Origin of the sequence: Pseudonocardia oceanicola (assembly GCF_047200735.1) — a bacterium.
Lineage (GTDB): Bacteria > Actinomycetota > Actinomycetes > Mycobacteriales > Pseudonocardiaceae > Pseudonocardia.
This window is the reverse complement of sequence record NZ_JBJZON010000017.1, coordinates 115,344-159,258: the sequence shown is the minus strand read 5'-3', so window position 1 is coordinate 159,258 and position 43,915 is coordinate 115,344. Positions and strand designations below refer to the sequence as shown.

Here is a 43,915-nt window from a genome sequence, read left to right as displayed (position 1 = left end):
TCCGACACCGGTGAGTATCGAACAGATCAAGGAGACCGAGCAATGAGTTCGGCGAATGCGCAGGATCTGGAGGAGTTCCGCAACTCCATCCGCTCCTTCTGTCGGCGCGAGGTCACCCTTGAGCTGGTGCGTCGGATGGACCGTGAGGATTTCATCCCGCCGGATCTCATCCGGCGTCTCGGTGAGCTCGGCTATATGGGAGTCGCGTTCCCCGAGGAGTACGGCGGCGGTGGCGGCGGAATTCACGAACTCGTCGTTCTGGGCGAGGAGCTGTCCGCTGTCTCCAGTGCGATCTCCGGGATCGTCATCTCGACGGCCGTGTTCGGCGGGCTGAACATCCTGCTGTCCGGAAGCGACGCTCAGCGCTCGGAGCTTCTCCCCAAGGTGTGTTCAGGCGAGTTGTTGTCCGCGATGGCGATCACGGAGGCCGATGCGGGTTCGGACGTCTCCGCGGTGTCCACCAAGGCCGAGCGCATGGATGGCGGATGGGTGCTCAACGGCACCAAGATGTTCACCTCCGGGGCTCAGGAGGCCCAGCTGGTCATGATCGTGGCCAGGACGGGGAGTGGCCCGCGCAGGCACGACGGCCTCACCGTCTTCCTGGTGCCGAACCCGACTGCCGGGCTCGAGATCCGGAAGCTGGAGAAGATCGGTAACCGGGGGATCACCACGTGTGAGCTCGTCCTCGACGACGTCCGGCTGCCGCATGACGCCGTGCTCGGCGGGGCCGAAGCCGCAGGCGAGGGCTGGGCCCAGGCCATGAAGACGTTCGAAGTCGAGCGCATCACGATGGCCGCGATGTCGGTGGGCATCGCCCGCCGCGCACTCAAGGACGCGGTGGCCTACGCGGGCGAGCGCCATCAGTTCGGCCAGGCGATCGGAAACTTCCAGGCCGTCGGGCACTCCCTCGCGGAGATGGCGACCCAGGTCGAGGCCGCCTCGGCGCTCGTCGCCACCGCGGCGAACAGATTCGCCGACGGCCTGCCGTGCGCCACGGAGGCCGCAATGGCGAAGCTCTTCGCCACGGAGCGGGCCAAGGAGATCTGCCTCGGCGGCATGCAGGTGCTGGGCGGGTACGGCTACCTCCCCGAGTTCGACATGGAGCGACACCTCCGGGACGCCCTGCTCGGTACGGTGGGTGCCGGGACCAGCCAGATCCAGCGGACCATCATCGCCCGGTCGATGGGGTTCCGCACCTGATGTCGGACAGCGCAGGCTGTGCGGAGAGGTGTCGGGGGCAGTGAGGAGCGAGACGACGGACGGCCTGGACAGGGAGTGGCAGGGCCGCTCCTTCCCCCCCGTCACGGCGACGGTCGAGCGAGGGCGGCTACGGGCCTTCGCCCGGGCCACCGGCCAGACCGATCCGGTGTACTTCGACCTCGATGCGGCGCGGGCGGCCGGCCATCCGGACCTCCTCGCCCCTCCGACAGTCCTGTTCTTCCTCGCCCAGGAGGATCCAGCACTGTTCTCGCATCTCGAGGCCATCGGGGCCGCGGTGTCGACGGTCCTGCACGGCGCGCAGACCTTTCGCTACCACCGTGCCGTCCACGCGGGCGACGAGCTGACGCTGGTCACGACCATCGGACGGATGTGGCGCAGCCGCGATGGGCGCTTCGACTTCGCCGAGCGTCATGGCGCGATCACCGACGCCGCCACCGGCCGGCGCGTAGCCGACAGCGACGACGTGCTCATCACCCGGCTCGGGTCGGAGCCATCCCCGGAACGTCGGGACGCCAAGGCTGAGACACCTCTCGACCCTGCGCAGTTCACGCTGCACGCACCCCCGGTGAGCAGGGCGACGCTGGCGATGTTCGCGGGTGCGTCCGGGGACGCGAACCCGCTCCACATCGACAGCGACGCCGCTCGGGCTGCGGGTCTCGCCGACGTGATCGCCCCTGGCATGCTCTCGATGGCCTATCTGGGTCGGCTCCTCACCGACGCCGTGCGGCAGGAGGACCTGCGGGAGTTCTCCGTCCGGTTCCGGGCTGCCACTCCGGTGCATGCCGTCCCGACCTGCCGGGGCACTCTGCTGGACAGCCCCGACGCGGCCGGACACCGGCGGTTCTCGCTCGCGGTGACGCTGGCCGACGGCACCACCACCCTCACCGGCCATGCGGTGGTATCGGGGGGCCTTCGAGGCGAGGGGCCGAGATGAGGACACTCGACCCGCCCAGCTCTGGACGCGAACTGGTGCGTGTGGAGATCACCGGTCACACCGCAGTCCTCACGCTCGACCGGCCCGAGGCCCGCAACGCGATCAATCCGGAGATGTCCTCGGCCATCGAAGCGGCGATCGACCGCGCCGAGTCGGCCGACGACGTGTGGGCCGTCGTCCTCGCGTCCTCCGCGGAGGTGTTCTGTGCCGGCGCCGACCTGAAGACGGTCGCCTCCGGCTCCTTCGCCGGCATCGAGACAGTGCGTGGCGGCTTCGCCGGCCTGGTCAAGCGCAAGCGCACCAAACCTCTCATCGTGGCAGTGGAGGGGGCAGCGCTCGCCGGTGGCTGCGAGATCGCCCTCGCCGCCGATCTGCTCGTGGCCTCCGCCAACGCACGGTTCGGGCTTCCGGAGGTCAAGCGGTCCTTGGTGGCTGGCGCGGGCGGCGTCATGCGGCTACCGAGGGTGCTGCCTCGTAACATCGCCATGAAAATGGTGCTCACCGGCGACCCGATCACTGCCGCCGAAGCTGCTGCGCACGGCATGGTCGCTGACCTGACACCTCCCGGTGAGGCGTTGCCGCGGGCCCTTCTCCTTGCCGCGCGAATGAACGACGCGGCCCCGCTCGCCGTACGTGCTTCCCGACAGGCCCTCCTGGACTGCCTTGAGGCGTCCGAGGAGGAGGGCTGGCGGATCTCCTGGCAGGCCGCCAACAGTCTGTTTGACACGGAGGACTTCAGGGAGGGCCCTCGAGCCTTCGTTGAAAAGCGCGTCCCGCAGTGGAAGGCATGCTGAAGGCGAGGCGAGTGGTCGACCATCGGCGAAGTCGCCATGGCGGTGCGACGGCCGGCTGAAGATCGGGCTCTGGCGCAGAAGCGGTGGTGTGCCGGACCGAGCAATGCTTGAAACCTGTGGATGACGAGGAGGGGTCGTACCCTCCCGCATGATCTGCAAGGCTCAAGCAAGATCGGTCCTGTAGCGGATTGCGACACCGTGCGCGGTGATCACGTCTCTAGCTTCGGCACCGGACACGCGGAGGTGGCGCCATCGGGCCGGACGGCCTCCTCCCGAGAAGACGACCCCGGAAGGCCAGCACATGGACCAGACCCCCCTCGAGTTCGGCGCCTTCCTCGCGCCGTGGCACCGGGTGGACACCGACGCCAACATCGCCATCCATCAGGACCTCGAGACCGCGGTCGCCATGGACCGCCTCGGGTACTCCGAGTTCTGGATCGGCGAGCACCACTCCGGCGGCGTCGAGATCGTCGCCGACCCGCTGCTGTTCATCGCGGCCGCTGCCGAGCGGACCCAGCGGATCAAGCTCGGCTCCGGTGTGCTCTCACTGCCCTATCACAACCCGTTCCTGCTGGCCGACCGCATCGTGCTGCTGGACCACCTCACCCGCGGCCGGTTCCTGTTCGGTGCCGGACCGGGGCAGCTGGTGGACGACTCGCGTTCGATCGGCATCGACTCGCTCGAGAACCGCCGCAAGATGGAGCAGTCCTTCGACGTCATCCACCGGCTGCTGGCCGGCGAGACCGTGACCGAGAAAACCGACTGGTACGACCTCGACGCGGCCTATCTGCAGGTCCCGCCGTACTCGGACATCCACACCGCGGTCACCGCCACCGTCTCCCCGACCGGACCCAAGCTGGCCGGTCGCTACGGCGCCGGTCTGCTCTCCCTCGCCGCGACCAGCCCCGAAGGTTCGGCCGCGCTCAAGGCGCACTGGGGGATCGTCGAGGAGCTCGCCGCCGAGAACGGCAAGACCGTCGACCGCCGCAACTGGCGGCTGACCTGCCCCATGCACATCGCGGAGACCGAGGCCAAGGCCCGCGAGAACGCCCGGCACGGCCTGCTCTACCTGATGAACTACCTCGCGCACGTCAGCCCGGGCCTGGCCCAGCTCGACGACGTGGACGTCCTGATCGACGGCATGAACAGTACCGGCTTCGGCGTGGTCGGCACCCCGGACATGGCCGTCGAGCAGATCAAGCGCATGCAGGAGGCGTCGGGTGGGTTCGGCAAGCTGCTGATCCTGCACGGCGAGTGGGCAGACCACCCGAACAGCATCCGCAGCCTCGAGCTGATCGCCGAGAAGGTCATGCCGGTTTTCAACGGCTCGCTCGACCGTCGCCAGCGCGGCTACGACCAGACCGTGAACAGCGACGGCGCGGGCGCCAAGGCGACCAGCGCCGGCCAGGCCGAGGCCCAGGCCCGGTTTGAGGCGGAGCGCGCCGGCCGCTGAGCCGGACGAGCGCACGGCACGACTGACACCTGACGACGAGGACAGGAGACTGCACATGGGACGACTCGACGGCAAGGTCGCACTGATCACCGGTGCCGCGCGCGGCCAGGGGCGCTCGCACGCACTGGCACTGGCGCGTGAGGGCGCGGAGATCGTGGCGGTCGACATCTGCGAGCAGATCGAGACCGTGCCCTACGGCCTCGCCACGCCCGACGACCTGAAGGAGACCGTCGAGCAGGTGGAGGCGCTCGACCGGCGGGTCCTGTCCCGCCAGGTCGATGCCCGCGACCAGGCGCAGCTGGATGCCGTCGTGGCGGACGCGGTCACCGAGTTCGGTGGTATCGACATCGTCGCCGTGAACCACGGGATCTGGACGCGCGGCGCACTGTGGGACCTCTCCGAGGACACTTGGCAGGACATGGTGGACACGAACCTCACGGCGGTCTGGAAGACCGTGAAGGCCGTGTCCGGGCACCTCCGCGAGCGCAAGCGCGGCTCGATCATCCTCACCTCGTCGGTCAACGGGGTGGAGGGTCAGGCCGGCTCGGCGCACTACACGGCGGCCAAGCACGGTGTGATCGGGCTGATGAAAGCGGCCGCCATGGAGTTCGCGCCCTACCGGGTGCGGGTCAACGCCATCATGCCGGGCTTCGTCGACACGAACATGACGAATTGGCAGGGCGCCTGGGACATGACCAGCGGCCACGAGGGCGGGACGCGGGCCGAGCACGAGCAGGCCGCACGGCACTGGCACGCCTTCGGCGGGCTGATGGCGCCCTCGGACATCAGCGGCGCTGTCGTGTTCCTGGCCTCGGACGAGTCGGCGCGGATCACGGGCATCGAGATGCCGGTGGACAGTGGCCACCTGGTGCTCTCGACGTTCAACCCGGCGCCGCCGGAGTGAGTGTGTAGCGCCTTGCGACAACCCATCGTGGCCCGGATTCCCTAGCGTCTGAGGACGATCGGGGAGCCGGGCCGCGTGTCTTCTCCCCTTGTGAACCGATTGGGAGCTCCATGACTTCAGCAGTGATCGTCGACCTGGTGCGGACGGCGTCCGGCAGGGGCAAGCCGGGTGGCGCCCTGTCGGGCGTGCACCCCGTGACCCTGCTCGCGGACACCCTCAGCGCGCTCCTCGAGCGCACCGGCATCGACCCGGCCACGATCGACGACGTCATCGCGGGCTGCGTGTCCCAGGCGGGGGAGCAGACCCTCAACATCGCCCGCAACGCCGTGCTCGCGGCCGGGATCCCCGAGTCCGTGCCGGGCACAACGGTGGACCGCCAGTGCGGCTCGAGCCAGCAGGCGGTGCACTTCGCCGCGCAGGGCGTGCTCGCCGGCGCCTACGACATCGTGATCGCCTGCGGCGTCGAGTCGATGAGCCGGGTCCCGATGGGCTACAGCAGCGTCGACCAGCACCCCACCGCGCCGCTGAAGGCCCGCTACCCCGAGGGCCTGGTCGGCCAGGGCGTGTCGGCCGAGCTGATCGCGGCGAAGTGGAAGCTGGACCGCGACACGCTCGACGAGTACTCGGCCCGCTCGCACGCGCGTGCCGCCGCGTTCGCCGCCGAGGGCGCCTTCGCGGGCGAGATCGTGCCGATCACCGTCGACGGGCAGGTGCACGACGTCGACCAGACGATCCGCGCCTCGACGACCGCCGAGGGGCTCGCCGGCCTCAAGCCCTCGTTCGCCGACGAGGAGCTGGGCAAGCGCTTCCCGGAGATCAACTGGAGCATCACCCCGGGCAACTCCTCGCCGCTGACGGACGCCGCGAGCGCCACGCTGATCATGAGCGAGGAGAAGGCGAACGCGCTGGGCCTGCGTCCGCGCGCCCGCTTCCACGAGTTCGCCGTCACCGGCAGCGACCCGCTGTTCATGCTGACCGGCGTCATCCCGGCCACCCAGAAGGTGCTCGCCCGCGCCGGGATGAGCATCGACGACATCGACGCCTACGAGGTCAACGAGGCCTTCGCGCCCGTCCCGCTGGCGTGGCAGCACGACCTGGCGGCGGACCCGGACAAGCTCAACCCGCGCGGCGGCGCGATCGCCCTGGGCCACGCGCTCGGTGCCTCCGGTGTCCGGCTGCTGACGACCATGGTCAACCATCTCGAGGCCACCGGTGGCCGGTACGGCCTGCAGACCATGTGCGAGGGCGGCGGCATGGCCAACGCGACGATCATCGAGCGCCTCTGATGGCGGGCACCCTGACCCCCGACTTCACCGGCACGTCGGTCCTGGTCACCGGTGGGGCGCAAGGCATCGGGTTCGAGATCGTCAAGTACTTCCTGGACGCGGGGGCGAAGGTCTCCGCGGTCGACCGGGACGCCGAGGCGCTCAAGACCGCGTGGGACGGGCAGGAGAACGTCCGCCAGGTCGCGGTCGACGTGTCCGACGCGGCGGTGGTCGCCGAGGCCGTCGAGGGCGTCGTCGAGTGGGCCGGGAGCATCGACGTCGCGGTGAACAACGCCGGGATCACCCGCGACACGGTCGTCTGGAAGATGACCGACGAGCAGTGGAAGATCGTGCTCGACGTCCACCTGGGCGGCACGTTCGCCGTCACCCGCGCCGTCGTGCCGCACATGCGCAAGGCGGGCTCGGGCCGGATCGTCAACGTCACGAGCTTCACCGGTATGCACGGCAACGTCGGCCAGGCGAACTACGCGGCGGCCAAGGGCGGGATCATCGCCTTCACCAAGACCGTCGCGAAGGAGGTGGCGCGCTTCGGCATCACCGTGAACGCCATCTCGCCCAACGCCTCCACGGCGATGGTCGCGGCCATCCCGGCGGACCGGCTCGCGGAGATGACGGCCACGGTGCCGCTGGGCCGCTTCGCCGACCCGGCGGAGATGGCGCCCGCGGTGGGCTTCCTGGCCTCGGAGCAGGCCGCCTACGTCACCGGGGTCGTGCTTCCCGTCGACGGGGGTGTGTCGATGTGACTGGGCTCAACCCGTCGGCCGCGGCCCAGGACCCGATCCCGGTCCTCGGCCTGGCCGCGACCCCGCTCGTGCCCGAGTCCGACGCGGTCCTGGACGAGCTGGTGTTCGACGCCGTGTCCCGCGCGCTGCGCGAGGCCGGCATCCGCAAGCAGGAGATCGGCCTGTCGGTCACGGCGTCGCTGGACATCTACGACGGCCGCAGCATCTCCTCCGGGCTGACCAACGCCGCCTCCGGTGGCTATCTCGCGCAGTCCTACCGCATCGAGGGCGACGCCGGGCAGGCCATCGTGCACGCCGCCCAGACGATTGCCGCGGGGGACGCGGACCTGACGCTGGCCGTCGGTGTCTACAACCCCGAGGTGTCGGCGCCCGACCGGCGCGCCTTCCTGCAGCAGATCTCCAACCACGGCTTCGAGCCGCACTTCGACCGCCCGGTGGGGCTGTCGGCGGAGGCCGTGTTCGGGCTGCACGCCGGGTACGCCGTCGACTCCGGCGCGCTGACCGAGGAGCGGCTCGCCGAGCTCGCCGCGGCCGAGATCTCCCGCGGTGCGGGCAGGCCGCGCGCTGCCCGTACCGCGGTGACCAGCGTCGACGTGGCCGCCTCCGCGCCGGTCAACGGTGTTCTGCGCGAGCTCATGCTGCCCGCCGAGGCCACCGGCGCGGTCGCCGTCGTGCTGGGCTCGCTCGGTCGGTCGCGGCGGGCGCTGCACCCGCGCGCGGTGATCACCGGGTGGGGGCAGGCGACCAGCGACACCACGGCGGGCGGCCAGTGGCTGACCGACCCGGCCGCGGCCGCGCGCCGCGCCGGCTGGGAGGCCTACCGGCGGGCCGGGCTCACCGAGCCGGGCGAGCAGGTCGGCGCGGCCGAGCTGTCGGCCGCGACGCCGGCGCTGCTCGCGCCGACCGTCGACGCGCTCGGCCTCGCCAAGGGCGACACCGTGATCAACCCGTCGGGCGGGGTGGCGAGCTGCTTCCCCGGCGTCGCGAACGGGGCCCTGCGGCTGTTGGAGGCCGTGGAGTGGCTCGAGGGGAACGGCGGGCGGGCGGTGTCGCACTCGACGGACCTGCTCACCGGCCCGGTCGCGGAGACCGCGACCGTGCTCGTGCTGGAGGGAGTCTGATGGCCACCAGGGCTGTGATCGCGGGCGTCGGGATCACCCCGGCGAGCTCGCCGCGCAAGCAGACGTCGTCGTCGCTGGAGCTGGTCCAGGAGGCCGTCTGGGGTGCCCTGCAGCACTCCGGCGCCACCCCGGACTCGCTCGACGGCATCGTGATCGGCAACATCGACGGCTTCGAGGGCACCGTCCTCGGGGCCAAGCACCTGGTCCGGCGGCTGGGCCTGGGCCCGGACCTGCCGGTGTCCATCCTCAACACCGGCGGGACGACCGGCGGGAACCTCGTGCAGGTCGCCGCGCGTCAGGTGCGGGCGGGTGACCGGCGGCGCGTGCTCGTGATCGGTGGCCCCACCTTCTTCGGGGCCGAGGACCTGCAGTCGGCGATCAACACCAACTCGCCGATGATCGTCGAGCAGCCGCTCGGCATGGGCGCCTACCACATGGGCGCGTTCTATCCGAGCGCCTACACCGAGCGCTTCGGCGCGACGGTGGAGGACTTCGCCGTCTCGGCGGTGCAGGACCACGAGCACGCCTCCCGCAACCCGTACGCGCACCTGCGCAACACGATGACCGTCGAGGACGTCGTGTCGGCGAAGCCGCTGTCCTACCCGTTGACGATGGCGATGGTGTGCCCGGTGTCGACCTCGGCCAACGCGCTGCTGGTCTGCGCCGAGGGCACCACCGAGGACCTGCGGCCCACCCCGGTGCTGATCAAGGCCTTCGCCACGAGCAGCGACCCCTACCTGGGCGGGGGCAAGAACGACTTCGCGGCGATGGAGAACCTCGCCATCCTCGCGCAGAAGGTCTACCAGCTCGCGGACGTGCGCAGGCCGCGCGAGGAGATCGACGTCGTCGAGGTGTTCTCGCCGTACGCACCGATGCAGCCGATGCAGCTGGAGGCGCTCGGGTTCGCGCCGCCCGGGGGCGGCATCGACCTGATCCGTTCCGGGGCGACCCGGATCGACGGTGACCTGCCGGTCAACCTCTCCGGCGGCCCGCTGTGCACGAACGCGGGCGTGGCGGGCGAGCTCGCCCCGATCGTCTACGTGGCCCTGCAGCTGATGGGCGACGCCCCGGAGGCCATGCAGGTCCCCGGCGCCCGCCGCGGTCTGGCGCACGGCACCGGCGGCACCTTCTTCCAGTTCGAGAACCTGGCCATCCTGGAGCGCTTGTGAGCACGGAGTCCACCACCCCGATCACCACCCAGCGGGTTCACTGGGACCTGAACTACGACGTGCACCTGGGTGCGACCTGGGGGCGGTTCATGCAGGGCCTGACCGAGCAGCGGATCCTGGCGAACCGGTGCCCGGAGTGCTCGCGGGTGTTCGTGCCGCCGCAGGCCTACTGCGAGTCCTGCTTCGTGAAGACCGACGAATGGCTCGAGCTGCCCCCCGAGGGCGTCGTCGAGGCGTTCACCGTCGCCTGGCAGGGCTTCCGCGGCGGCCCCACACCCCCCTACGCCATCGCCGGTATCCGCCTCGACGGCGCGTCCACCCTGCTCATGCACTACGTCGGCGGGCTGGACCTCGGAAACCCGCACACGGTCCGCGAGCAGATCGGCCCGGGCACCCGGGTGCGCGCGGTATGGGCCGAGCAGCGGTCGGGCCAGATCCTCGACATCGCGCACTTCGAGAAGATCTGACTGTCGCGTATCGCGACAATCTTGCCACTCTGCGTCCTCGTTGACCGAGTGCAGCGACGACCGCCGGCCCACCGGATCCCCGGTGGGCCGGCGTCGTGCAGGCGCCCGGCAGGGCTCTCGACGAGGACTGCACAGATGGCGATGACGAGGCGGGCCCTGCTCGGGCGCGCAGGCGTGTTCGGGATGGGGGTTGGCCGCGCTGGGCGGGGCCGGGACCGCGACGTCGGGATTCTCCCGTGCAGCCGCCGCGGTCCTCCCGCCGGACCTCCTGAGCGTCCCGAGCAAGGTCCCGCTCCCGGTGACGGCCGCCGGGCGCTCGCGCAGGTCGGCCCGGCGGTCGCCGGCCCCGGACCTGCGGCACGCATCGAGCTCTTCCCGGTGCCGACCCCCTCGTTCTTCCCGGCAGACATCATCGCCGGCCCGGATGGCGCGTTGTGGTTCTGCGAGCTCGTCGGCAACAAGATCGGCCGCTTCGACCCGCGGGCCGAGAGGTTCGACGAGTTCCCCGTCCCGACCCCGGCTGCGGCGCCGTTCTCACCCGACGTCGGCCCCGACGGGAACATCTGGGTGACCTACACGGCGGGGAACAAGGTCGCCCGCATCGACCTGGACACTGACGAGATCACCGACGTCGCCGTGCCCACCGTGCCGGCGGGAATGATCTGCGGGAACCCGGGACCGGGCGGCGCCTGCTACTTCGCCGGGACCGTCGGCAACAAGGTGGCCCGGCTCGATCCCGAGACCCTGACCTTCACCGAGTACACGGTCCCCCTGCCAGGCATCGGACCCGCGGACTTCCCGCCGACGCCCGCCCCGGACGGCGCGCTGTGGTTCGTCGGCTACACCGGCAAGGCGATCGGACGGCTGATACTCGGCTGACGGGACAGACCCGACACTCCGGCACCGGACGAGCGGGCGCGGCGTGCGCCGCGGCCCCTCGCGGGCGCTCAGGTGCACGACCGACCGATCGGGATCGAGCTGTAGCGCATTGCAACAACATCGCCCACGGGCCCGCTGCAAGGGTCTGAGACGTCGGCCACAGTAGCGCGGTCCGCACGGCCCGTTCCGTCCGCCTTCCCTTCCGCACCGTCGCGACGAGGAGAACGTGAGTGAACATCGCCTGGTGGCTCGAACGAGCCGCGGACGAGGACCCCGACCAGATCGCCCTGGTCGACGGTCGCTCAGGTGAGTCCTGGACCTATCGGGTCCTGCGCGACAACGCGGACCGCGTCGGCACCGTGCTGCGCACCCGTTTCGGCGTCCAGCAGGGGGACGTCGTGGCCACCCTGTTGCCCGACGATCTGTGGCACACCGCAGTGTTCTTCGGGCTGCTCCGGATCGGCGCGGTGTTCAGCGGCTTCAACCGCACTCTCGGGTTCGACAAGTTCGCCGCCGACGTGTCGCGGCTCGAGGCGCGCACACTCGTCGTCGGGCCCGACCACCTGGCGGTCGGCGAGAAGCTCCTCGAGCAGACCGAACTGACGCAGCTGGTGACCGACGGGCTCGGCCGGCCGGAGGATCTGCGCGACATTGCCGGCGCGGCGACGCCCGGAGCCCCGGTCGTGCCCCGCACGGCCGAGGACGTCGCCGCCGTCAACTTCACCGGCGGTACCTCCGGGGTCTCCAAGGGCGTGATCTTCACCCACGGGGGCCTCGGGCTCTCGGCGCAGGCGTCGCTGGTCCTCGATCGGCTCCGGTCGACCGACGTGAACCTGTCCTGCATCTCCCTCTACCACTCGGGGGGCATCCACGATGCCGTGAAGTGGACGATGGCGCGCGCCACCAACGTCCTCACCGGCGGGTGGAACGCCGATCTCGCGGTCCGCCTCGTCGAGGAGTACCAGCCGACCTGGATCTACTTCTGGGTCCCCACGATGGTCCGCGACCTCGAGCGGCACCCACGTTGGCAGGAGCTGCCGCTGGCGGGGGTGCGCACCATCCTCTGCGGGGAGCCCGTCCCCGCCGATCTGCAGGCCCGGCTGATCGCCCGCGGAATGGTCGCCCAGAACTCGTACGGCATGTCGGAGACCATGCCGGTCGGCATTCTGAAGCCGCTCGTTGCGCACGGCGAGGAGCCGCCGCTCGGATCCTGTGGCCGGCCCGTCCCGGAGCTCTGCGAGACCGTGCTGAAGGACCCGGCCACCGGCGACCACATCACGCAGCCGGGGGTCGTCGGCGAGGTGTGCGTGCGGGGTGACGTGGTCTCCCCGGGTTACTACAACGATCCCGAGCGGACGGCCGAGGCGTTCGACGCCGAAGGCTTCCTGCACACCCGTGACGTCGCCTCGTTCGACGCCGACGGGTGGTGGTTCCTCGGCGGCCGCACCGACGACATCATCAACTCGGGCGGCGAGAAGCTCTCCCTGGTCGAGATCGAGGGCGTACTCCGGACCCATCCGGCGGTGGTCGACGTCGCCTGCGTGCCCGTCGCCCACCAACGCTTCGGTGAGGTGCCGGCCGCCGTGGTCGTGTCCGACCTCGACGAACGTGCCCTGGAGGCAGCGCTCGACGAGCACTGCCTCGCCCACCTCGAACGATGGAAGCGACCTCGGCTGTACCTGGCCGTCGATGCCGTACCGCGGACGATGCCCAAGCGCACCAAGGACATGGCGGCCCTGCGCTCGCTGGTCACCGGAGTGGTGCTCTCCGACGGCGACCGTCTCACCCCCTCGCCGGGCTAACGGCCCGGTCCCACAGACCGCCCGCGAGTCCCGCGCGCGGGCTCCACCGACGTGCCGAGGAGGCCACGTGAAGGTCCACATGACCAACCTCATCCAGAACTACAACAACGCCAGCAGCGACTACGACATCTACAAGGACCAGATCGCGCTGTCGTTGCGTGCCGACGAGGACGGCTACGAGAGCATCGGCTGTGTCGAGCACCACTTCGACCCGGGGTACTCGATGTGCCCGGACAACACCCAGTTCCTGTCCTACCTCGCCGGCCGGACCAAGAACGCCAAGATGCACACCACCGCGGTGATCCTGCCGTGGAACAACCCGATGCGAGTGGTCGAGAAGATCGCCCTGCTGGACAACCTGTCTGACGGCCGCGCGTTGTTCGGCATGGGCCGCGGGTTGGCCCGCCGCGAGTTCGAGGGCTTCGGCATCGAGATGGGTGAGTCGCGGGAGCGGTTCGACGAGGCCGCCGCAATGATCATCCGCGGGCTCGAGGACGGGTACGTCGAGAACGACGGGAAGTACTACCCGCAGGTCAAGGTGCCGGTGCACCCGGCGCCCCTGGGCAGCTTCAAGGGCCGGACCACCTGCGTGGCCATGAGCCCGGACTCGGCGGTGGCCGCGGGCAAGCTGGGGGTCCAGATGATGGCCTTCATCCAGGGGCCGATGGAAACCATGCACATGCCGATGATCACTCAGTACCGCGAGGCCTACCAGGAGACCCACGGCGAGCAGGCCCCGCCGCCCCTGATGATCGACCTGACCTACTGCCACGAGGACTCCGACGAGGCCCGGCGGGTCGCGACCGAGCACGTGGCGAACTACTACATGTGCTGCGTGGAGCACTACGAGTTCGGCGGCCGGCACTTCGAGAGCACCAGCGGTTACGCCTCCTACGCCGCCGCCAAGGAAGCCATCGACTCGTACGGCCTCGACACAGTGGTCGACATCTACGTCAACGCTCAGATCTGGGGCACGCCCGAGGAGCAGCTCGCCAAGCACGAGGAGCGCCGGGCGATCGTCGGCGAGTACGAGCCGATCATGGTGTTCCAGTACGGCGGGCTCAAGGGCGAGAAGGCCGCGGCCAGCTACGAGCTGTTCACCCGTGAGGTCATGCCCACCCTCCGGAAGATGTGACCCAGTGCCACTGATCACCGACGATCGAGGAGTAGTCCATGGCGAGCCCTGAGTTGTCCCGTGCCCGTGACCTGCTGAGCCACCTGGTCTCCGAACCGGAGGCCACGATGGAGGACTACCGGCGCCTGTACGACGAGGTGCTGGCGAATTTCGAGCTGCCCGCCGACGCCGAGACCGAGGAGGTCGACGCGGGGGGTGTGCCGGCCGTATGGGTGAGCGCCCCGGGCGTCTCCCACGAGCAGGCCGTCGTGCTGGTGCACGGTGGCGGCTGGTGCATGGGCAACGCGAAGGGGTACCGGGAGTTCGGCTACCGCGTCTCGAAGGCGGCCGACGCCCGGGTCCTGGTTGTCGACTACCGGCTCGCCCCGGAGAACCCCTTCCCCGCACCGCTCGACGACACCGTCGCCGCCTACCGCTACGCCCGCGAGCAGCCGGGTGTACGGCGGGTCGCCTTCGTCGGCGATTCCGCCGGCGGCGGCCTCGTGGTCTCGGCGCTGGTGAAGCTCCGCGACGACGGTGACACGGCGCCCTCGGCCGCGGTGGTCTGCTCGCCGCTGGTCGACCTCGCCGGCGAGGGTGCCTCGCTGACCGAGCGCGCCCACCTCGACCCGCTCCCCGCCGCAGCCCTCGTCGGTGCCATGGGCGGGGCCTACCTCGCCGGCGCCGAGCCGAAGGCGACACCGCTCGCCTCGCCGCTCTACGCCGACCTGTCGGGCCTGCCCCCGCTGCGGGTTCTGGTCGGCACGGACGAGGGCCTGCACGACGATGCCGTCCGGCTCGTCGAGAAGGTGCAGGCAGCCGGGGGCGAGGCCGAACTGGAGATCGGCGAGGACATGGTCCACATCTGGCCGGTGTTCTCGTTCATGCCCGAGGCGCAGGAGTCGACGAACCGCTTCGGGGAGTTCCTGCGCAAGCGGTTCGCTGCCGCGTAGCGCACCACGCACGTGCGCGGTAGGTGGTGTCGGAGCACCACCTACCGCGCACTGTGTGCGGAGCCGCTACTTGACCAGCAGGCCGGCGTCGATCGGGAGCGTGACACCGGTGATGAGCCGCGCGTCGTCGGAGGCCAGGAAGACCAGCGCCTTGCTGATGTCGAGCGGCTCGGCCCACGGCACGGGCAGGGCGTGCATCGAGGCCGAGGCGACCTCGAAGTCCTCCTTGGTGGGGTTCTCGAGGTCCGGTCGGAAGATCTTGAAGGTCTCGTCGTTCATGACCATCGGCGTGTCCACCTGGGTGGGGTGGACGCTGTTGACCCGGATGGAGTGCGGGGCGAGCTCGGCAGCCAGCACCCGCATCAGGCCGACGACGCCGTGCTTCGCGGAGGTGTAGGCAGCGATTCCCTGGTAGCCGCGCAGCCCGGCCATCGAGCTCGTGAGGATCATCGACCCGCCCCGTCCGCCCTCGATCAGGTGCGGGACCGCGACCTTGGCCGTCTTCCAGACGCCGGTGAGGTTGATGCTCAGCATTTGCTCCCAGGCGTCCTCGGTGATCTCGTGTGCAGGCACCGCGTTCGCGGCGATGCCAGCGTTGGCAGCCACGATGTCGAGCCGGCCGAGCTCCGTGACCCCCGAGTCCAGCGCCGCCTTCAGCGCGGCGGCGTCGCGCACGTCGACCTCGGCCGTCACGACGCGGCGGTCGAGCTTCTCGATGTCGGCGGCGGTCTCGGCGAGCTCTTCGGCGCTGCCCATCGGGTACCCGAGCCCGAGTTCGGGCAGATCGTGCGCGACGTCCACAGCGATGATGTCGGCGCCCTCACGGGCGAGTTCGATGGCGTGGCTACGGCCCTGCCCGCGGGCGGCACCGGTGACGAAGGCGACCTTGCCGTCGAGACGACCCATTGTCCGTGCTCCCATCTCAAGGGGCGTCGGGGCGGAGCGCCCCGACGAGTGCGGCCGCGACGCTAGTCAGATCACCGGGCCCGGGGTGTCGCATTCCGCTCCACCGGGGACCCGGAGCGGTTGTCGCGGTTTGCGACAACCCCGCACGGCAGGCGTTTCCTACTGTCGGGGTACGAGCACAGGACGGGTCTGCCTTGCGCACCCGTGTGTCCCGGCAGAAGGGTGATCGTGACCAGTACTGCGACCAGCGGCCCGCTCACCGCGGACGGCCTCGCCGCCCGGGTCCAGGTGTTCCTCGCCGAGCACGACCCCGCGAGCACGGACCGGCTGGAGTTCCTCCGGGCGCGCTGCGACGCCGGCCTGGCCTGGGTGCATCACCCGGAAGGCCTCGGTGGACTCGGGGCCGACCCGGGGCTGCAGCCGGGGGTGGACGCCGCCCTGGCCGCAGCGGGGGCCCGGACAACCGCCCGCACGCCAACATCATCGGACTCGGCATGGCCGCACCGACGATCCTGCGGTTCGGCCGGCCTGAACAGCAGCATCGCTGGTTGCGTCCGCTGTGGACCGGCGAGGAGATCTGGTGCCAGCTCTTCGCTGAGCCCGGTGCCGGGTCCGATCTCGCGAACGTCGCCACCAGTGCCAAGCCGGACGGCGACGATTGGGTCGTGAACGGACAGAAGGTGTGGACCTCGTTGGCCCACGACGCGACCTGGGCCATCCTCGTCACGCGCACCGACCCGGCTCAGCCCAAGCATCGCGGCCTCACCTTCTTCGTCTGCGACATGCACGCGACGGGCGTGGACGTCCGGCCGCTGCGGCAGATCACCGGCGAGAGCGAGTTCAACGAGGTCTACCTCGACGACGTCCGTGTTCCCGACTCCCAGCGGCTGGGGGAGATCGGCCAGGGCTGGGCCGTCACCCGGAACACTCTGATGAACGAGCGGGTTGCGATCGGCGGCGGCACGATGCCGCGCGAGAGCGGCGCGATCGGCGAGCTGGTGAAGGTCTGGCGGGAGCGCCCCGAACTGCGGACCCAGGGACTTCACGACCGGGTCGTGCGGTTCTGGGTGGAGGCGGAGGCGGGCAGGCTGACCGCGGAGCGACTCGGCCAGCAGCAAGCTGCGGGGATGCCCGGTCCGGAGGGATCGGGGGTCGAGCTCACGCACGCCCGGCTCAACCAGCAGATCTCGGCGCTGGAGCTCGACCTGCTCGGCGACGAGGCGCTGCGCTACACCGACGACACGGCGCGCCGGCCGGTGCTGGTGGCGCATTCGGAGCGCCCCGCGGGCGAGGCCGCGGTCGTCGCCGAGGAGCTCGGCCAGGACGTCTACGCGGTCGGCATTGAGGCCGAGGGGCTGACCCGCACCCCCTGGCCTCCTCGACATGACGCGGCAGCTGGTGGACCTCGGCCTCGACGGGGTGCAGGGCGTCTCGTGGCCTCGGGTGTCCAGGGCGCCGTGACCGAGGCGTTGCGGGTCGGTGCGGTCCTGCTGGCGTCCGAGCAACTCGGACTGGTCGAACGCTGCCTGGAGATGACCGTCGAGTATCTCGCGATCCGCCGGCTGCTACACGATCTTCTGACCTACCGACGAGAACCGAGCACGAGGAGGAAACCTGTGACCGAGCTACGGCAGCCGGCACGGACCACACGACCACCGCGGCGGCACGCCCCGAGACGGACGACGAGCGGCTGGTCCTGTCGTTCTTCGGGGACCTGTCCTCGGGCGACCCGCAGAAGCCGGAGCCGTACCTGGCCCCGGACGCGATGTACCCGAACATGCCGCTGCCTCCCGCCCACGGCAAGGAGGCGGTGCTCCAGACCTGGGGGATGCTCTTCGGCGTCATGTCCGTGGACCGGATCGACACCCTGCACCTCGCCCCCCGCGACGGGTACGTCTTCACCGAGCGGATCGAATCTGCTCACCGCGCTGCCGACCGGCAAGTCCTTCGCGCTGCCGGTCACGGGGGTGACCCGGGTCGTCGACGGGTTGATCGTCGAGTGGCGGGACTCCTTCGACCTGCGGGAGTTCGAGGAGGCCGTGGAGCTCCCGCTCCCCGGCTGAGCGAGCACGGAGGGAAACGATGACCGCACCCACGTCCGACCTGATCGACATCCAGCGGCTGCGCGAGGCGCTCGACGGGCGTGAGCTGCCCGGCGCGGAGCTGACCGTCGAGGCCTACCAGAGCGCGATCGCCGACCACGCCCTGCTGGCGCCCGCCGAGGACACCGATCATGCCCATCCCTTCTGGTTGATCGTCCTCGCCCTGCGCGGCATGGGCATCACCGTCGACGAGCTGTGCGCCCTCGCCGGGCAGCGGCCACAGGACACCCTGCTGTACGGCACCTGCGGAATCGAGCAGCTCCACCCGCTGCGGGTCGGGCACACCTTCCGGACCACGGCCTCCGTCGGGCCGGTCGCGCGCAAGGAGTCCCGCGGTGGAGGGTTGCTGGACTTCGTGACCGTCCGGGTCGAGGTCCACGACCTGAGCGAACCGACCGGCGGCCCGGTCGGCTCGGTGACCGAAGGCTTCATCTTCAAGCGAGGTGCCTGATGACGACCCCGTCGACCACCCGCCCCACGGTGGGTGACACCGTGCCGCCGCTTCGCGTCGACTCGGTCGAGGCCGACAAGATCCGGATCATGGCCTTGGTCCTGCAGGACCCGAACCCGATCCACTTCGACCTCGGCGCCGTGCGCTCCGCCGGTCTGGGTGACCGCGAGGTCAACCAGGGCGGGGTCACGATGGCCTTCGTGATGAACATGCTGGCCGCCTGGGCCGGCTCGCGATCGGCCGTCCGGACGGTCGACTGCCGGTTCTCCGCCAACGTCTTCGCCGGCGACGCCGTCGACGTGGGGGGAACGGTCACAGCGATCCGCGAGGTGGGCGAGGAGCTCCTCGTCGACTGCGATGTGTGGGCCGATCGTGGCGACGGCGTCCGCGCGATCGCCGGCACCGCCACCGTCGCCTTCCCGTCCTGACGCAAGGCTGCCGACACGACGATGTGCCCCGCCGACCAGCCGGGGCCCATCGTCGTCTCCGGGGCACAACCGGAGTGGCGGGGCTCGAGGCCCTACTTCGCGAAGCGCGCCTTCAGGGCTGGCTTGTCCACCTTGTTCGTGCCGGTGCGGGGGATGGAGTCGACGATCTCGATCCGGCGTGGCCGCTGCAGTCCTCGCAGGTCCGGCCGGCTCTCGCAGTACGCGGCGATGTCCTCGGCGGTGACACCGGCCTGTGCCGGGACGACGATCGCCGTGACCTGTTCGGAGAACCGCTCGTGCGGGGTCCCGATGACGGACACCTCCGCGATGAGCGGGCAGGCCAGGAGGTGGCCCTCGACCATCTGCGGGTAGATGTTCTCCCCACCGCTGATGATCATGTCGTCGGCCCGCTCGACGTAGTAGAGGTAGCCGTCGGGGGCCTCGCGGACGAGGTCGGTCGTGCGGAACCAGCCGTCGGAGAACTTCTTGGCGTTCACCTCGGGCAGCTGCCAGTACCCGGGCGTCACAGCGTCGCCGCGAACCCAGAGCTCGCCGGGTTCGTCGGCGCCCGGGGGCAGGGGCGTGGTCGACCCGACCGGGACGATGCGCCACTGCACGATCTGCTCGAGGGGCTTCCCGAGGGAGCCGTACCGGCGTTCTTCGTGGATCGGCTCGGTGATCGCCAGTCCGCTCTGCTCGGTCTGGCCGTAGATGTTGACCGGGACGATCCCGGTCAGCGCCGTGAACTGCTTGAGCCGGGCCTCGGGCATCGCCGAGCCGCCGACCATGCACACCCGCACCGAGTCGAGGTCGCGCCCTCGGTCGCCGAGCAGGTTCACGATGTCGATCATCATTGCGGGCACGATCGCGAGGACGGTGGGGCGAAGGGTGAGGACGTCGTCGAGATACTCGGCCGCCTTCCAGCGGCGCAGGGTCACGGTGCCGCCGGCGAGCAGCAGCGGAAGGCTGATCAACTGCAGCCCGCCCACATGGAACAACGGCGTGCAGACCAGCGCGTGATCCTCCGGGCCGATGTCCCAGGTGTCGATCACCGCCTCGCATTCCGCAGCGGTGTTGCGATGGGTCTGTCGGACGCCCTTCGGGGTTCCCGTGGAGCCGCTGGTGTACATGAGCAGGGCGTCGTCGCCGTCGAGCCGCGGCACGGTGCGCGCGAGCGGGTCGCCGGCGATCGCCTCGGTGAAGGACGCCCACGCGTCGTCGGCCGGGGTGAGGGCGATGATCGCGTCGGCGAGTGCCGTGCCGGCGAGTGCCTCTCGGAGCCGGGGCACGTCGCCGGCGAGCGCCAGCACCCAACGGGTGCCTGAGTCCGTCGCCGCGTGGCGCAGGGCGGCGGGGGCGAAGAGGTAGTTGAAGGGGACGGCGACACCACCGGCCTTCCAGATCCCGAGCAACGCCGGGATCCAGTCGGGCTCGTTGTGCAGGTAGAGCCCGACCCGGTCACCCGGTTGCAGGCCCTGACGCTGCAGGAACCCGGCGAAGCGGGCGGCGGAGTCGAGGAGCTCGCCGTAGGTCCGTGTGGTGCCGGCGCAGCGGATCGCCACATGGTCGGCCCGCCGGCGGGCGACGCGTTCGATCGAGGTGAGGACGTTCATCGTCGAGCCCTCCGGGAAGGCACGTCAGTAGGAGCGGGGGAGGCCGAAGGACTCGGCGAGGTTGTTGCGCGCCATCTCGTTGCTGATCGGCGCGATGCGGAACTGGCGGAGGTCTCGCCAGAACCGCTGGGCGTGGGTCTCGCTCGAGATGCCCATTCCCCCCAGGATCTGGATGCCACGATCGGCGGCGGACACGGCGAGTTCGGAGGTGACGACCTTGACCATGTTCGCCTCCTGGTGGCAGTGCATGCCGGCGGCCTCGCGCCAGGCGGCGTCGAACACCATCAGCTCACCCTGCTTCTGACCCAGTGCCGTGTCGGCGATGTAGTGCTGGATGATCTGGTGCTGGCCGATGACCTTGCCGAAGGTCGTGCGGCTCTTCGCGTACTCCACCGACTCGGCGAGGATGCCGTCGAGCATGCCCAGCGCCAGGGCCCCACTCATGATCCGCTCGTTGTTGAGCGACGCGAGCAGGACCTTGAAGCCCTGGTGCTCCTGCCCGAGCAGCTGGGAGTCGGGGACGAAGACGTCGTCGAGGAAGACCTCGCACGATCCCATCGCGCGCATGCCGAGCTTGGGGATGTAGCGCATCTCGATGCCGGGGGAGTCCGTCGGGACGAGGAGCAGCGTGGTCGGCGCCCGCCTGCCGGGCGCCTCCGGGTCGCCGCTGCGGGCGAGCAGCAGCAGGTACGTGGCCTCCTTCGCACCGGTCGACCACATCTTCTGTCCGTTGACCCGCCAGCCGCCGTCGACCTTCTTCGCACGGGTGGTCATCGCCCCGAGCAGGTCGGTGCCGCCCCCGGGTTCGGTGACCGCGATGGAGAAGCGGATCTCGCCGGCGGCGAGCCTGGGCAGGTACTCGCGCTTCTGCTCCTCGGTTCCGCCGTGGCCGAGCGCCTTGGCGCCTGCGAAGGAGGGGATGCCCCAGACCCAGCTCAGGCCGCCGAGGCTGCGCGCCAGCTCGCGGGCGAGCACCGCGGTGTCGACGGCGTTGCCGCCCTGTCCGCCGTACTCCTCGTCGATCCCCATCGCGTGGAAGCCGGCCTCCGCCATGCCCTCCCACAGCTCATAGGGGTACTGGTACTCGCGCTTCTCCAGCTCGAGCGCCCGCTCGGGCGGAAAGTTCTTGTCCACCCACGACCGCACGAAGTCGCGGAAGGCGCGGCGGTCGTCGTCCAGGTCGAGCAGCATGCCGGCGACGGTAGGCGCGGGCGCCCGGACCAGGTTGTCGCGTAACGCGACAGCCGCCCGACACGGGGTTGCGGAGGGTTATCGTGCGGTGCGTGGCAAGTCCGACTGCCGGCGTGACGAGCGTGGAGAACCGCCGGGTGCGGCTCGATCCCGACGACCGGCGAGAGCAGATCCTCGAGGCGGCGCAGCGGTTGTTCGCCGAGCGTCCGTACTCGAGCGTGTCCACGACCGACCTCGCCGCCGCGGCGGGCACGACCCGCACGAACCTGCACTACTACTTCGGCACGAAGCGTGCCCTCTATCTCGAGGTCCTCCGCAGGTTCGGGCAGCTCCCGGAGCTGCCGTCGCCGGGGTCGGTCCGGGCGACCGGGCCGGCGGAGCTGGAGCGGCTGTTCGCCCGCTGGCTCGACGTCCTGGAGCGGAACCCGCAAACCATCATGACGATGATCGGTACGGTCGCGCCCGGGGCCGATCCGGAGGTCGAGGCGGTCTTCCGGGACGGGATGCGGGCATGGGAGGACCGCCTGCTGGCCGTGCTGGAACTGCGCGACGAGCCGGCGACCAGGGCGATGATCCGGAGCTTCCAGGGCATGGTCTCGTCGGCGATCGCGGAATGGCTGAACGGCGGCACTCTGACGAAGCAGCAGGTCCACGGCCTGCTGGTGCGAACCCTGCTGGCGGTGGCCCGGTCGTAGCGACCTCTTCTTGACACGTTGTCAGTAGCTGGCATCATTCGCGGTGACGCCACACCGCCGGTCCGCCGTGGGACCGGGGCGGAACCGGGAGGTGCCACGCATGGACGAGTGGACCCGCGCCGTACACAGCGCCCGCGAGGTGCTCGGTGAGTCGCCGTCGCGCATGCCGGACAGTGCCGGGCCGGTCCGCGCGGTGGTCTACGAGTCCTGGAAGCGCTCGCGGCTGCAGGGGCTCGAGCCCGACTCGGTCGCGCCCGAGTACTACCCCGAGGTGGAGCTCGACTCGTACCTGACACGGATCGTGGCGCCGGTGGTGGAGAAGCGCCGCGCAGCGCTCGACCAGGCGATGTGCGCGCTGTCGCTGACCGACACCGAGGGCCGGCTGCTGCGCCGCTGGGTGCCGGACCCGGTCTTCTCCGGCCGGCTCGACACGCTCGACGTCGCGCCGCGGTTCTCGGTGGCGGAGTCGCACGTCGGCACGACCAGCGCGATCACGCTGCTCAGCGGGAAGCCGGTGCTGGTTCGCGGACCGGAGCACTTCTCGGAGGTGTTCCACAACCTGAGCTGCGCCGGTTCCCCGATCGTCCACCCGGTCACGCGGCGGATCGTCGGCAGCATCGACCTCACCTGCCGCCTCGCCGACACCAGCCCGATCGTGCTGTCCTGGGTCATGGACCTGGCCGCCGAGGTGCAGGACGCCCTGCGTGACGCCGCCACCCGGCGCGAGCGTCTGCTGCTCGACTCCTACCTGACCCACAACCGGGACACCCGGCACCCGCTCGTCACGCTCGACCAACACACGATCATCACCAACGCGGCTGCTGCGCGGCTGGTGGGCGGGGTCGACCAGGCCGTGCTCTGGGAGCACGCGTCGCGCGCGATCGTCGAGCGGGCCCTCGAGCCCCGCCCCGTCACACTCGCCGACGGCACCCGGGTGTCGATCGAGACCCATCCCGTCGCCGACGGTGGGGACGTCGTCGGCGCGGTCCTCAAGATCAAGGCGGAGGCGCCGAAGCACGAGTCGCGGCACCCTCGTCGGGCGCCGGCGGGGCTGCCCGGCCTCGTCGGCCACAGCGCCCGATGGACGGCTCTCTGCGCGCAGGCGGCCCGGATCGGCGGAACCGACCGGGTGTTGGTCGTCGGAGAGCCCGGCAGTGGCCGACTCGCGGTCGCGGCTTCCCTCGCCTCGGCTGGCCCGCTGCGCGTCGCCGACGCGGCGGAGCTCGGTGCCCGCGACCCCGAGCGCTGGATCGGCGAGGTCGAGACCGAGCTCGACGGCCCGGACGAGACGCTCGTGATGCGGCATGTGGACCGGCTCGACCCCGATCTCGCTCAGGCCACGGCCCGCGCGATCGAGCGCAGGCCGAGCGGGCGGCGCGTCTTCGGGACGTCGGAGTCCGGCCCGCTGGCACCCGGTCCGCGGAACCCGCTGCTCGACACCTTCTCCGACGTCGTCGAGGTCCCGCCGCTGCGCGACCGCCTGGAGGACCTGCCCGCCCTGCTCGCCGCACTGACGGCGCGGGTCGTCGGCGAGGGACCGGCCGTGCGCTGGATGCCGGATGCGATCCAAGCTCTGAGCAGGTTGGACTGGCCGGGCAACCTCGCCTCACTGGAGGCGCTCGTCCGGAGCCTCGTCGCACGCAACCGCAGCGGGTACATCGGGGCAGCCGACCTGCCACCGGACGTCGCCGCCCGTACGGCCCGACGCCCGCTGGCAATGCTCGAGCAGGCCGAGGCGCGCGCCATCATGCAAGCCCTGCGCGACGCCGGGGGCAACAAGCACAGAGCGGCCGAGTCGTTGGGCATCGCACGGTCCACGCTGTACCGGAAGGTCCGGGCGCTCGGACTGGACCTGTCCACCGCGGCATTCTGACCTCTCCACCGGACGCGAACGGCGCGGGCGCCCTTCTCCAGGCACCCGCGCCGTTCCCGGCTCAGCCGGCGTTCGGCGCCGGGGACGAGGCGCGGCTCCGTTCGACCCGGTATTGCTCGCGCGTGGTGACGATGGCGACGAGCGTGAGCAACGCCGCGACCGCGACGAAGGTCGCAACCGCGTTGATCGTCCCGGCCCAGGCCAGCAGCGACGCGGCGATCAGTGGGGAGAAGCCACCACCGATCACGGCACCCAGCTGGTACCCGATCGAGGCGCCCGAGTAGCGCACGCCCGTGGGGAACATCTCGGTGAAGAACGCGGCCATCGGCCCGTACAGCCCGCCGAGCACGATCCCGGCGATCAGCGCGGCGACGAGCATTCCCGGGACCGTCGCCGTCTGCATCAGCCAGAAGAACGGGAAGGCCGACACCAGCGTCGCGACCGCGGCGGGGACGAGGACCCGCTTCCGCCCGACGCGGTCGGACAACCCGGCGAACAACGGGATCGTGAGCACCGTGGCGGCGCTCGAGATCAGGATGATGGTGAGGATCGTGGAGCGCGCGACCCCGAGTGTGCCGACGTAGGACACCATGAACACGATCAGGATGTAGTAGTAGACCTGGATCACCAGGATCATCCCGCCGGACTGCAGGATCTGGACGGGGTGCGTACGCAGCGCCTCCACCAGCGGTGACCTGGTACGGGCGCGCTCCGGTGCCGTGTTCTCGGCCGCGGGGCCGGCGTAGCTGTCGGCGGCGCCCTCCTGCAGGCGCCGGAAGTCCGGGGTGTCCTCGAGCCGTAGCTGGACCCACAGCCCCAGCCCGATGACCAGCACACTGAGGAGGAACGGGACCCGCCAGCCCCAGGCGGCGAAGGCCTCGGCAGGGAGTGCCGCGATGAGGGCCAGGAAGACGACGTTGGAGAGGATCACCGCGAGCGAGGGACCCATCTGCGCGAAGCTGCCGTAGAAGCCGCGGCGGTGCGCCGGTGCGTTCTCGGTGACCAGCAGCATGGCCCCGCCGTACTGCCCGCCGATCGCCAGGCCCTGCACGCAGCGCAGCACCACCAGCAGGATCGGTGCGGCCACGCCGATCGTCGCGTAGGTGGGTAGCAGCCCGATCAGCGTCGTGGCCACGCCCATCATGACCATGGCCACGACGAGCAGCTTCTTGCGCCCGACACGATCGCCGAAGTGTCCGAACACGATCCCGCCGACTGGCCGGAACAGGAAACCGACGCCGAAGGTGGCGAACGCGGCCAGCGTCCCCGCGACGGGCGTCGCCGACGGGAAGAACACGGTGTTGAACACTAGAGCGGCCGCCGTGCCGTAGATGTAGAAGTCGTACCACTCCAGGGTGCTCGCGGAGAGCGCCGCACCGGCGACCCTCCGCAGGACCCGCTCGGGCGGTGCCGTCCCCGCATTCGCGTCGACCACGATCGTCACGCCCTTCTGATCTGCCCTGACGAGGGGAGATCCGGCTCTGCCACCGGATCGGTGACGCGGAGGATAGGGCTCGGGCGAGCGTCGCCGATGTCGCAAGACGGGACGATCCGGGCGCGCGGCCGGTGCGGTGGCGCGGATTGCGACAACCCCTGACCGGCCGAATTCCTACCGTTCCGGACGAGCACAGCACCGTCGCCCCGCTCGCGGGCCCAGCCGAAGGAGCCCACCGGTCGTGACCGAGCCCGGATCCGTTGTCGTCGTCGCCACGCTCGTCCCCCTGCCCGGGCGGGAGGCCGAGGTCGAGGCCGTCCTGCGCGAGGCGGTGCCCGCGACCCACGCCCAGGACGCCGGCTGCGAGCTCTACGCCCTGCACCGCAGCGTCCGCGGCAAGGAAGGCTTCGTGATGATCGAGAAATGGGCCTCCGCCGAGGCGCTGGGTGCTCACGGCGCGGGACCGGCCTTCGCCGCGCTCTCCGCCGGTCTGGACGGTCTGCTGGCCGAGCCCCTCGGGGTCACGGTGCTGGAGCCGCTGGCGGCAGGTGACGAGAAGCTCGGCCGACTGTGAGCTCAGGAGAGGTGATCTACGCCGTCGACGGCGGTGGGGCGGTCCTGACCCTCGACCGACCCGAGGCACACAACGCCCTGAGCGTCCACATGGTGCGGCGCTTCGCCGAGGCGAGCGCCGCGGCCCAGGCCGACGCCGAGGTGCGAGCCGTGGTCGTGACGGGCGCGGGGGAGAAGGCGTTCTGCGCGGGTGGCGACCTGGGGGGAGTTGATCCCCCGGCTGACCGCGGGGGAGCTGGAGATCCTCACGCCGGACCCGACCAAGCGGTTCCTGTCGGACGTCGACAAGTCCGTCGTCGCGGCGGTGAACGGCATCTGCCTAGATGATCGATTCCTTGAAGGTGTCGTCACGGGCATCCCGCGCACCGACGGCGTCGAGGCCGGGATCATCAAGATCGTCACCGACGAGCACGGCATCACCCCGGATCTCGACCGGGTCTACCGGGCCGCCGCCCGCGCGCAGGCCGAGACCGGCGTGCCGATCTCCACCCACACCAACGTCGGTTTCGCCAACGGCCGCGACCAGCAGAAGTGGTTCACGGCCCACGGCGTGGACCTCGAGCGCACCGTCATCGGGCACAGCGGGGACTCCACGGACCTGGACTACCTCAAGGAGCTGATGGACAACGGCTCCTTCATCGGCATGGACCGCTTCGGCATGGAGTTCGTGCTCGACGACGAGTCCCGCGTCGACACCCTCGCCACGCTCCTCGAGCAGGGCTACGCGGAGAAGATCACGATCTCCCACGACGCCGGGTTCTTCTCCGTCAACACCCCGCCGTCGTGGCGGGCGAAGCACACCCCGAACTGGCACCACCACCGCATCTCGGACTACGTGCTGCCCGAGCTGCACCCACGGCCTCCTCGACCTGGCCGAGATCCTGGGCGCCCCCACCCCGGACACCGCGGTCTACTGCTGCGGCCCGGGTGTGCTGCTCGACGCCGTCGAGGAGCGCTGCGCGTCGTGGCCCGCCGGGTCGCTGCACCTCGAGCGGTTCCGGCCCAAGGAGGGCGCGCTCGACGGCGCGAACCTCCCGTTCGAGGTGGAGTTCGACGCCTCTCGTCCTCGACCTCTGGCGGACCTGCTCAGCCCGCCAGGCGCCCCGGATCCTCGGGGCGGCCTTCGGCGTGTCCTGTTTCCTCAGAAGCTCAGCGGGCCTAGCCACCACATCAGCAACTCCGCGCAGCTGCCGATGTGCGCAGCTGTCCCGTCCCACGATACGGGGGCTCGGCTGACCGCGCCCCTTGACCGGGCGCCGCCTGTTGAGTGACTATCAATCGGGCGACCGCTCGATTTCAGCTGAACGCCCGCGCGACGGTGAGTGGTGACCATCGTCGGACCTCGATCGAAGGCGGAGCAGGTGGATCCGGTAGTACAGGGAGCCCACGCCCCGCCTCGGCCCAGCAGGCCGCCAACCGAAACCGTCGGGTCGGCCGTCGCGGTCGCGTGCGGTGCCCAGCTGCTGAACGCGGTGAACATCGGCGCCTGCCCGCTCATGCTCCCGGCGATCACGGGCTCGCTGGGCGGTCAGGCGGACACCCCGGTCTGGCTGGTGGCGAGCTACGCCATCGTGTTCGGCGGCCTCGTGCTGTGGGGTGGGAAGATCGGGGACTCGCACGGCATCGGCCGGGTCCTGCCGCTCGGCTTCCTGGTTTCGGTGGCGGGATCGCTCGTCGCGGTCGTCGCTCCGGACGCCATGGTCCTGGTCGCGGCCTGGGTGCTGCAAGGGGTCGGGGCCGCGCTGGCGGTGCCGAACGGGATGGCGTGGCTGACCTCCTCGACGGACGACCCGCGGGTCCGGTCCCGGCGGCTGTCCTGGTTCGCCGGGTCCGGGGCGATCGGCTTCGCGGTCGGGGCGCTGATGGGCGGCGTGCTGTCGGACCGGCTGAGCTGTCGGGCGGTGTTCGGGGCCGAGTGCCTGGTCGCCCTGGTGCTCGGCGTGCTCGCGCTGCGCTCCGCGCCGCGGCGCACGACCCGCACCCGCAGGCCCGTCCCCCGGGGCGCTTTCGCCACGTCCACCGCGCTGGCCCTGGCCGTACTCGCGCTCTACGCGGGCCCCCGGTCAGGCTGGCTGCACCCGAGCACCCTCGCGGTGGCGGCGGTCGCCGCCTGGCGCGAGCGCGTCAGCCCGGACCCGATGATCCCGCTGCATGTGTGGCGGATCTCCGGGCTGTGGGGCGTGCTGGCATCGACCGCGCTCCTCTGTGCCGCCTGGGCCGCTGGGCCGGCTCGCGGACGTCGCCTGCCTCGTGGTGCTCCTGCTCGCCGTGACCGGGCAGGTGCTGGGTTCGTATCGCAGAACGACCTCGTGGTCACACTGCCCGGCCCGGCACACGCGGGGATCGCGGGCGGCCCGTTCACCGCCGCGAGCCAGGTCGGCGGCGGTCTCGGCCTGGCCGTGCTCGCCGTCGTGGCGGCGGGCGCCGCACCCGGCCGAGATGCCTCCGGTCACTTCCCGGAGGTGTTCTGGGCCGCCGCGCTGGTGGCGGCGGTCTTGGCCCTGCTGGTCGTCGTCGGCCGGGCGCGGACGGCAGCGACGGGGGTCTCGACCGCGGTCGGCCCGGTCATTGACACGACGAAAGGACGATGACGTGCTCGCAGTGCAGTTCGACACCCCCGGCCCGGCGGCCGAGGCGCTGTTGCTGAATCAGGTGCCCGACCCCACCCCGGGACCCGGGGAGGTCCTCGTGGAATTCGAGGCCTCGACGATCAATCCGGCGGACGTGAAGATTCGCAGCGGCGCGATCCCGCCGCGGGTCGGCTCGGCTCCTTACACCCTCGGGTACGACCTCGTCGGCCGGGTGGTTGGCCACGGCGAGGGCGCAGGACGACACCCCGTGGGCACTCGGGTGGTCGGGATGTCCGCGCTGGCAATCTCCGGGCGCGGCACCTGGTCGGAGCTGGTCAGCCTGCCCGAGGACTCCGTCGCCGCTGCCCCGGAGGGCGTCGAGCCGACCGTGGCTGCCACCCTGCCGCTCGCCGGGCTCACCGCCTATCAGGCCATTCTGACCCTGGACATGGACCCGGGCGCCGCCGTGCTGGTCACCGGCGCGGCCGGTGCGATCGGCTCGTTCGCGGTCCAGATCCTGCGCGGGCGCGGCCTCACCGTGCAGGCGCTGGTCCTCGACGCCGGCCAGGCGGCATCCTTGCCCGCGGGCACCGTCGACGGCGTGCACATCCGCGAGGCCGGAGACCTGCAGGTCGACGGCGTGCTCGACACCGTCGGCGCGGACTTCTCCCGGCTGCTGCGCGAGGGCGGCCACTACCTCAGCGTCGTGCCCGGGACCCTCCCGCCCGCGGAGTCGCAGACCATGGCAGGAAAGAAGGCCAAGGTCATCGTCACCCGCGAGTCGGGCGCACTGCTCGAGGACCTGACCGCGCTGGTCGCTAAGGGTGCGCTGCACCTGCCCGAGCCACGGGTCTTCGCCCTCACCGACGTGGTGCAGGCGCACGCCGAGTTCGACAAGCAGACCGGCAGGCGCATCGTGCTCGCGCGCTGAGCCGGGGGCGGTCCCGCGGCGGCCGGCTCAGCGCCGGCCGCCCGGTGCCGCCGCGTGCTCGGCGGCGAACCACGCGGCGAGCTGGCTGCGCGACCGGAAGCCGGTCTTGACCAGCGCCCGTTCCACGTGGCCCTCGACGGTGCGGCGCGAGATCACCAGGGTCTCTGCGATCTCCTTGTTGGTCATGCCCGCCACGACCAGCCGGATCACCTCGGACTCCCGCCGGGTGAGGAGCTCCGCCGGGGTGGAGGTCTTCGCCGGAGCTGGCTCGGTGCTCGCGGCCAGCACGTGCTCGATAGCCCGATCGTGGTCGAGGGCTTCGCCCGCTGCGAGCTCGCGGTCGAAGACCGGCGTGCCCAGTGCCTTGCGGGCGGTGCGCTCGTAGCGCTCGCGGGTCTCGGTCAGAGTGATGTCGCCGAACAGCGGCGAGCTGCCCAGCTCGCCGCACAGCCCGCGGCCGATGCCCAGCAGCAGCGCCGCGCCCCGGTGGTCGTCCGACTCGACGGCCAACCAGGTGAGCAGCTCGACACACGCCGCGGTCCCGAGCCAGTCCCGCAGCGACCGCTTGAGCTCGACCGCCTCACGCAGTGCGACGGCCGCGTCCTCGAAGTCCCGCTTCGACCAGTCGATGAGGCCACGCACCCACAACGCCCACGAGGTGGCGAAGCGCTCGCCACGCCGCCTCCCCAGTGCGACCGCCGCCCGGACGTGTCGCAGGGCCTGGCCGTTGTCGCCGAGGACACAGTAGACGAAGCCGAGCTGAGCGCCACACAGGATCGTCAGGACGTCGTCGTGGCCGGCCTTCTCATGCCTGCCCATGGCGGTGACCAGCAGGTCGCGAGCCGACTCGAGGTCGCCGCGGATCTGGGCGACGGTGCCGAGGAACTGCAGCGCCCGCGCGAGGGCGTGGTCGTTCGCGGTGCGCTCGGCAAGTTCGATGCAGGCCCGCAGGGAGCGGTCCGCCGCGACGGCGTCCCCCTGCACCATGGCGTACCACCCGAGGGCCCAGAGCGCCTTCGCGCGGTCCGGGCCCTCGGTGGGCACCAGGTCGAGGGCGCGCTCGAGCCACAGCCTGCCGTCACGCAGGTGCCCGCTCGCGTTCCAGAAGAACCACAGTGAGCCCGCCATGCGCAGGCCCGTCGCGTACTCGTCGGCGTGGGTGAAGCAGAAGTCGAGCGCGGCGCGGACGTTGGCGAAGTCCAGCTGCAGGCGCTTGTTCCAGTCGACCTGCTCCGGGCCGTTGACGTGCTGCTCGCTGAGCAGAGCGACGTGGAGGTAGTGGTCGCGATGGCGCTTGTACCACCGGCCGACCTCGTCGTGCTCGGCCAGCTTCGCCGCCCCGAAGTGCTTGATGCTCTCCAGGAGCCGGTACCGCCTGTTCACCCCGCTTCCCTGCACGGCGACGATCGACTTCTCGATCAGCCGGGGGAAGTGGTCGAGTACGTCCAGCTCGTCGCCCGCGGCTCCGCAGACGCTCTCGACCGCGTCGAGGTCGAAGCTGCCGGTGAACACCGACAGCCGCTCCCAGAGAGTGCGCTGCCCGGGGGTGCAGAGGTCGTAGCTCCACTCGAGCGTGCTCTGCAGGGTCTGGTGGCGGTGCGGGCCGGCCCGGTTTCCCCGGTTGAGCAGGTCGAAGACCGAGCCGTGGCGCGCCAGGATCTGGGTGACAGGGAAGCTGCGGACCTGGAACGCGGCCAGCTCGATGGCCAGTGGGATCCCGTCGAGTAGCTCGCAGAGCCGGGCAACGGCGGCCCGCTCGGCCTGGTCCATGACGAACTCGGGCTGCACGGCGGCCGCCCGGGCCTCGAACAGGTCCATGGCCTCCGAACCGATGGCGTCCGTTCCGGTGGTCCCCTGGCCGTCGGCCGGCAGCAGGGACAACGGCGCGACGTCGAAGATCGTCTCGCCGAGCACGCTGAGCGGCTCGCGGCTCGTGGTGAGGATCCGCATCTTCGGCGCGGACCGGAGGATCTTGTGCGCCATGGTGCTGCACGTCTCGAGGACGTGCTCGCAGTTGTCGAGGACGAGCAGGGCGTGCCGACGGGCAAGGCTCTCGTAGAGCGCGCTCTCGGTCGGGCCGCCGCCGACGCCCAGGGCGTACGCGACCGCGGCAGGCACCAGCTCCTCCTTCTTGAGCTCGGAGAGGTCGATGAACCAGATGCCGTCCGGGTACACCCGGCGGAGCTCCGCGGCCACGCGGCAGGCGAGGCGGGTCTTCCCCACCCCGCCCACGCCGGTGAGGGTGACCAATCGGGAGTCCGACAGGTGCTTGCGGATCGTCCGCACCTCGGCCCGCCTGCCGACGAAGCTGGTCACCTCGATCGGGAAGTGGTACAGACCGGAGGTGGGTTCGCCGTCAGACATCGGACCTCCTCGGGCACCGCAGGAGTGCCGACGAGCCGCCGGGCGGCACCCGCCCGCCCGGGAGCACCACCATCCTCGCCACCGTCATCACCGTCGCGGACAGGCCGCGCCGCTCGGGGCGTCGGTCGGGCCGTCGGCCACCGTGGGGCGGCTGGTGGACCCTCGACTGCGGCATGGGACTCCCTCGTCCGTCAGCTGCCTGGTTGACCGTAGCGGAGTCAGCCGTCGACGTAGCGCGGCTCGCGCTGCTCCAACGTCGCCCGCCGAGCCTCCAGCGAATCGGGGTGGGCTGAGAGCTCACGGGTGAGCCCCTGCTCGAAAGCGTAGCCCGGCTGCAGATCCATCGTCTCGATCCCGTTGAGCGAACGCTTGGCCATCCGGATGGCCGCCCCGCTGTGTCGCGCGATCTTGTCGGCGTGGCCCAATGCTCGAGTAAGCAGCTCGTCGACCGGAACGACCTCGATGGCGCCCCCCAGCGTGACGAGCCGTTGGACGCTGATCGGCTCGGCGGTGAAGTACATCCACCGGACCACGGGCTCGGGCACCAGGCGGGCCAGGTGCCGGGCGCCGCCCATGATCCCGACCCCGATCTCCGGCGTGCCGAAGCGGGCGTTCTCCGCTGCGACGACGAAGTCGCACGACGCGGCGATGGCCAGCCCGGTGCCGAGCGCGGCGCCCTGCACGGCACCGACGACCGGCAACGGGCAGTCCTGGATCGCGAAGAACGCCGCGCGGACCTCCGCCATGCGCTCGTCGGAGTTCTCGGGCGTCAGCGTGCCGAACTCGTGCAGGTCGTTCCCTGCGCAGAAGTGCTTGCCCTCGCCCGCGAGCACGACCACCTTGGCCCCGGGCAGGTGCTGGTCGGGATCCGCGAAGAGCTCGCGGAGCTCGCGGTACATCGCCTGCGAGACCGAGTTCACCGGGGGGCGCGCGAGGGTCACGACGGCGACGGGACCGTCCGCCTTCAGCCTGACGTACTCGAACGTGGTCATGCGTGCTCCTTCTGAGGTCGGCGCGCCTCGACCCACAAGCCCCGGGCCTCGGCGACGACGGTCTGCCCCTGTCGGATCGAGCCGCGCAGGACGCGCTTGCGCCCGTCGACCCGGTCCACCCACGCGTGACACGTCAGCTCGGTGGACAGAGGGGTGGGGGATCGGAAGTCGATGTGAAGGTAGGCGGTTCGGGCGAGCGGTTTCGTCGGGGAGCTGTTCGCCAGCCGGCCGAGGAAGTCGTCGAAGAACAGTCCGATGGCGCCGCCGTGCACGGTCACGGTGCCGCCGAACCGCGGGCTGAAGCACACCGTGCCGGAGAGCGCGTGCTCGCTCTCCTCCTGGATGCGCGTGGTCGGAATCAGACCGCGCTCCGTCGGCTGCAGTCGCGGGTTCTCACGCGAGTGCGCCGGGAGGTCGATGGCCTCCGGCACCATCGGCAGCGTGTCGAGCCGACCGGCGATCTTCGCGAGCGCCTCACGGCCCTCGTCGAGCAGTTCGGGATCCGGCCAGGTTGCCGCGAGCGCGTCGAGGACCCGGGCCAGCTCGGCGACGAGACCGTCGCGGACCAGGGATCCCGAGGCGCGCTCTGCAGAGTCGGTCATCGTCGGCGGCTCCAGGGGGCGTCGGGCCTCGTTCGGCCGGAATGAATCGTGCGATTGCTTGATAAGCTTCGGTACGATGTTACTATGGTCCACGTAACCTAACAAGCGACCGATTAAAAACCTGGGAGGCAGTGGTGGGCTCGACGACGTCGTCCGGGCGGCTCTTCGAGGAGTTGCGGCTGCGCGACGTGCGGATCCGCAACCGGACCACGGTGTCGCCCATGTGCCAGTACTCGGCGCTCGACGGGGTGGCGAACGACTACCACCTCGTCCATCTCGGACGCTTCGCGCTGGGCGGCTTTGGCCTGGTCATGACCGAGGCGGTGGCCATCTCGCCGGAGGGGAGGCTGACCTACGGCGACCTCGGTCTCTGGCGGGAGGACCAGGTCGTTCCGATCGCGCGGATCGGCGACTTCGTGCACGCCCACGGTGCGGCCTTCGGCATCCAGCTCGGCCACGCCGGCTCCAAGGCCTCGACCCTGCCGCCGTGGGCCACCGAGGAGGACCGCCCCGCGGACGGACTGTGGCAGCCCCGGTCGGTCACCGACCAGCCGTACGAGCCGGGCTGGCTGGAGCCGCGCCAGCTCAACCACGAGGAACTCGAGGCCCAGGTGGGGGACTGGCGCGCAGCCACCCGGCGCGCCGCCGCCACGGGGGCGGACGTGCTCGAGATCCACATGGCACACGGCTACCTGCTGCACGCCTTCCTCTCGCCGCTGACCAACACCCGCACGGACGAGTACGGCGGCGACCTCGAGGCAAGGCTGCGCTTCCCGCTGCGTGTCGCCCGCGCGGTCCGCGAGGAGTGGCCGCAGGACCGGCCCCTCTTCGTCCGGCTCTCCGTGTACGACAACGGGCACGACGGCATCGACATGGAGCAGACCGTCGAGGTGGCGAGCCGGCTGCGTGAGCTCGGCGTGGACGTCGTGGACTGCTCCTCCGGCGGCGTCGGCGGCCGCTACGTCCACGGCATCCGTCCCGGCTACCAGATCGACTGGGCCAGCGAGGTCAGGCGGCGCGCCGGGGTCCATACCGTTGCCGTGGGCCTGATCACAGACGCCGAGCAGGCGGACGAGGTGGTGCGAGCGGGCCACGCGGACCTGGTCGCCGTGGGTCGCGAGTCGTTGGTGGACCCGTCGTGGCCGGTCCGGGCGCGCGAGCAGCTGGCGCAGTACGAAGGCGCGGACCGGTTCGACCTCCTTCCGGTGCAGGCCCGGTCCTGGATCGCAAAACGGCAGCGCCAGCTGGACCGGCTCGCCGCCGCGGCGGCAGACGCCGCGACCGACCCTGCGGTCGAGCCCGAGCCCGAGACCCTGTCCGAAGCCGGCTCTGCGGCCGCGGTGGCCGAGCTGTCGGACCGGGCGCAGATCATGGAGCTGGGCGCGAAGTACTGTCGGGGCATCGACCACGGTGACCTGGACCTGTTCCTGTCCATCTGGCACTCCGAGGGCGAGTACGTGGTCGGCAGGCAGAAGGGCCGCTTCCACGGCGCAGCCGAACTGACCCGAGCCCTGGAGTTCGTCCGCCGCGCCTACGCGCAGACCCACCACTGGGTCACCAACCACATCATCGAGCGGCTGGATGCGGGGCACGCCCAGGCCACGAGTGATTCATTCGCCGTGTGCGTCGACACGGACGGCAGGCCAGCCCTGGTCTCGGCGACCTACGAGGACCTGTACGTCCGGGTGGGGGTCACGTGGAAGCTGCGCAGGCGCATCGTGCGGCGCCGCTTCGTCTCCGACCCCATGGACCTCGGCCTGCTGCAGCCCGCGGCGCCGGACGCCTGAGGGCGTGGTCGCACAGGAGCGGGTCGTGGACCCTTTAGTCTTACAAGTCCGCACGGCGGCCGCGGTCGCCGCCGTACCGGCGAAGGAGAAACCGTGAGAGTCGCAGGGTCGAATCGCGACGACACGTGGGGCCGCATCAGGACTGCAGGCGTCGACCTCCTCTACCGCCACGGCTACGAGGCGATGAACACGCGACAGCTCGCCGAGGCGGCGGGCCTCAAGCCGGGCTCGCTGTACTACTACTTCAAGAGCAAGGAGGAGTTCCTCCACCGCTTGCTCGTCGACCTGTTGGAGGAGATCCTCGCCGATCTGGACGCTACGTTGGCCGAGGTCAAGGGCGGGTTGGCGGTGAAACAGCTCGACGCGTTCGTCCGGACTCTGGTCAAGTGGCATGTCCAGCGTCGCGAGGAGACCTTCATCGCGAGCATCGAGATCCGGTCGCTGTCACAGGACCGCCACGAGTCCTACATCGAGCTGCGGGACCGCTTCGACTCCACGCTGAGGGACATCCTCCTCCGCGGGATCGCCGACGGGGAGTTCTCGCTGTCCCGGGAGATAGTCGTCCGCAATGCGCTGCTGACCGCCCTCACGGCGATCAGCGGCTGGTACGACCCACGCGGCCAGCTGGGGGTGGACGCGATCTCGGACGAGTTCGTGCTCCTGGCCCGTCGGATGGTCGGCGCACCAGGCCCTGTCGACGCGCCCGCGCGCCGGGCTTCGTTGAGCAACGGCGGGAACGAGTCCGCGGACGGGGCTCCGAGGTCGCGGGGGAAGTCGCGGCGGTAGGCGCGGACGAAGGCGCCCTAGAGGTGTACTGCCCACCGAGGTCGAGTACGGCGGCACGGCCACGAGAACGCGGTGGCGTTCTGGACCCGCGGCCTCCGGGCAGACACCTCGGCGTCGTCGACCGGCTCCACCCCACGAGCTGCGCGCGCGGTCCTGAGCGAGCCCGTATGCCTGAGCGCTCGTAGCGTCCCCTCGTCCCCGGGGCTCATGGTTCGTCGTATCCGAACGCCGCGCGCTCGGTGGCGTGCTCGGGGGACCATCGCCAAGCTTGCTGGGCCCAGGTGAGATTGGTAGCCCAGGGTCACACGACGATCGCTGTCGGCGACGTGATATCGCCCTTGACCTGCGCGGATGTCGGCCGTAGTGTATCTAACAAGCGACCGATTCATGAGCTGAGTCGCTCAGGATCCGGCAAGTGATCGTCGATCCCGGTGTCCCTGAAGCGAGCCGTTCGAGGACCGCCTCGATCCGACTGTGTCGGAGGGCGTCTGCGCGCGGACCGCAGCATTCCTGTCGACCCAATGGCGTGAACGGAGGAGGAAGGTGGATCTCCTACTGACGATGTTGTCCGACGCAGCCGTGCTCGCCCCGCTCGCCGTCGGGCTCAGCGTGATCTACCGCATGAGCGGTGTCATCAACTTCGCAGCGGGAACCGTGTGCATCGCCTGCGGGTACACCGCGGTGCAGTTCGCGAACGGCCTCCTCGGAGTCGTGGTGGCGCTCGTCGTCGGTACCGCCCTCGGTGTGCTGACCTACCTCACGACGGTGCTGCCCGGACGGCTGCTGCACGCCCCGCTGATCGCGATGACGCTCGCGACGGTCGGGTTCTCCGTCGCGCTGGAGGCCGTGGGTCACTGGGTCTTCGGCGGGGTCTCGACGGCCGCGGACCCCTGGCTGCCGGGCGGCTTCGAACTCGCGGGCGCCCAGATCGGCTACCAGCGGCTGCTGGTGATCGCCGCGGGTGTGGCCGTGGTGCTGGTCGTGATCGCGCTCTTCGACCGGACCATGATCGGCCGCATGATGGAGGCCTGCGCGGCGAACGAGCCGCTGGCCCAGCTCTACGGCACCAACCCCTCCCGCCACCACCTTCTCGCGTGGGCGCTGGGCGGGTTCTGCTCGGCGGTCACCGGCGTGCTGCAGGTGGCCGTGGCCGGAATCTCGGTGTCGCTGGGCATGCACCTGCTGCTCGTCGCCGCGATCGGTGCGGTCGTCGGCGGCGTGCAGGGGTTGCGCTCGTCGGCCCTGGGCGTGTTGCTGGTCGCCGCCGTCAGTGCGCTCGTCGCGCGGTACCTGACCACCGACTACGTACTCGTCCCGGTGTTCGTGGTGCTCCTGGTGGCCCTGTACTTCCGACCGCAGGGCGCGTTCGCGGGCACGAAGACTGCGGAGCGGGTGTGAACACCGTGGCGAAGCGACGCAGTCCGGGCCCGGCCGACCTGGCAGTCCACATCGGAGTACCGGTGGCCCTCGCCCTGGTCGTGCTGGCGGTCTCGGGCGACTCCTACCTGACCTTCCTGGCCACGGCCGGCGCGGTGTCCTACGTGCTCACAGCCGGATTCAACCTGGTGTTCGGCTACGCGGGCATCTTCTCCCTGGCGAGCATCGCGCTCTACGGCATCGGGGCCTACGCGAGCGTCTACGCGGAGAACACCTGGGGCCTGCCGTTCTGGATCTCCTTCCCGCTGGGCGCGGTGGTCGCAGCCCTGTTCGCGGCGGTGTTGATCCTGCCCACGAGCCGGATCAAGGACATCTTCATCGCCATCGTGACCCTGGGCTTCGCGGTCGCGATGATCGAGGTCTTCGCGCAGTGGGACGACGTGACCGGTGGCGCAGGTGGCCTCTACGACATCCAGCCTCCCGAGGTCGCAGGGGCCCCGCTGGTCGGCGGCAAGGTGCCCTATCTCGTCCTCAGTGTGGTGATCGTGTGGCTGGTCGCCGAGCTGACCTGGCGCATATCTCGCTCCGGCTACGGTCGCAAGTTGGCCGCGCTGCGCGAGGCGCCGCGTTCGCTGTCCGCTTCGGGTCTGGACGCGGGCCGGCTGCGGTTCAGCGTGTTCGTCCTCTCCGGCGGCCTGGCGGGTCTGGCCGGCGCGATGTACGCCCACTTCCAGCTCACGATCTCCCCGGAGTCGTTCTCGATCCTGCGGCTGATCGAGCTCCTGCTCGCGGTCGTGATCGGCGGCGCGGGCACGTGGGCGGGGCCGATCGTCGGCGTCGTCGTGTTGCTGCTGATCGACGAGATGGGCGCGCAGCTGGGCAGCCTCGAGCCGGTCGTCTACGGCGTCGCGGTGGTGGTGCTGATGACGCTGGGTAGGCACGGCCTGGTCACCCTTGCCTTCGATCTCTGGCGACGCAGGCGCAGGGCCCCGCTCCTGTCGGTCATCGACAGTTCGGACGCCGCGGTCGCGGGCGTCGCAGCGGCCACCGCCAGGGTGGCGGACGCCGAGGCGCACGGGCCTGCCGAGCCGATCCTGGTCGTCGACGGCGTGAGCGTGCGGTTCGGCGGGGTGAAGGCGGTCTCGGAGGTGTCCCTGTCCGTGGCCCCGGGCGAGGTGATCGGTCTCGTCGGGCCGAACGGCGCCGGCAAGACCACCCTCTTCAATGCCATCACCGGTGAGGTCGCCCCCGCTGAGGGCGCCGTCCTGCTACACGGGCGCGAGCTCGTCGGCGCCGCGCCGCACGAGGTCCGCCGCCGGGGCATCGGACGCACCTTCCAGCTCCCGAGCCTGGTCCCGGACCTCTCGCTGCTGGAGAACGTGATGCTGGGCGGTGAGATCCGGTCGGCGGCGGGCCTGGTGCGCCAGAGCCTGTACACCCCCGCGGCCCGGGCGGACGACCGGAGGCGCCGCGACGAGGCCCTGGCCCTCTTGACCGACCTCGGTCTGCGGGACCGCGCCCTCGGGCGCGCCTCGGACCAGCCCTACGGCGTGCAGCGGCTGGCGGAGATAGCCCGGACCCTGATGCTCGGCCCGCAGCTCCTGATGCTCGACGAGCCGGGCGCGGGCCTCACGGACGAGGAGCGGGACCAGCTCGCCTCGGTCATCCGACGCCTGCGCGAGCGGCACCTGACGGTCGTCCTCATCGACCACAACGTCTCCTTCGTCGCCGGGATCAGCGACCGCATGGTCGTGCTCGACGGGGGCCGGGTGATCGCAGAGGGCGACCCGGCGGAGGTGCTGCGCGCCGAGCGGGTCATCGGTGCCTATCTCGGATCGGAGGCCACTCGTGCCTGAGGACGTCCTGACCCTGATCGGGGTCTCGGCCGGCTACCGCAAGGGCGTACACGCCATCGTGGACGTGGACCTCGCGCTGCCTGTCGGAGCAGCGCTGGGCGTGGTCGGCATGAACGGTGCTGGCAAGTCGACCCTGATGAACACCATTGCCGGGCGTGTGCGGCCCGAGCGCGGTCTGGTCCGCTACGACGGCGCCGATCTCGCCGGGGTCGCGCCGGACCGGCGGGCCCGCCGGGGCCTTGTCCTGCTGCCCGAGGGGCACCAGGTCATCGCGTCCCTCACGGTCGAGCAGAACCTCCTGCTGGCCGCTGGCCGCCGAACCCTGCGCTCGGCGCGGCGGCGGGTCGGCGAGGTGGCCGACACTGTGTACGGCCTCTTCCCGATCCTCGCCGACCGGTCCGGGCAGCTCGCCGGGCTGCTCTCGGGCGGGGAGCAGCAGATGCTGTCCATCGGCCGCGCCCTCGTCACCGGGCCGCGCCTGCTGCTGCTGGACGAGCCGTCGCTGGGGCTGGCCCCGGCGGTGGTGGACCGGATCTACGCCGCCCTCGACGAGCTGCGGCGAGACGGTCTGACCCTGGTCGTCGTCGAGCAGAACGACACCAGGATCCGCACGTTGTGCACCGACATCGTCGTCCTGCACGGGGGGAGGGTCGCGCTGAGCTCGCCGGTCGGGCAGGCGACCCGGGACGACGTCCACAGCGCCTACTTCGGAACACGGGCTGCACGGGAAGCGACCGGAGTGTCCCTTCACGACAACGAAGGAAGTCGAGCATGAAGAACGTTCGGTGGTTGCGCGCAGGACGAGCTGCGGCAGCCGTACTCACCGGTGCGCTCCTCGTGGGCGCGTGCGGGTCGGGCACCGGCGGCGCGGCGGGTGGCTCCGACGCGGTCGTGGTGGCCATGCTGGCGCCGCTGACGGGCGGTCAGGCTGTCTCGGGCGAGCAGATGGTCGCGGCAGCTCAGCTGGCCGTCGACCAGGTCAACGCCGCGGGCGGCGTGGGCGGCAGGCCGGTCGAGCTCAAGGTGTACGACGACAAGCTGACCGCGGACGATGCGGCCAAGGCCGCCCAGCGCGCGATCACCGTGGACGGCGCGGTCGCCGTCGTCGGCACCCTCGCCAGCTCGTCGGCACTGGCCACCCGTGAGGTCGTCGAGCGCAGCGAGGTCCCCTTCCTGGTTCCTGCCGCGTCCGCGCTCGAGGTCACCAAGGACTCTCGGTACGTCTACCGCGTCACGGTCGACCTGAAGCAGCTGGCCACGGCCACGCTGGAGATCGCCAAGCCCGCGGGCGCCACCACGGTGGCCTTGCTGCACGACAACGGTGCGGTCGGGCAGGGGTACGCGCAGCAGGCGTTGGCGGAGGCCGCGGCGCTCGGGCTCACCGTCACCCCGGTGCAGTACTCCACCGGCTCGTCGAGCATGACCGCTGTGGTGCAGGCGGCGAAGCGACTCAACCCGCAGGCGGTGATGATCGCCGGGTCGGCCGGAGCCGACTACGGCCTGATCATCAAGTCGATGGTCGAGGAGGGCCTGACGGTTCCGGTGACCGGTCTGACCACAATGGCGGGCCCGGATGCCGTCTCGGTCGGCGGCGCGGCCTACGGCCAGCTGCCCGGCCTGTACGTGGCGCTCGCCCGGGACCCGGAAAACCCGAAGTACAAGGCGTTCCTCGACGCCTATGCGGCCGCGCACAACGGCGAGACCAAGGTCAACGACTTCGCGCTGCAGACCTACGATGCAGTGAACATCCTGGCCTCGGCGCTGACGACGACCGGGGGTGAGGGCGGCAAGGCCCTGGCCGACGCGCTATCGGCGGCGCCGCCGCTCGAGGGTGCCTCGGTGGGCAGCGGTTCCACCATCTCGTTCGCCGACGGGCACGACGGGTTCAAGAACGTGCCGCTGCACGTGTTCCAGATCGCCAACGGCGGTCTGCAGCCCTCTGACCTCGTCCTGAACTGACGAGACGTACCTCCGCTCGGGGGCGCGGGTCCCTTGACCCGCGTCTCCGATCGGGTGTAGTTATATGAATCAAGCGATCGTTCGAATACGCTGCGGGCGGGAGCGCGCAGGATCTTGAGGAGCGGCAACGATGGAGTTGGGGCAGCAGGAGAGTGATGTGTCGGGCACGGTGCTGCGAGCGATCGACCCGGCGGACGCGGCGCGGTACCGGGCCGAGGGGCAGTGGCGGGACCGCACCTTCCTGGACGACTTCCTCGACAACGTCGCCGCGGTGCCGCACAAGGCCGCGGTCGTGTCCTACCGCAAGGGCGACCCGCTGCCGGAGACGGTGACCTACGGCCAGCTCGGGGCGCTCGTCGACCGGTTCGCGGGCGGGCTGCTCGCCGTGGGCGTCGGCAAGGGTGACGTGGTCTCGATCCAGGTCGCCAACGGCTGGACCGGCCCAGCGCTGGCGCTGGCCACTCTGCGGGTCGGCGCCGTCCCGAACCCCATCCCGATCATCTATCGGGAGCACGAGCTCCGGTTCATGCTGGCGGATGCGCGGACCAAGGTCTACGTGGCGCCGCAGCGGTTTCGCGGGTACGACTTCGCCACCATGGCGCGCGGACTGCAGGCGGACATCGCCACTCTCGAGCACCTCTACTTCGTGGATGCGGACGGCACCACAGGCGAGGGCACGGACTTCGCCGAGGAGTTCGTCCGACCCAAGCGCGAGCTCGAGCCCGGTCTGCCGGAGACGCTGGAGGGGCTGCGCCCCACCGCCGACGACGTCGCGATGCTCGTCTACACGTCGGGTACCACCGGGACCCCCAAGGGTGCCCTGCACACGCACAACACCGCGTGGTCGGGCTACCGGAACGTCATCACCAGCTCCCTGGGCCTCACAGCCGAGGACGTCACGTTCATGGCGTCCACGCTCGGCCATCTCACCGGCTTCATCCACGGCATGCTCGTCCCGCTGTCGATGGGGCAGAAGGTCGTCTACCAGGACCTGTGGGACGTCGAGGGCATGCTGGACATCATGGAGTCCGAGGGCCTGACCTGGACCCTGTCCTCCACCACCTTCGCCCTCGACATGGTCGAGTCCCAGCGCAAGCGCGCGCGGGCGCCGAAGAGCAGGTTGCGGGCGTTCGCCTGCGGCGGGGCGTCCATTCCGCCCGGCGTCGCGGTGGACATGGACGAGCTGTTCTCCTCGAGCCTGGTCCCGCTGTGGGGCTGCTCGGAGACCGGCATCGCCAGTATCCACCGGCTCGGGGCGAGCGTCGAGACGCTTGACGCCAGCGACGGCTTCCCGGTCCCGTGGCAGGAGACCCGCATCGTCGACTCCGAGGGGAAGGCGGTGCCCACGGGGATCGTCGGGAACCTGCAGGTCCGCGGGCCGGGCGTGTTCCTCGGCTATCTCGGGCGGCCGGATCTCACCGAGGCGGCGTTCACCGCGGACGGCTGGTACGACACCGGTGACCTCGGGCGGCAGACGCCGGACGGGGCGATCCGCATCGAGGGCCGTAGCAAGGACATCATCATCCGAGGCGGGCAGAACATCTCGGCGGTCGAGATCGAGAACGCCCTCTACACGCACCCCAACGTGCGAGACGTCGCGGTGGTCGCCTACCCGGACGAGCGGCTCGGCGAGCGGGTGTGCGCGGTGATCGTGCCCGAGGGAACCGAGCCCACGCTGGCAGACCTGGTCGCGCACGTCGAGCGGGCCGGGATGGCGAAGCCGTTCTGGCCGCAGAAGGTCGTGGCGGTCAAGGACCTGCCGCGCACCCCGTCGGGAAAGGTGCAGAAGTTCGTCCTGCGGGAGCAGTTGGTCGAGTCCGCGGGCTGAGCAACAGGGCCCGCAGCTCCCGTCCTCGGAAAGGTAGAAGGTGCCGCAGCAGGAACAGGTCGACCCCGCCTACATCTCAGGGGTGTCGCAGGTGATCGTGGGTCGGGGCGTCGCTGCCCCGCCCTACATGACGCTGCTGGCGGACGCGGCCCGTGGCGCGGTCGCGGACGCCGGCCTCGAGGCCGCGGACATCGACGGCCTCGTGCTGTCGTCGTCCATCCCACAGCCGTTCGCGACCAACCCGGCAGAGCTGGTCGAGTACCTCGGGCTGCGCCCGTCCTACGCGTCGATGGCGCCCTACGGCGGACGACCCGGCACGGACGTCATCAATATCGCGAGATCGGCGATCGCCGCGGGCCAGGCATCCAACGTCCTGGTCCTCTCGGCGGACAACTTCGCGACGACACTGGGGCTCGAGGGCGCGATCGAGCTGTACATGACCAGCTTCGACAAGACCTACGAGCGTCCGTTCGGCCCGTTGATCCCCAGTGCCTTCGCGATGATGGCCGCCCGGCACATGCACGACTACGGCACCACCATGGAGCAGCTGGCGGCCCCCGCGGTCACCATCCGGCGGCACGGCCTGCTCAACCCGCACACCGAGGTCCGCGGCGAGCTGACCGTGTCCACGGTGGTCGACGATGTGGTGGTCAGCAGCCCGCTGACCCGATCCATGCTCGCCCTGATCTCGACGGGCGGAGCGCAGGGCTTCGTGGTGACCGGCAGACCCCGCGGCGAGCGGCCCGTGGTCGTCAA

At 70.8% G+C, this 43,915-nt stretch carries 37 protein-coding genes and 2 pseudogenes (1 of these 39 running past the window's edge); 32 read left to right on the top strand and 7 right to left on the bottom strand.

Annotated elements, in window-relative coordinates; genetic code table 11:
* Positions 1-42: 42 nt before the first annotated feature.
* The 14 genes from ACL02T_RS22975 to ACL02T_RS22910 all read left to right on the top strand — a co-directional run bounded on the left by ACL02T_RS22975 (position 43) and on the right by ACL02T_RS22910 (position 14,840).
* Entirely contained in the window at positions 43-1,200 is a 1,158-nt protein-coding gene (locus tag ACL02T_RS22975; protein ID WP_412832812.1) for an acyl-CoA dehydrogenase family protein, read from the top strand.
* 40 nt (positions 1,201-1,240) lie between these two features.
* Positions 1,241-2,155, top strand: coding sequence for an FAS1-like dehydratase domain-containing protein (locus tag ACL02T_RS22970; protein WP_412832811.1), 915 nt, complete (start codon positions 1,241-1,243; stop codon positions 2,153-2,155).
* Positions 2,152-2,949: an enoyl-CoA hydratase-related protein gene (locus ACL02T_RS22965; RefSeq protein WP_412832810.1), complete on the top strand. Its 798-nt coding sequence runs from the start codon at positions 2,152-2,154 to the stop codon at positions 2,947-2,949. The genes ACL02T_RS22970 and ACL02T_RS22965 overlap by 4 nt, the downstream gene beginning before the upstream one ends.
* 301 nt (positions 2,950-3,250) lie before the next feature.
* Complete coding sequence (locus ACL02T_RS22960; RefSeq protein WP_412832809.1) at positions 3,251-4,402, top strand: LLM class flavin-dependent oxidoreductase; 1,152 nt, start codon at positions 3,251-3,253, stop codon at positions 4,400-4,402.
* Positions 4,403-4,457: 55 nt separating this feature from the next.
* On the top strand, positions 4,458-5,306 hold the full coding sequence (locus ACL02T_RS22955; RefSeq protein ID WP_412832808.1) for a mycofactocin-coupled SDR family oxidoreductase: 849 nt from the start codon (positions 4,458-4,460) through the stop codon (positions 5,304-5,306).
* A gap of 110 nt (positions 5,307-5,416) precedes the next feature.
* Positions 5,417-6,592, top strand: a complete 1,176-nt coding sequence (locus ACL02T_RS22950) for an acetyl-CoA C-acyltransferase (RefSeq protein WP_412832807.1) — start codon at positions 5,417-5,419, stop codon at positions 6,590-6,592.
* Complete coding sequence (locus ACL02T_RS22945) at positions 6,592-7,335, top strand: SDR family oxidoreductase (protein WP_412832806.1); 744 nt, start codon at positions 6,592-6,594, stop codon at positions 7,333-7,335. Before ACL02T_RS22950 ends, ACL02T_RS22945 begins: the two co-directional genes overlap by 1 nt.
* A complete protein-coding gene (locus ACL02T_RS22940; RefSeq protein WP_412832805.1) occupies positions 7,332-8,456 on the top strand; it encodes a beta-ketoacyl-[acyl-carrier-protein] synthase family protein in 1,125 nt (374 codons plus the stop codon). Before ACL02T_RS22945 ends, ACL02T_RS22940 begins: the two co-directional genes overlap by 4 nt.
* Complete coding sequence (locus ACL02T_RS22935; RefSeq protein WP_412832804.1) at positions 8,456-9,625, top strand: thiolase family protein; 1,170 nt, start codon at positions 8,456-8,458, stop codon at positions 9,623-9,625. The genes ACL02T_RS22940 and ACL02T_RS22935 overlap by 1 nt, the downstream gene beginning before the upstream one ends.
* The gene (locus ACL02T_RS22930; protein ID WP_412832803.1) at positions 9,622-10,092 is read left to right on the top strand and encodes a Zn-ribbon domain-containing OB-fold protein; all 471 of its coding nucleotides are present in this window, start codon (positions 9,622-9,624) and stop codon (positions 10,090-10,092) included. The genes ACL02T_RS22935 and ACL02T_RS22930 overlap by 4 nt, the downstream gene beginning before the upstream one ends.
* Before the next feature lie 135 nt (positions 10,093-10,227).
* Complete coding sequence (locus tag ACL02T_RS22925; RefSeq protein WP_503129101.1) at positions 10,228-10,971, top strand: Vgb family protein; 744 nt, start codon at positions 10,228-10,230, stop codon at positions 10,969-10,971.
* A 230-nt stretch (positions 10,972-11,201) separates the two neighbouring features.
* On the top strand, positions 11,202-12,773 hold the full coding sequence (locus ACL02T_RS22920) for a class I adenylate-forming enzyme family protein (protein ID WP_412832801.1): 1,572 nt from the start codon (positions 11,202-11,204) through the stop codon (positions 12,771-12,773).
* 67 nt (positions 12,774-12,840) lie between these two features.
* On the top strand, positions 12,841-13,908 hold the full coding sequence (locus ACL02T_RS22915) for an LLM class flavin-dependent oxidoreductase (protein ID WP_412832800.1): 1,068 nt from the start codon (positions 12,841-12,843) through the stop codon (positions 13,906-13,908).
* 38 nt (positions 13,909-13,946) lie between these two features.
* Positions 13,947-14,840, top strand: coding sequence for an alpha/beta hydrolase (locus ACL02T_RS22910; protein WP_412832799.1), 894 nt, complete (start codon positions 13,947-13,949; stop codon positions 14,838-14,840).
* A 66-nt stretch (positions 14,841-14,906) separates the two neighbouring features.
* Here the strand turns inward: ACL02T_RS22910 and ACL02T_RS22905 are convergent, their stop codons facing one another.
* Entirely contained in the window at positions 14,907-15,746 is an 840-nt protein-coding gene (locus ACL02T_RS22905; RefSeq protein WP_412832798.1) for a mycofactocin-coupled SDR family oxidoreductase, read from the bottom strand.
* Between the two features lie 228 nt (positions 15,747-15,974).
* Here ACL02T_RS22905 and ACL02T_RS22900 point away from each other — a divergent pair.
* From ACL02T_RS22900 to ACL02T_RS22890, 3 genes and pseudogenes are all read left to right on the top strand, one after another.
* Positions 15,975-17,161 (top strand): annotated as a pseudogene (locus ACL02T_RS22900) (acyl-CoA dehydrogenase family protein); the annotation flags it as partial.
* Between the two features lie 667 nt (positions 17,162-17,828).
* Positions 17,829-18,299, top strand: coding sequence for a hypothetical protein (locus ACL02T_RS22895; RefSeq protein ID WP_412832797.1), 471 nt, complete (start codon positions 17,829-17,831; stop codon positions 18,297-18,299).
* Positions 18,299-18,727: a MaoC family dehydratase gene (locus ACL02T_RS22890; protein ID WP_412832796.1), complete on the top strand. Its 429-nt coding sequence runs from the start codon at positions 18,299-18,301 to the stop codon at positions 18,725-18,727. The genes ACL02T_RS22895 and ACL02T_RS22890 overlap by 1 nt, the downstream gene beginning before the upstream one ends.
* Before the next feature lie 92 nt (positions 18,728-18,819).
* Here the strand turns inward: ACL02T_RS22890 and ACL02T_RS22885 are convergent, their stop codons facing one another.
* Positions 18,820-20,340, bottom strand: a complete 1,521-nt coding sequence (locus ACL02T_RS22885) for a class I adenylate-forming enzyme family protein (protein WP_412832795.1) — start codon at positions 20,338-20,340, stop codon at positions 18,820-18,822.
* 24 nt (positions 20,341-20,364) lie between these two features.
* Entirely contained in the window at positions 20,365-21,531 is a 1,167-nt protein-coding gene (locus ACL02T_RS22880; protein WP_412832794.1) for an acyl-CoA dehydrogenase family protein, read from the bottom strand.
* A 92-nt stretch (positions 21,532-21,623) separates the two neighbouring features.
* On the opposite strand from ACL02T_RS22880, the gene ACL02T_RS22875 reads away from it, so the two are divergent.
* Complete coding sequence (locus tag ACL02T_RS22875) at positions 21,624-22,226, top strand: TetR/AcrR family transcriptional regulator (RefSeq protein ID WP_412832793.1); 603 nt, start codon at positions 21,624-21,626, stop codon at positions 22,224-22,226.
* Between the two features lie 100 nt (positions 22,227-22,326).
* Positions 22,327-24,099 (top strand): sigma-54-dependent Fis family transcriptional regulator, encoded by a 1,773-nt coding sequence (locus tag ACL02T_RS22870; protein WP_412832792.1) that lies wholly within the window; start codon positions 22,327-22,329, stop codon positions 24,097-24,099.
* 61 nt (positions 24,100-24,160) lie between these two features.
* Here the strand turns inward: ACL02T_RS22870 and ACL02T_RS22865 are convergent, their stop codons facing one another.
* Positions 24,161-25,543, bottom strand: coding sequence for an MFS transporter (locus ACL02T_RS22865; protein WP_412832791.1), 1,383 nt, complete (start codon positions 25,541-25,543; stop codon positions 24,161-24,163).
* Positions 25,544-25,775: 232 nt separating this feature from the next.
* On the opposite strand from ACL02T_RS22865, the gene ACL02T_RS22860 reads away from it, so the two are divergent.
* From ACL02T_RS22860 to ACL02T_RS22840, 5 genes and pseudogenes are all read left to right on the top strand, one after another.
* Positions 25,776-26,108: a putative quinol monooxygenase gene (locus tag ACL02T_RS22860; protein ID WP_412832790.1), complete on the top strand. Its 333-nt coding sequence runs from the start codon at positions 25,776-25,778 to the stop codon at positions 26,106-26,108.
* Between the two features lie 89 nt (positions 26,109-26,197).
* Positions 26,198-26,254: pseudogene (locus tag ACL02T_RS22855) on the top strand (hypothetical protein); the annotation flags it as partial.
* 43 nt (positions 26,255-26,297) lie between these two features.
* Positions 26,298-27,269, top strand: coding sequence for a phosphotriesterase family protein (locus ACL02T_RS22850; RefSeq protein ID WP_412832789.1), 972 nt, complete (start codon positions 26,298-26,300; stop codon positions 27,267-27,269).
* Between the two features lie 160 nt (positions 27,270-27,429).
* A complete protein-coding gene (locus ACL02T_RS22845) occupies positions 27,430-28,698 on the top strand; it encodes an MFS transporter (protein WP_412832788.1) in 1,269 nt (422 codons plus the stop codon).
* Between the two features lies 1 nt (position 28,699).
* Positions 28,700-29,608 carry an NADP-dependent oxidoreductase gene (locus tag ACL02T_RS22840; RefSeq protein ID WP_412832787.1) on the top strand — a complete coding sequence of 303 codons (909 nt, stop codon included), beginning with the start codon at positions 28,700-28,702 and terminating at the stop codon, positions 29,606-29,608.
* A gap of 27 nt (positions 29,609-29,635) precedes the next feature.
* Here the strand turns inward: ACL02T_RS22840 and ACL02T_RS22835 are convergent, their stop codons facing one another.
* The 3 genes from ACL02T_RS22835 to ACL02T_RS22825 form a co-directional block, all read right to left on the bottom strand.
* Positions 29,636-31,972 carry an ATP-binding protein gene (locus ACL02T_RS22835; RefSeq protein ID WP_412832786.1) on the bottom strand — a complete coding sequence of 779 codons (2,337 nt, stop codon included), beginning with the start codon at positions 31,970-31,972 and terminating at the stop codon, positions 29,636-29,638.
* Positions 31,973-32,190: 218 nt separating this feature from the next.
* Positions 32,191-32,964 carry an enoyl-CoA hydratase-related protein gene (locus ACL02T_RS22830; RefSeq protein ID WP_412832785.1) on the bottom strand — a complete coding sequence of 258 codons (774 nt, stop codon included), beginning with the start codon at positions 32,962-32,964 and terminating at the stop codon, positions 32,191-32,193.
* Positions 32,961-33,671, bottom strand: a complete 711-nt coding sequence (locus ACL02T_RS22825) for a PaaI family thioesterase (protein ID WP_412832784.1) — start codon at positions 33,669-33,671, stop codon at positions 32,961-32,963. The genes ACL02T_RS22830 and ACL02T_RS22825 overlap by 4 nt, the downstream gene beginning before the upstream one ends.
* Positions 33,672-33,700: 29 nt before the next feature.
* Here ACL02T_RS22825 and ACL02T_RS22820 point away from each other — a divergent pair, with 29 nt between their 5' ends.
* The 8 genes from ACL02T_RS22820 to ACL02T_RS22785 all read left to right on the top strand — a co-directional run.
* The gene (locus tag ACL02T_RS22820; protein WP_412832783.1) at positions 33,701-35,353 is read left to right on the top strand and encodes an oxidoreductase; all 1,653 of its coding nucleotides are present in this window, start codon (positions 33,701-33,703) and stop codon (positions 35,351-35,353) included.
* Between the two features lie 93 nt (positions 35,354-35,446).
* Complete coding sequence (locus ACL02T_RS22815; RefSeq protein WP_412832782.1) at positions 35,447-36,139, top strand: TetR/AcrR family transcriptional regulator; 693 nt, start codon at positions 35,447-35,449, stop codon at positions 36,137-36,139.
* Positions 36,140-36,682: 543 nt separating this feature from the next.
* The gene (locus ACL02T_RS22810) at positions 36,683-37,537 is read left to right on the top strand and encodes a branched-chain amino acid ABC transporter permease (protein WP_412832781.1); all 855 of its coding nucleotides are present in this window, start codon (positions 36,683-36,685) and stop codon (positions 37,535-37,537) included.
* Positions 37,534-39,372: a branched-chain amino acid ABC transporter ATP-binding protein/permease gene (locus tag ACL02T_RS22805; protein WP_412832780.1), complete on the top strand. Its 1,839-nt coding sequence runs from the start codon at positions 37,534-37,536 to the stop codon at positions 39,370-39,372. The genes ACL02T_RS22810 and ACL02T_RS22805 overlap by 4 nt, the downstream gene beginning before the upstream one ends.
* Entirely contained in the window at positions 39,365-40,147 is a 783-nt protein-coding gene (locus ACL02T_RS22800; protein WP_412832779.1) for an ABC transporter ATP-binding protein, read from the top strand. Before ACL02T_RS22805 ends, ACL02T_RS22800 begins: the two co-directional genes overlap by 8 nt.
* Positions 40,144-41,331, top strand: coding sequence for an ABC transporter substrate-binding protein (locus tag ACL02T_RS22795; RefSeq protein WP_412832778.1), 1,188 nt, complete (start codon positions 40,144-40,146; stop codon positions 41,329-41,331). The genes ACL02T_RS22800 and ACL02T_RS22795 overlap by 4 nt, the downstream gene beginning before the upstream one ends.
* A 130-nt stretch (positions 41,332-41,461) precedes the next feature.
* A complete protein-coding gene (locus tag ACL02T_RS22790; RefSeq protein WP_412832777.1) occupies positions 41,462-43,159 on the top strand; it encodes an AMP-binding protein in 1,698 nt (565 codons plus the stop codon).
* Between the two features lie 40 nt (positions 43,160-43,199).
* Positions 43,200-43,915: the 5' portion of a thiolase family protein gene (locus ACL02T_RS22785; RefSeq protein ID WP_412832776.1), read on the top strand. 451 nt of this gene lie beyond the right edge of the window; the window shows 716 of its 1,167 coding nt (coding positions 1-716); it begins with the start codon at positions 43,200-43,202; the stop codon falls past the right edge of the window.

What these genes read in the sequence shown, in the direction of transcription:
- ACL02T_RS22830 (WP_412832785.1), bottom strand. Translation starts at nt 32,964, where the DNA reads ATGACCACGTTCGAGTACGTCAGGCTGAAGGCGGACGGTCCCGTCGCC.
- ACL02T_RS22795 (WP_412832778.1), top strand. Translation starts at nt 40,144, where the DNA reads ATGAAGAACGTTCGGTGGTTGCGCGCAGGACGAGCTGCGGCAGCCGTA.
- ACL02T_RS22870 (WP_412832792.1), top strand. Translation starts at nt 22,327, where the DNA reads ATGGACGAGTGGACCCGCGCCGTACACAGCGCCCGCGAGGTGCTCGGT.
- ACL02T_RS22965 (WP_412832810.1), top strand. Translation starts at nt 2,152, where the DNA reads ATGAGGACACTCGACCCGCCCAGCTCTGGACGCGAACTGGTGCGTGTG.
- ACL02T_RS22935 (WP_412832804.1), top strand. Translation starts at nt 8,456, where the DNA reads ATGGCCACCAGGGCTGTGATCGCGGGCGTCGGGATCACCCCGGCGAGC.
- ACL02T_RS22885 (WP_412832795.1), bottom strand. Translation starts at nt 20,340, where the DNA reads ATGAACGTCCTCACCTCGATCGAACGCGTCGCCCGCCGGCGGGCCGAC.
- ACL02T_RS22945 (WP_412832806.1), top strand. Translation starts at nt 6,592, where the DNA reads ATGGCGGGCACCCTGACCCCCGACTTCACCGGCACGTCGGTCCTGGTC.
- ACL02T_RS22975 (WP_412832812.1), top strand. Translation starts at nt 43, where the DNA reads ATGAGTTCGGCGAATGCGCAGGATCTGGAGGAGTTCCGCAACTCCATC.
- ACL02T_RS22950 (WP_412832807.1), top strand. Translation starts at nt 5,417, where the DNA reads ATGACTTCAGCAGTGATCGTCGACCTGGTGCGGACGGCGTCCGGCAGG.
- ACL02T_RS22880 (WP_412832794.1), bottom strand. Translation starts at nt 21,531, where the DNA reads ATGCTGCTCGACCTGGACGACGACCGCCGCGCCTTCCGCGACTTCGTG.
- ACL02T_RS22905 (WP_412832798.1), bottom strand. Translation starts at nt 15,746, where the DNA reads ATGGGTCGTCTCGACGGCAAGGTCGCCTTCGTCACCGGTGCCGCCCGC.
- ACL02T_RS22835 (WP_412832786.1), bottom strand. Translation starts at nt 31,972, where the DNA reads ATGTCTGACGGCGAACCCACCTCCGGTCTGTACCACTTCCCGATCGAG.
- ACL02T_RS22790 (WP_412832777.1), top strand. Translation starts at nt 41,462, where the DNA reads ATGGAGTTGGGGCAGCAGGAGAGTGATGTGTCGGGCACGGTGCTGCGA.
- ACL02T_RS22890 (WP_412832796.1), top strand. Translation starts at nt 18,299, where the DNA reads ATGACGACCCCGTCGACCACCCGCCCCACGGTGGGTGACACCGTGCCG.
- ACL02T_RS22955 (WP_412832808.1), top strand. Translation starts at nt 4,458, where the DNA reads ATGGGACGACTCGACGGCAAGGTCGCACTGATCACCGGTGCCGCGCGC.
- ACL02T_RS22910 (WP_412832799.1), top strand. Translation starts at nt 13,947, where the DNA reads ATGGCGAGCCCTGAGTTGTCCCGTGCCCGTGACCTGCTGAGCCACCTG.
- ACL02T_RS22960 (WP_412832809.1), top strand. Translation starts at nt 3,251, where the DNA reads ATGGACCAGACCCCCCTCGAGTTCGGCGCCTTCCTCGCGCCGTGGCAC.
- ACL02T_RS22895 (WP_412832797.1), top strand. Translation starts at nt 17,829, where the DNA reads ATGACCGCACCCACGTCCGACCTGATCGACATCCAGCGGCTGCGCGAG.
- ACL02T_RS22925 (WP_503129101.1), top strand. Translation starts at nt 10,228, where the DNA reads ATGGCGATGACGAGGCGGGCCCTGCTCGGGCGCGCAGGCGTGTTCGGG.